Origin of the sequence: Rubrivivax gelatinosus IL144 (assembly GCF_000284255.1) — a bacterium.
Taxonomy (GTDB): Bacteria; Pseudomonadota; Gammaproteobacteria; order Burkholderiales; family Burkholderiaceae_C; genus Rubrivivax; species Rubrivivax gelatinosus_A.
On sequence record NC_017075.1, the window covers coordinates 276,469 to 332,092 of the forward strand.

Genomic DNA, 55,624 nt, shown 5'->3' on the forward strand with positions numbered 1-55,624 from the left:
TAGACGAAGAAGCCCAGCCCGAACAGCCCCAGCGCCGCCAGCGCCCACAGCGGCTGGCCGCTGGCGTAGATGCGGAAGACCAGCCACAGGCAGGCCAGTGCCGTGACCGTCGTGAACGGCCACTTCAGCAGTCGGCCCCAGTCGGTTCGTCCCATCGTCGTCCCGTGGCGCCTGCCCTGCGGGCGCCGTCGCTCGAACCGGGGCGGCGCCTGGCCGCCCCGTGCGTGATGCCGGAAGGGGCGCATCGCGCCGCCTTCCGTTGGCCGGTGTCGCCGGCTTACTTGCCGAGCATGCGCGCGGCGGCCGCGTCGAGCGCTTCCTTCGGGGCCTGGCGGCCGTTGCTGATGTTCTCCAGCGCCGAGGCCATCGACGACCAGAAGCGGCCCATCTCGGGGATGTTGGGCATCGGCTCGCCGCGGCGCGCGTTCTCCATCGTCGCCTTGATGTTGGCGTCGTTGGAGAGCTCCTTGAAGAAGGCCTTGTTGGCCGGGGTGCCCAGCGGCACGTCGGCGTTGATCGTCTTCAGCGAGTCGACCTTCAGCAGCGTGTTCTCGATGAACTCCTTGGCCACGTCCTTGCTCTTGCTGGGCGCGGAGATCATGCAGCCGAGCACGCCGACGAACGGACGCGAGGGCTTGCCGGCGACGTCGGGGATCGGCGCGACGCCGAAGTCGATCTTGCTCTTGCGCAGGTTGTCCCAGGCCCAGGGGCCGGTGATCATCATCGCCACGTCGCCCTTGTTGAACGCGGCTTCCATCTCGGCGTAGCCCGAACCCTTGGGCATGTTGCCGTTCTTGATCATCGAGGCCAGCAGCTCGGCGCCCTTGACGGCGCCGGCGGAGTTGACGCCGACCTTGGCCGGGTCGTACTCGCCCTTGGCGTCACGGCCGAAGACGCTGCCGCCGCCGGCGGCCAGGATCGGCCAGGTGAAGTAGGTGTTGTTGTAGTCCCAGAGGATGGCGTGCTTGCCCTTGGCCGACAGCTGCTTGTCGAGCTTGAGCACGTCGTCGAAGCTCTTGGGCGGCGTCTTCACCAGCGCCTTGTTGTAGATGAGGCCGATGGCTTCGACCGAGATCGGGTAGCCCCAGGTCTTGCCCTGGTAGCCGAAGGCCTTCCAGGCGGTGTCCTCGATGTCGTCACGCACCTTCTTGGCCGGGTTGATCGGCACGATCAGGCCCGACTTGGCCCACTCGCCCATGCGGTCGTGCGGCCAGCAGAAGATGTCCGGGCCCTTGCCGGCGGCGGCGGCCTGCTGGAACTTGCCCGGGGCGTCTTCCGGGTGCTCGACGGTGACCGGCACGCCGGTGGCCTTGGTGAAGGCGTCACCGACCTTCTGCAGCCCGTTGTAGCCCTTGTCGCCGTTGATCCAGACCAGCAGCTTGCCGGCTTCCTGTGCGCTGGCGGCGCCGGCGAAGGCAAAGGACGCGACGATGGCTGCTGCGGCGGCGATCGGCTTGATGGTTGTCGTCATGGTGGCTCCTCAGTCGTTTGTCTTGACGGTGTGGGAACGAAAGCGTCGCGGTGCGGGCCGTCTCAGGCGGCCTCGCGCTGCGGCAGGCGGTACAGGCGCCGGAAGGCCTGGCCCTCGGCGTCGAACAGGTGGCAGTGCGACGGCGGGATGCCCAGCTTCAGCCGGTCGCCGGCGATCGCGGTCGAGCCGCTGCCGAGCTCGCAGGTCATCGCGTCGTCGACGCCGGCGCAGCTGACGTAGCCGTGCGTCTGGCTGCCCAGCGACTCCACGAAGGTCAGCTCGACCTCGATCGTGTTGTGTTCCGCGCCGACGACGAAGTGCTCCGGGCGCACGCCCAGCGTCACCTTGTCGCCGGGCTTGGCGGCCGCGGCGTCGACCTCGGCGCGCAGCACGGCGCCGGAGGGCAGGCGCACGCTGGCGCCGCTGGCGTCGGCCGAGACGATCTCGCCGGTGATGAAGTTCATCTTCGGCGAGCCGATGAAGCCGGCGACGAAGAGGTTCACCGGGTATTCGTAGAGCTCCAGCGGCGCGCCGACCTGCTCGACCTTGCCGGTGGACAGCACGACGATGCGGTTGGCCAGCGTCATCGCCTCGACCTGGTCGTGCGTGACGTAGACCATCGTCGTCTTCAGGCTCTCGTGCAGCTTGGCGAACTCGTAGCGCATGCGCACGCGCAGCGCGGCGTCCAGGTTGGACAGCGGCTCGTCGAAGAGGAAGACCTCGGGCTTGCGCACGATCGCGCGGCCGATCGCCACGCGCTGGCGCTGGCCGCCGGACAGCGCCTTGGGCTTGCGGTCCAGCAGGTGCTCGATGTTGAGGATCTTGGCCGCGCCGTGCACCGCGCGGTCGATCTCGTCCTTCGGCATCTTGGCCAGCTTCAGGCCGAAGGCCATGTTGTCGAACAGCGTCATGTGCGGATACAGCGCGTACGACTGGAAGACCATCGCGATGCCGCGTTCGGCCGGCGGCACGTCGTTGACGACGCGCCCGCCGATGCGAAGCTCGCCCGACGTGATGTCTTCCAAACCCGCGATCACACGCAGCAGAGTCGACTTGCCGCAGCCCGAGGGCCCGACAAAGACCATGAACTCGCCGTCGTGGATCTCCAGATTGATGTCGTGAAGCACTTTCGTCTCGCCGAAAGCCTTGTTCACGTTCGTCAATCGGACGTCTGCCACTGTCGCACCTCCGCCATCGCGCCCCGGATCGGGCTCGACCACCACGACCCCTGCGCTCCTGGCGCATGCCGATGTAGAGAATATACATCGGCGTACCTCAATGAAACCGGGTTTACTCTATTGGTGGGCTTTGTCAATCGTTGCAAATCAAGGACTTAGCGGCAAGCCCCGGGGCCTGATGTAGGATTGTTACGGCGGCCTGACGGGCCGGGTGCCGCCGGCGCGCTGTCGGCCGGGTGTGCCGTCATGCGACACTGGCCGCTTCCTGTCTTGAGGAGCTTGTCGATGCGTGCGTTCCCGTCCGGCGCCTGGCGTCCGGTGTCCTGCGCGGCCCTGCTGGCCTGCGCCGCCTCGATCGCGTTCGCGCAGTCGCCCACCGGGCGTGCCGAGCGTTTCATGCCCGACAGCAGTGCCGATCGGGTGGTCTCGACGGTCTATGCCGACACGCACGAGTTCGTGCGCATCGAGCGCGCCGAGCCCGGCGCGGCGCCGTCGATGCATCCGGCGGTCATTTCCAGCGAGCAACTGCGTGCAGCACTGTCGCCGCTGCGCAACGCCGCGAAGGACGACCCGCTGTTCAACGACGACGAACTGAAGACGCTGGTGCCGGCCCTGGCCAAGGCGCTGGCGACGGCGCAGCCGAACCAGGACGTCGCGTTCGCCGTCACCGGCCGCCACGGCGGCTTCGGCCCGCTGGTGCCGCGCACCGTGACGACCGGCCGCGTGTTCCGCACCGCCGACGGCCTGCAGCTGATCACCGGCATGGTCTGGGCGCAGTTCGAGGGCCAGTTCCGGGCCACCGGCGTGCGCATCGCCTTCGAGCCCGGCCGTCGCGCCGCGCCGGTCGACGCCAGCGTGCGCATCGACGCGCCCAACGGCCGCAAGGTGCGCGCCGACTGGGTCTCGGTGCTGGTCGCTCCGCCGCAGGCTGCGGCCCCGGCCGCCCCGGCGGCTGCTCCGGTCCCCGGCGCGGCACCGGCTGCGGTGCCGGCACCGGTTCCGGCGGCGCCGGGCGCCGTCGCCCCCGCGCCGCAGCGTCCGCGCGACGCCGGCTTCTTCGAAGAGCAGGAACAGCGCCTGCGCACCCTGAAGCGCCTGCACGACAACGGCCTCATCACCGACGAGGAGTACCGGCAGAAGCGCTACGAGGTGCTGCAGCAGCTCTGAGGCCGGACGCAGGACGCCGGAAGGCGTTCTGCGCCTGCCGAAGGCCCGAGCGCGATATCACGCGCGAGGGCTGAGCCTGGACGCAGAACGCCGGAAGGCGTTCTGCGCCTGCCGAGGCTTGACGCCGTTCAGCGCACGTCGAAGACGCGCACCGAGCGTGCGGCCATCGTGATCGAGGCCTGCCCGGCGGCGCTCGCCGTCGCGCCGGCATCGCCGCTCGGGTACAGGCTGGCCAGCGTCGCATTGGCCGGCAGGCCGGTGACGGTCGCCGTCGCGCTGGTGGCGCCGTAGTTCAGCACGACCAGAGTGCGTTCGCTGCCCTGCGTGCGCTGGAAGCTCAGCAGCGTGCCGCTGGCCGCCGGCTGCTGGTAGTCGCCCGCCGAGATCGACGGCCGCGAGCCGCGCAGCGCCAGCATCGTCTTGTAGAAGGCCAGCAGCGAGCCGGCATCCGCCGCCTCGGCCTCGACGTTGTAGCCCGAGACGTTGGCCGACTTGGCGCGATACGGCGTGCCGGTCGTGAAGCCGCCCGAGGGCGTCCAGCTCATCGGCGTGCGCAGCTTGGGGTCGCCGCTCAGCGACGAGGCCCCGGCCATGCCGATCTCCTCGCCGTAGTAGACGAAGGGAATGCCGGGCTGCAGCAGGTAGGTGGCGGCGGCGAGCTTGTACTGCGCGACGTTGCCGCCGAGCTGGTCGTACGGGCGCTGGCCGGCGAAGCTGTCGTGGTTGGACAGGAAGGTCGCCGCGCCGGCCGGGGCCGTGCTCGGATAGGCGGCGACGGCGGCGATGGCCGTCGTGTCGCCCTGCGCCGCGGCGATCAGGTCGCTCTGGTGGCCGAAGGCGAAGGCGCTGCCGCAGCTCGCGGCGTAGCCGGCCGGGTCGCTCGGGCCTTCGCAGACCATGTAGCGGTTCTGGTAGCCGCCGACCAGGTCGCGCACCGAAGCCATCAGCACATGGTTCTGCGGCTGGTTCTCCCAGGCCGACGGGCCGTTCTCGACGAGGTTGCCGACGGCGTCGAAGCGGAAGCCGTCGACGCCGCGGTTGAGCCAGAAGCGCAGGTTGTCGTGGTGCCAGTCGACGACCGCCGTGTTCGTCAGGTTGAAGTCGGGCATCTGGTCCCAGAACGGCGCGAAGTACCAGCTGCCGTCGTAGGCGCGCCAGGGGTCGCTGCCGTAGATGCTCCAGCCGCTGGGATGCGAGCTCTGCCAGACGTACCAGCCGCGAAAGGCGTTGGACGCGCCGGCGCGCGAGTTCAGGAAAGCCGGGTGCTGGGCGGCGCTGTGGTTCATCACGTAGTCGACGATGACGCCCAGGCCGCGCGCGTGCGCCGCGGCGACCAGCGCGTCCAGGTCGGCCAGCGTGCCGTAGTCGCTCTCGACGGCGCGGTAGTCCTTCACCGCGTAGCCGTGGTCCTCGTCTTGGCTGGCGGTGATCGGCATCAGCCAGATGCCGCCGACGCCCAGCGACTTCAGGTAGTCCAGCCGCGAAATCAGCCCCTTCAGGTCGCCCTTGCCGTCGCCGTCGCTGTCCTGGTAGCTGCGCACGAAGATCTGGGCGATGCCGCGGCGCTGCCAGCCGGCGTCCAGCGTGCTGCCCGGGTCGGCGGCGGCGACGCTGCTGGTGTCGACGCTCGGCAGCGGCTCGTCGCTGCCACCCCCGCCGCCGCCCCCGCAGGCGACGAGCAGGGCCGCCGCGGCGGCAACGGCAAGAAGGCGGAAGGCGCGGGTGGAGGTGCACATGGTTCGGTGGAGCAATGAGACGTGTCGGACTGTAGTCCTGCTACACCCCCGGGTCACGGGCCGTCCACCGCGGGTTAGCTCGGGTCGCCGTCACAAGCCGTCTCAATAGCATCGGCACCCCCGGCCGCGGCCTGCCGTCGCCGGGGGCTCCGGACGTCAGAGGAGACAAGACATGAATGGAACGTGGCAGCTGCTGCGGCGCTGGTGGGCACTCGTTTTCACCTCGGTGATGCTGGCTTTCGTGCCGGGCTGCGGCGGCAGTGGCGGCGGCGGCGGCGACCTCTCGGTGGGCGACTCCACCGACCTCAAGAAAGTGCTCGCCGCGGTGCCGGCCGAAACCGGCGGCGAACCGGTCACGGTGCGCCTGCACTACAGCCGCCCGGACGCCAACTACGCCGGCTGGACGCTGTATGTTTACAACGCGCCGGGCGAAGCGCTGGGCGGCTGGCCCGGCCGCGCGCCCGACGGCGTCGACGCTGCCGGCAGCTACTGGGACGTGCCGGTCGCGAGCTCGGCCTTCAACTTCATCATCGTCAAGGGCGGCGGCTCGGAACGTGAGCCTTCGGGCTGGTCCGGCGCCAACGGCGACCAGCAGCAGTACTGGGCGCTGGCCGAAGGCACGGCGATCTACAAGCTCGCCGGCGACCCGACGAACTACGCGCGCAACCCGGTCGGCGCCAGCGCGCCCGACCTCGGCACGGTGCGTGTGCACTACCGGCGCTACGACGGCGGCTACACGAACTGGGGCCTGCACCTGTGGAGCGGCAGCGGGCTGGACGCCTCGCGCCTGCCCGGCGTGACGATCGGCGACTGGCAGGCCGCGGTCGCTTTCGACGCGATGCCCGGCTACGCCGCCGGCGACGGCGAGATCGTCTTCGACATCCCCGTGCTCAACCCGAAGGACGACGCCTCGCGCACCGGGCTGGAGTTCATCATCCACGGCCGCCCGCCCGGCGGCTCGCCCGACGACAAGGACGGCCGCGACGCCAACATCGCCGTCAACTACGCGACGCTGGCGGCCAGCGGCGGCGTCGGCGAGATCTGGCTCGTCGAAGGCGACGCGACGGTCTACACCGCGCCGCCCGACCTGCGCCAGGTGTCGACGCGCGACGCACGCGCCTACTGGCTGACGCGCGCGCTGATCCAGGCCCCGCGCTGGGACTCGACCGGCGTCTTCAAGCTCTATTACGCCTCGCGCGGCCAGATCCAGGCGCCGCGCGGCGCCAAGGCGAGCGGTGCCGACGGCGCGCTGACGCTGGACGTGTCGACCGCCGAACTCGACGCCGCGGTCGCCGAACGCTTCAAGTTCGTCGCGCCCGGCGTGCGGCTGGCCGTGCGCAGCGCCGACCAGGCGCGCCTGGGCGACCTGCTCAAGCGCCAGCTGGTGCTGGTGCAGGAAACGGCCGACGGCCTGGTGCGCAACGCGACGACGGCGCAGCTGCCCGGCGCGCTGGACGACCTGTACGCGGCCGCCGCCACCGTCGGCGACCTCGGCGTCACGCCGGGTGCCGAGCGCACGGTCTTCAAGCTCTGGGCGCCGACGGCGCAGAAGGTCTCGGTCGCCATCTACGACAGCGCCACCGGCCCGACCGTCGCGCTGGAGGACGCCAGCTTCGACGCCGCCACCGGCGTCTGGCGTGCCGAGCGCAGCGGCGACCTGTCCGGGCGCTACTACCGCTGGGTCGTCGAGGTCTTCGTGCGCGGCGTCGGCCTGGTGCGCCAGCTCGTCACCGACCCGTACTCGGTCAGCCTGTCGGCCGACTCCAAGCGCAGCTACGTCGGCAGCCTGTCGGCGGCGGCGCTCAAGCCTGCCGGCTGGGACGGCCACACGCGCCCGGCGGCGCTGGCCGCGTCGCCCGACATGTCGATCTATGAATTGCACGTCCGCGACTTCTCGGCCAACGATGCCACGGTGCCGGCGGCGCACCGCGGCAAGTACCTGGCTTTCACCGACACCGCCTCCAACGGCATGCGCCACCTCGCGGCGCTGGCCGGCGCCGGGCTGACCGACGTGCACCTGCTGCCGGTGTTCGACATCGCCACCGTGCCCGAGACCGGCTGCGTGACGCCGACCATCTCCGGCGCGCCGGACGGCAGCACGCAGCAGGCGGCGATCGGCGCGGTGAAGTCGGAGGACTGCTTCAACTGGGGCTACGACCCCTTCCACTTCAACGCGCCCGAAGGCAGCTACGCGACCGACGCCCAGGACGGCGCGGTGCGCGTGCGCGAGTTCCGTTCGATGGTGATGGCGCTGCACGCGGCCGGGCTGCGCGTCGGCATGGACGTGGTCTACAACCACACGACGGCCGCCGGCCAGGACGACAAGGCGGTGCTGGACCGCGTCGTGCCCGGCTACTACCAGCGCCTGAACGCGGTCGGCGACCTGGAGAACTCGACCTGCTGCGCCAACACCGCGACCGAGAACCTGATGATGGGCAAGCTGATGGTCGACTCGGTCGTGCTGTGGGCGACGCAGTACGGCATCGACTCGTTCCGCTTCGACCTCATGGGTCACCAGCCGCGTGCGGTGATGGAGCGGCTTCAAGCCGCGGTCGATGCCGCGACCGGCCGCCACGTCGACCTGATCGGCGAAGGCTGGAACTTCGGCGAGGTGGCCGACGGCGCGCGTTTCGTCCAGGCCTCGCAGCTGTCGCTGAACGGCTCGGGCATCGCGACCTTCAGCGACCGGGCGCGCGACGCGGTGCGCGGCGGCAGCCCGTTCGACGGCGGTGATGCGCTGATCGCCAACCAGGGCTACGTCAACGGCTTGTTCTACGACCCGAACGCGCTGGGCGGCGGCAAGACGGCGACCGACCTGCTGCGCGCCGCCGATCTGGTGCGTGTCGGCCTCGCCGGCTCGATCCGCGACTACACGCTGCGCACCTACACCGGCGACCAGCGCCAGCTGCAGGCCATCGACTACAACGGCCAGCCGGCAGGCTACGTCAGCCAGCCCGGCGAGGTCGTCAACTACGTCGAGAACCACGACAACCAGACGCTGTTCGACATCGACGTCTACAAGCTGCCGCTGGCCACCAGCGCCGAGGACCGCGCCAGGGTGCAGATGCTGGCGGCTGCGGTCAACGTCTTCAGCCAGGGTGTCGCCTACTTCCACGCCGGCATCGACACGCTGCGCAGCAAGTCGCTGGACCGCAACAGTTACGACTCGGGCGACTGGTTCAACAAGCTGGACTGGACTTACACCAGCAACAACTTCGGCGTCGGCCTGCCGCCCGAAGGCGACAACGGCTCGAACTGGGACCTGATGCGCCCGCTGCTCGCCGACACCGAGCTGCTGCCGCCGCCGGCGCAGATCGCCTGGACCCGCGACGCCTTCCGCGACCTGCTGCGCATCCGCGCCAGCTCGACGCTGTTCCGGCTGCGCAGCGCCGACGACGTCAAGGCGCGGCTGGCCTTCCGCAACACCGGCGCCTCGCAGGTGCCGACGGTGCTGGTCGGCCACCTGGACGGCAGCGGCTATGCCGGCGCCGGCTTCGGCGAGATCCTGTACTTCGTCAACGTCGACGACGAGGCGCGCACGCTGACGATTCCCGAGGACGCCGGCAAGGCCTGGGTGCTGCACCCGGTGCACCGGGCCGCCGGCGCCGCCGACACGCGCGCGGCGACCGCCACGGTGGACAGCGCGGCCGGCCGCTTCACGCTGCCGGCGCGCACCGCGGTGGTCTTCGTGCTGCAGTAGGCGGCCGCCGCGGGCGGCGGCGGGCATGGAGGCGGCGGGGCCGGTGGGCCCCGCCGCCAAGGCCTATGATGCGCGCCCCTCCCGCCTGCCCCCGACGCCGCCCCCGATGGCCGAAGCTCCCGCCACGCTCAACCCTGCCCAGCTCGCCGCCGTCCACCATCTGGACGGCCCGTGTCTGGTGCTGGCCGGCGCCGGCTCGGGCAAGACGCGCGTCATCGTGCACAAGATCGCGCGCCTGCTGCAGGCCGGGCTGGAGCCGCGCCAGATCGCGGCCATCACCTTCACGAACAAGGCCGCCGCCGAAATGCGCGAGCGTGCCAAGCAGATCGTCGGCGGCCGCGCCGCCAAGGATCTGGCGATCAGCACCTTCCACTCGTTGGGCGTGCGCATGCTGAAGACCGACGGCTCGCGGCTGGGGCTGAAGGAGCAGTTCTCGATCTTCGACAGCGACGACGTGCTGGGCGTGCTGCGCGAGGCCGGCGGCTGCAACGACAACGCGGTGGCGCGCAGCTGGCAGTGGACGATCAGCCTCTGGAAGAACCAGGGCCTGGACGCCGAAGCCGCGGCGCGCGCCGCCGCCGACGAGGACCAGCGGGTCGCCGCCGTCGTCATGAAGCGCTACGAGGAACGGCTGGCCGCCTTCCAGGCGGTGGACTTCGACGACCTGATCTCGCTGCCGCTGAAGCTGCTGGCGCGCGACGCCGAGGCGCGCGAGAAGTGGCAGGGCACTTTCCGCCACATCCTGGTCGACGAGTACCAGGACACCAACGCCGTGCAGTACGAGCTGCTGAAGGCGCTGGTTGGCGAGCACACTCCGTTCACCGCGGTGGGCGACGACGACCAGAGCATCTACGGCTGGCGCGGCGCGACGATCGAGAACCTGAAGCGCCTGCCGCAGGACTTCCCGCGGCTGAAGGTCATCCCGCTGGAGCAGAACTACCGCTCCACCGGCAACATCCTGCGCGCCGCCAACAACGTCATCGCGCAGAACCCGAAGATCTACGAGAAGAAGCTCTGGAGCGAGTTCGGCGACGGCGAGCCGGTGCGGCTGCTGGAGTGCGACAGCGAGGAGCACGAGGCCGAACGCGCCGTCGCGCGCATCCAGGCGCTGCGTGGCGCCGACGCGCGCATCGCCTGGTCCGACTTCGCGATCCTCTATCGCGCCAACCACCAGGCCCGCATCATCGAGCAGAAGCTGCGTCAGGCGCAGGTGCCGTACAAGGTCTCGGGCGGCCAGAGCTGGTTCGACCGCGCCGAGATCAAGGACTTGTGCGCTTGGCTGCGCCTGCTGGTCAACCCCGACGACGACCCCGCCTTCCTGCGCGCGGTGACGACGCCCAAGCGCGGCATCGGTCACCAGACCCTGGCTTCGCTGGGCGAGTTCGCCGGCAAGTGGAAGGTCAGCCTCTTCGAGGCGCTGTTCTCGCCGACGCTGAAGACCGCGCTGAAGGGCAAGGCGATCGACTCGCTGCACGAGTTCGGCCGCTACGTGAACGCGCTGGAGGAGCGCGCGCGCCACACGCGCGGCGGCGAGGAGGCGCGCAAGCTGATGCTGGAGTTCCTCACCGACATCGGCTACGAGCGCCACCTGCATGACGGCGAGGAGAGCGAGAAGATCGCCGCCTCGCGCTGGAGCAACGTCGTCGACTTCGTCGGCTGGATCGCGCGCCGTGCCGGCGGCGACGAGGACCGGCCCGAGCAGACGGTGCTGGAGGTGGCGCAGACGATCGCCGTCATCATCAGCCTGGCCGAACGCAGCGAGGATCAGGACGTGGTCACGCTGTCGACGCTGCACGCGTCCAAGGGCCTGGAGTGGCCGCACGTCGTGCTGGCCGGCGTCAACGAAGGCCTGCTGCCGTTCCGCGCCGGCGACGAGGAGATGACGCCCGAGCGCCTGGAAGAGGAACGGCGGCTGATGTACGTCGGCATCACGCGCGCCCGGCGCACGCTGGTCGTCAGCACGCTGCGCCGGCGCAAGAAGGGGCGCGAGCTCGTCGCCGCGGTGCCCAGCCGCTTCATCACCGAGATGAAGCTCAACGAGTCCACCGGCCGCGAAGACCCGCGCGAGCGCCTGGCCAAGCTGCGCGCCGCGCTGGCGGCCAAGGCTTCGGCGCCAGCGCCGAGCGCCGACTAGACGCCCAGTTCCTTCAGCAGCGGCCGCACCCAGGTGTCGAGGTCGGCCGCGCGCAGCGCCCCGATGCGGCGCAGGCGCACGCGGCCGGCGGCGTCGACGACGAAGGTCGCCGGCACGCCCGGCAGCCGCCAGGGCGCGGCCAGCGCGCCGTCGGCGTCTTCGAGCACGGTCTGGTACGGGTTGCCCTGGCGCGCCAGCCAGCCGCGTGCGGCGTCGCGGCGGTCCTGGTGGGCGACGCCGACCATCGCCAGCCGGCGCTCGGCCGCCAGTGTCACGAGCAGCGGGTGCTCGTCGCGGCAGGGTGCGCACCACGAGGCCCAGAAGTTCAGCAGCCAGGGCCGGCCGGCGAGCGCGGCCGAGGACCACGCGGCCGCCGGGTCGTCCAGCCGCGGCCCGGCCAGCGGTGGCGCGGCTTCGTCGACGAGCGGCGACGCCCCGGCGGGGCCGAAGCGCCGCATCAGCTCGCCGGCACCGACCGCCAGCGCGGCGACGCCGGCGATCCCGAGCACGGCCCGGCGCGGCGTCACGCTCACATGCCCTTGAACAGGCCGTTGTAGCTGCGGCTGACTTCCAGCTTCTGCGGGTGGCCGCGCACGCTGACGATCTGGCGGCCGCGGAAGTCGCGCGTGACGCCCGAGATCGCGTTGACGTTGACCAGCGTGCTGCGGTGGATCTGCCAGAAGCGCTGCGGGTCGAGCTCGTCGACCAGCTCCTTGATCGGTTTCCTGATCAGCGCCTCGACCTGCGCCGTCTGCACGCGCGTGTACTTCTCGTCGCTGACGAAGAACAGCACGTCCTGCACCGGGATCATCTGGATCGCGTTGCCGACGCCGGCCTGGATCCACTCGAGGTAACGCGGCGCGGCCGAAGGGTTCAGCTGGGCGGCGAGCTTGTGCAGCAGCTGCTGCATGTTCGTCGCCGCCGGCGCCTCGTCGCCTTCGCCGCGGCGCGCAGCAAGGCGCTTGCGCAGGCGTTCGACGGTGAGCTGCAGGCGCTCGCGTTCGGCGGGCTTGAGCACGTAGTCGGCGACACCCTGCTCGAAGGCCTCGACCGCGTACTGGTCGTAGGCGGTGATGAAGACGATCTCGGGCAGCGGTTCGTCGTCGTCGTCGCCGTCGTCGCGCGGCGGCAGCTGGGCGATCTGGCGCGCCGCGTCGACGCCGGTCAGGCCCGGCATGCGGATGTCGAGGAAGACGATGTCCGGCCGGTGCTGGTCGACGAGTTCGACGGCTTCGAGGCCGTTGCGCGCCTCGGCGACGATCTCGAGTTCGGGCCAGACCTCGGCCAGGCGGGCGCGGAGCTGGTCGCGCATCAGGCGCTCGTCGTCGGCGAGCACGGCGCGCACGGGGGCGTTGTCGTTCATCGGGTTGTCCTGACGGGGGTTCAGGCCGTGGCCGCGGCGGCCGCCGCGCCTTCGATCGAACGGTACGGTACCGTGATCGTGACGACCGTGCCGCTCGGCTGGTTCTCGGTGATGGCCAGCGTCGCCTTCGTGCCGTAGACCATCTGCAGGCGTTCGCGCACGTTGGCCAGGCCGACGCCGGTGCCGGCGGTCGCGGCCTTGCCGAAGCCCAGCCCGGTGTCGGCCACGGTCACCTGCAGCTTGCCGTGCACGACCTGGGCGCGCACGGTCAGCGTGCCGCCTTCGGGCTTGGGCTCCAGGCCGTGCTTGATCGCGTTCTCGACCAGGGTCTGGATCATCATCGGCGGGAACTCGGCCGACAGCAGGCCGTCGGGGACGTCGAGCACGGTGGCCAGGCGTTCCTCCATGCGCACCTTGAGGATCTCCAGGTAGGGGCGGATGACGGCGATCTCGCGGCCGAGTTCGCGCACGCCGCCGTCGCTGGTCTCGCGCATCGTCGGCATGCTGGCGCGCAGCAGCGCGATCAGGTTCTTCTGCATCTGGCTGGCGCGCTGCGGGTCGGTCTCGATCAGGTGGTCGATCGAGGCCAGCGTGTTGAACAGGAAGTGCGGTTCGACCTGGGCCTGCATCGCCGCCATGCGCGCTTCGACGACCTGGCGGCGCAGCGCCTCGGCCTCGGCGGTCTCGGTGGCCTGCGCGGCCTTGGCCTCGGCCTGGATGCGGCCCTTGTAGGTCGCCTTGATCAGCGCCGAGCCCAGGATCCACAGCAGCGCCAGGTCGCTGAGGAAGTCGCCCCAGTGGATGCGGCGCACGCGCCGGCCGCCGCTGTCGATGACGATCTCGTCTTCGTTGGCTGCTTCGCGCGCCGCGTCGGCGGCGTCGCGCGCGGCATCGGCGGCGTCGCGTGCGGCCTGCTTCTGGTCCTGGATGGCTTCGCGGATCGCGTCGCGCGCTTCCTGGATCGCCTCGCGGATCGCTTCGCGGTCGACGTTGGCCGGGACGTTGATCGTGATGCCTTCGTCGGCGGTCGACGCGGCCTGCTGGGCGATCTGGGCGGCCGATGCGGCAGCGGAGGCGGCCTGGGTCGCCGGTTCGGCGTCCTTGGGCGTGATGCGAATGCCGCGTTCGTCGATGCGGATGTCCAGCGCGCCGCCGGAGCTGGCGGATGCGGCCGATGCCGCCTTCGGCGTCACGATGCTCACCGGCGGTGCCGGAGGCGCCGGCGGCTGCACCGGCTTGCGCACGCTGCGCGTCGGGCGGTCGTTCTCGATCGTCTCGGTGACCGTCCAGCGGAACGGCGGCATCTCCTCGAGGATCGAAGCCGCGATCAGCAGCAGGATCGACAGCACGATGAAGCGCTTCCAGCTGATGCCGACCAGCCAGTTGGCGTAGACGTGGAAGGCGCGGATGACCCGGTCCCGCAGCCGGGGCCAGTCGAAGTCTTGGGGATTGCGGGAAGCGGGGCTCATGGTGTCGAGGTCGCGCCGTGGGCGATGAAAGCACTGTACGCAGGCACCGTCCTGGTGCCAGCGCCGGGCGACGTGCTGCGCTGCGGGCCGACAGCATGCGGCGATGTCCGACAAGACGAAGGGGAACTTTTACCCCGCGCCGGCCTTCTGTAGCGGACATGCTCGCAGTTCGATGCCCCACCCGACGATGAGACCCGCCCACCGCCACCCCCGCGCCACGCTGCCGCAAGGCCGTGTGCCGGCGTGTGTGTGCGATGTGAGCGCACGCTCGCTGGGTGGCTCACGCGCTGAAGAGGTCGCGCCGTGCGGCCTGCGTGATGGCGACGACGCAGGGGTGCGTGAGCCGGCGTTCGACCGAGATCGCGAAGAATTCCTGCAACAGTTCGTCACTGCGCCCGACCACACGAACGCCGTCCTGGGCCACCAGTTCGGCCTCCAGTGCCGTCGGCCAGAGGAAGACGCCGCGGCCGGCGCGGCCGAAGGCGCGGGTCAGCGCGCCGTCGTCGAACTCGCCGACGATGCGTGGCGCGACGCCGTGGCGCGTCAGCCAGGCCTCGAGCTGCGGCCGCAGCGGCGACGCGGCGCCCGGCACCAGCATCGCCACGCCGTCCAGGCAGCGCGGGAACGCGCCGTCCAGCACCAGGCCCGGTGCGGCGACGAAGCTCGTCGGGCTGGCGCCCAGCGCATGGTTGAAGGCCTTGACGCTGACGCGGCGCGACAGCGGCTCGTCGGCGATCACCAGGTCCAGCCGGTGCAGCGCCAGCTGCGCCAGCAGTTCGGCGTACTTGCCTTCCTGGCAGACCATGCGCGTGCGCTCGGGCAACGCCAGCGCCGGCTCCAGCAGCCGGTAGGCCACCGACTTGGGCACCGAGTCGGCGACGCCGACCCGCAGCTCCAGCACACCGCCCTCGCCGGGCTGGCGCAGCGCGCTTTCGAGCGCGTTGCCCAGTGCAAAGATCTCGTCGGCGTAGCCCAGCGCCACACGCCCGTCTTCGGTCAATTCGAGCTTGCGGCCGCTTTTGCGGAACAAACGGCGGCCCAGACGGTCTTCCAGGAGCTTGATCTGCGCCGACAGCGTCTGGGGCGTCGTGTGCAGCTGCTCGCCGGCCTTCACGACGCCGCCAGCACGAGCGGCGACCCAGAAGTAGTGCAGGTGCTTGAAGTTCATGCTTCGAGTTTTGCGAACCTTGCTTCTTCAAATATCGCATTTACGCGAAGTGAATGCGACCTTAGATTCTCCGTCGGACTCAAGAAAGGAAACCTGCCATGCGCATGAGCACCCGAACCCGATTCGCGGTCAACGCCCTCGTCGACCTCGGCCTGCGCCAGCAGGCCGGCCCCGTGGCCCTGGCCGCGATCTGCGGCCGGCTGCAGGTGTCGCTGTCGTACATGGAGCAGGTCTTCGCCCGTCTGCGTCGCCAGGGGCTCGTCGAGAGCACGCGCGGCCCGGGCGGCGGCTACACGCTGGGCCGTCGCGCAGATGCGATCACGATCGCCGACATCGTCGCCGCGGTCGAGGACCGTCCGGCGCCGGCGGCCGAGGTGACGCCCGGCCAGGCGCTGTGGGCCGAACTGGACGCGGTGATGATGCAGCACATGTCCGGCATCACGCTGGAGTCGCTGCTCGAGGAACAGCGCGCCAAGGGCGTGGACATCGAGGTCTCGCCGCGCCGCCGTGCGCTGGCGATGCCGCGTCCGGCGCCGCGTGCGGTGACGACGCGCGCACCGAACTCGGTGTTCGCTTTCGCGCGCTCGCTGGCTGACTGACGGTCCGACGCGCGGCGGGGCCAGCCCCGCCGCCGTCTGCCGTCAGCGGTACAGCAGTTCGGGCAGCCACAGCCCGATGCCCGGGAAGGCGTAGAGCAGCGCGATGGCGATGATCTGGATCCCCATGAACGGCAGCATGCCGGCGAAGATCTGGTTCAGCGTGACGTGCGGCGGGCTGACGCCCTTCAGGTAGAAGGCGGCCATCGCCACCGGCGGCGACAGGAACGCGGTCTGCAGGTTCAGCGCGACGAGCAGGCCGAAGAACAGCGGGTCGACGCCGAAGTTGTCCAGCAGCGGCACGAAGATGGGCATGAAGATCACGATGATCTCGGTCCACTCCAGCGGCCAGCCGAGGATGAAGATGATGACCTGCGACAGCAGCATGAACTCCGTCTTCGACAGGTTCAGCGACAGCACCCACTGCTCGACCAGTTCCTGGCCGCCCAGCAAGGCGAAGGCCGACGAGAAGATCGCCGAGCCGACGAACAGCCAGCAGACCATCGCGCTGGTCTTGGCCGTCAGGAACACGCTTTCCTTGACGACGCCGAAGCTCAGCTGCCGGTAGGCGGCAGCGAGCAGCAGTCCGCCCAGCGCACCGACGGCCGCGGCCTCGGTCGGTGTCGCCAGGCCGAAGACGATCGAGCCCAGTACCGCCATGATCAGCGTCATCAGCGGGAAGAACGAGCTCAGCAGCATCTTGAAGATCTCGAGCCGCTGGAAGCTGAGCAGGGCGTAGAACGCCAGCAACGCCACCGCGCCGGTGCCCAGGCCGATCCAGTAGCCGCGCGGCGCGCTGCGCGGCGCCGCCGCCGAAGCGCTTGCCGCCGACGGCTCGGTGACGGCACCCGTGGCCGCGGGCGCGGCGCCGGGCGGCTCGGTGACACCCGCGGCCGAAGGCGGTTCGGCCAGTTCGCCCGAGCCCGGCGGTTCCGCCAGCCCTTCGCTCGGCGGCTCGGCCAGGCCGGGTTCTTCGCGCGCGCCGTCCGCGGCACCGATCTCGGCCAGCCCGCCGGCCGCCGGCGTGTCCGCCGCGACCACCGGCGCGGTGACGACGCGGTAGGCGCCGATCGCGACCGCGGCATAGAGCATCAAGGGCAGCAGCACGATCGCCAGCTGCTTGAGCAGATGGCCGGTCGGCACCTCGGCGTTGCGCCGGCCCTTGAGCGCCTGCAGCAACGCCGGCAGCGCCCGCTCGGCGCCTTCGGCGAAACGCGCGGTGGCCAGCGGCAGGCGCACCGTGCGCAGCTCGGGCGCCAGCGGCGGCGCCCAGCCGGGTTTGACGACGGCGACCGCGATGACGAAGACGATGTACAGCCCGGCCAGCATCAGCCCGGGGAAGAAGGCGCCGGCGTAGAGCTGCACCACCGAGACGCCGGCGGTGGCGCCGTAGACGATCAGCAGCACCGACGGCGGGATCAGGATGCCCAGGCAGCCGCCGGCGGTGATCGCGCCGGCCGACAGCCGCACGTCGTAGCCGCTCTTGAGCATCTGCGGCAGCGCCAGCAGCCCCATCAGCGTGACCACAGCGCCGACGATGCCGGTGGCGGTGGCGAAGATCGCGCAGGTGAACAGCGTCGCCACCGCCAGCGAGCCGGGCACGCGCGCCATCGCCAAGTGCAGGCTCTTGAACAGCTTCTCGATCAGGTTCGCGCGTTCGACCAGGTAGCCCATGAAGACGAACAGCGGGATCGAGATCAGCACGTCGTTGCTCATCACCTTGAACGCCGACTGCACCATCAGGTCCAGCGTCTTGCCGGTGTCGCGCTCGTAGGCCAGCCAGGTGAAGATCATCCCCATGCCCATCAGCGTGAACGCCGTGGGAAAGCCGAGCATGATCGCGACGACGATCAGCGCCAGCATCAGCAGGCCGAGGTGGCCGTTGGTGATGGCCTCGGCGCGCAGCATCACGACGGCGATGCTGGCCAGGATCAGCGCCATCAGCGTGAAGCCGAACCACAGTTCCTTGCGCAGCTTCACTCAGCGCTCCTTCGGCTCGACGTAGCGGTCCAGCGCGGCGATGTCCTCGTCCTTCACGTGCACCATCGCCTTCAGCTTGTCGACGTCGACCTCCTCGACGTCCTCGCTGCGCGAGGGCCAGCGGCCGTCGCGCAGGCAGAGCCCGCAGCGCACGATCTCGACCGCGCCCTGCAGCAGCAGCAGCGCGCCGGCCAGCGGGATCACGAACTTGAACGGGTACAGCGGCAGCGGTGTCGCCGAGAAGGTCTTCTCTCGGATGACCCAGGACTCCATCGCGTAGGTCCAGCCGGCCCAGGTCAGCGCGACGATGCCCGGCAGGAAGAAAAGCAGGTACAGCACCAGATCGACCGTGGCCTGCGTGCGCGGGCTGAAGAAGCCGTAGAGCACGTCGCCGCGCACGTGGTTGTTCTTGGCCAGCGTATAGGCGCCGGCCATCATGAACAGCACCCCGTAGAGCATGATCTGGCCGTTGAGCGCCCAGTCATGGGGCTCGTTGAGCACGTAGCGCGAGAACACCTCGGCGCTGATGCCGAAGGTCAGCAGCACGATGGTCCAGGCGAAGGCCTGGCCCATCCAGGTGGACAGGCGGTCCACCGCGAGCAGCAAGGATTGCATCGACTCCCTCGCGAGGCAGGGCAGGGCGACCGTGGAAGGCCACCGGCGGCCGCCGGTGGCCTGGGGTGGGCGGTGCCGGGATCAGCCGCGCGCGAAGTAGTGGTTCCAGGCCATCTTCATGTCGACGCCGTAGTCCTTCTGCCAGGCGCCGGCGCGCTGGGCAAAGGTGCGCTGGCTCTCGATGACACGCTTGAAGAACGGGTTCTCGGCCGACTTCTTCTCGACGACCTTGTCGTAGGCCGCGAGCTGGGCGCGCAGGATCGCGTCGGGCGTCTTGTAGAACTTGACGCCGTCCTTGGTCTTCAGTTCGATGTAGTCCTTGGAGTTGCGGTCGATCGCCTTCCAGCTCATGTCCGAGCTGGAGGCCTCGACCGCGTGTTCGATGATCTTCTTCATGTCCGCCGGCAGGCCGTTGTACTTGGCGCCGTTGAACAGGATCTCAAACTGCTCGCTGCTTTGGTGGAAGCTCTGCAGCATGCAGACCTTGCTGACGTCGGGGAAGCCGAGCACGCGGTCGGAGCTGGCGTTGTTGAACTCGGCGCCGTCGATCAGGCCGCGGTCCAGTGCCGGCACGATCTCGCCGCCGGGCAGCGGGTTCACCGCCGCGCCCATCTCGGTGAAGACGTCGACGGCGATGCCGACGGTGCGGAACTTGACGCCCTTCAGGTCCTCGACGCGCGCGATCGGCTTCTTGAACCAGCCCAGCGGCTGCGTCGGCATCGGCCCGTACAGGAACGAGCGCACGTCCATGTTCAGGCTCTTGTAGATGTCGGCCAGCAGCGCCTCGCCACCGCCGTACTTGTGCCAGGCCAGCAGCATGTTGGCGTCCATGCCGAAGGACGGGCCCGAGCCCCACAGCGCCAGCGCGGTGTTCTTGCCGTAGTGGTAGGCCATGACGCCGTGGCCGCCGTCGAGCGTGCCCTTGGCGACGGCTTCGAGCAGCTGGAAGGCCGGCACGACGGCGCCGGCGGGCAGCACCTCGATCTTCAGCCGGCCTCCGGCCATGTCGTTGACCTTCTTGGCGAAGTCCTGGGCGTACTCGTGGAAGATGTCCTTGGCCGGCCAGGTGCTCTGGAAACGCAGCGTGGCCGTCTGCGCCGTGGCGAGCATCGGCGCGGCCAGCGCGCCGGCTCCGGCGGCGCCGGCAGCGGCTTTCTTCAGGAAGCGGCGGCGAGGCGCCGGCGAGGGGGCGTCGTGCATGGGGTCTCCTGTGGATCGCTCGTCTGGCGCGAGCGCCGGGCCACTATTCAAGCCGGCTTGATCCCGGGCAACCCGGTCTAACCCCCTCTTCCCCGTGCCCGCGCGTGTAGCGAAACGGAACAGGGCCGCACGCGGCGGCCCTGTGTCGGTGTGGCGCGCGAGCGGTTTACTGGCGCACGCCCTCGACCTGGATCTGCAGCTTGATGTCGTCGGCGAAGCCGTACTGCAGGCCGTAGTTCACGCCCCAGAGGCTGCGCTTGATCGTCGTCTCGAAGTCGCCGCCGCAGACCTCGCGCTTGAGCATCGGGTTCTGGTAGCAGTTGAAGTTGCTGGCCTTCAGCGTCACCGGGTGGGTCTTGCCCAGCAGCGTCAGCGCGCCGGAGACCTCGGTGACCTTGTCGCCGCTGAACGTGAGCTTGTCGGCGACGAAGCGGCCGGTGGGGTGCTTCTCGGTGTCGAAGAAGTCCGGGCCCTTCAGGTGCTTGTCCATCGCGGCGACGCCGGTGCCGACGTTGGCGACGTCGATCGTGATGTCCACCGCGCCGGTCTTGGCCGCGCGGTCGATCTGCACCGTGCCTTCCTTGATGGGGAAGCGGCCGCGGTTGGTGCTGGTGCCGAAGTGGGCGATCTCGTAGAAGGCGGCGGCGTGCGTCGGGTCGACCTTGTAGGTCACCGGCTCGGCCTGGGCGGCGAAGGCGGCGGCGGCGAGCAGCGCGGCGGTGGCGAAGGACTTCATCGGGACTCCTGTTGCGGGGTGGGGTGAACGGGGCTCACAGCGGCGCCAGGCCGGTGAGCGCGAGCTTGAAGCGGATCTGCACGTCGTCGGCGAGCATCGAGGTGTCGGCCCATTCGCCGTCGCCGACCTTGAAGGCCAGGCGCTTGATCTTCAGCGTGCCGGTGGCGGTGCTGGTGCCGCCGGCCTGCGTGACCTGCACCGGCACGACGACGTCCTGCGACGCGCCCTTGATCGTCAGCTTGCCGGCGACCTGGAAGCGCCCGCCGCCGGCGGCGGTGATGCGCGTCGACTGGAAGCTGGCCTGCGGGAACTTGGCCGTCGCCAGCCAGGTCGGCTTGCCGATCTCGCCGTCGAGTTCGGGCGTGCCGAAGCGGGCGCTGCCGGTGTCGATCGTCAGCACGACCTTGCCCGTCTCGGGCTTCTTCGGGTCGAGCGCGACCTGGGCCGTGAACTTGCCGAACTTGCCTTCGACCGGCACGCCCATCGGCGTCGTCGTGAAGGCGATCTCGCTGGCGGCGGGCACCAGCGTCGCGGGCGTCTGGGCCTTCACGGCCCAGGGCGTGGCCAGCAGGGCGGCGGCCAGCGCCAGCGGCGCGGCGGCACGGGAGAGCGGGGAGCAGGACATGGTCGGGTCTTTCTCGGGTGAAGGGTCAGCGGCGGCCGAGGCGCATGCGGTCGAGCAGGCCGTCGCGGTCGATGAACTGGTGCTTGATCGCGGCGGCGACGTGCAGCACGACGACGGTGGCCAGCGTGTAGGCCAGCAGCCCGTGCAGCGGCTTGATCGTCTCGGCGAAGGCGCGGTCGGCGGCGACGAAGTCGGGCAGCGGCAGCACGCCGAAGAGCACGATCGGGAAACCGGCCGCCGAGCTGTAGGCCCAGCCCGAGAGCGGCACGGCGAAGAACAGCGCGTACAGCGCCCAGTGCACGGCGTGCGCCGCACGCTGCTGCCAGGCCGGGCCCGGCAGGTCGGCCGGCGGGCGGTGCGACAGGCGCCACAGCAGGCGCAGCGCCGAGGCCGCGAGGATCAGCACGCCGGCCCACTTGTGCCAGTTGTAGAGCTTCAGCCGCGTCGGCGACAGCGGCAGGTCGGCCATGTAGAAGCCGACGCAGAAGGCGCCGACGATGGCCAGGGCCAGCAGCCAGTGGAAGGCGACGGCGACGGCGTCGTAGCGGGCGGGGTTCGTCATGGCCGGCAGTATTCCGGCCCGCCCCCGCTCGACGGTTCAACGGATTTGATCGCCCCGATGAGCGCAGGTGAAAGCGCCCGAACGGCGCCGGGGCTTCGGCGACGCCTAGCCGGACAGCCCCACGACCAGCGGCGCCAGCCGCGCCAGCGTCGCGTCGTCGTCGACGAGGCCGTGGCGCACCGCGAAGTCCAGCGTCACCAGCGCCGCGTCCACCGTCATCGCCGCGGTGGCGGCGAGCGCCAGCGCGGCCTCGACGTCCAGCAGGCGGAAGGCGTGCACCTCGCCGTCCTGGTTGCGCGGCACGACGCCGGCAGGCAGTTCGATGTCCCAGCCGTGGATCAGCTCGTGCTGCAGGCCTTCGGGGATGTCGCGCGCGGTGCGCAGCACACGCCCGGGCCGGCGCGGCGCCAGCGCCTCGGCGTCCAGGCCGGCTTCCTCCCAGGCTTCGCGCACCAGCGTCTGTTCGGGCGTCTGGCCGATCGGCACGCCGCCGCCGATGAGGTTGTCGTGCAGCCCCGGGTCGGTGGACTTGGTGAACGAACGCTGCGCGATCCACAGCGCCGCTGGCCGGCCGTCGGGCCCGGCGACCCAGCCGGTGGCGTGCGCCCCCAGCGTCAGCGTGCCCCAGTAGCGCGCCGCGGCGCGTTCGAAATGCGCCAGCACGGTCAGCGTCGCCGGGTCGTAGAGCGGGAAGGGCTCGTCCCGCCAGCCGCGCAGCCGGCCGGCGTCGCGCAAGGCGGCGTTGATGCGCGCCAGCGCGGCGTCGCGTTCGTCGGGCGCGACGGCGAGCACGACGCCGTCCTCGTGCACCTGCAGTTCGTCGAAAGCCGAGAGCGCGTCGAGCTCGCCCGCCGCGACCGCGCCGACGACGAGGTCGCCGACGACGAAGGGCACGCGCCGCAGGTCGGCGCGCATCGCGGCGCCGAGCGCGTACCAGGCAGGCGGGGTGGGCGGCTTCATGCGCCCCAGTCTATCGGGCGCTGGCGGTCACCGGCGTGACGGGCGCGGGGGTGTTGCTGCGCCAGCGTGCCAGCAGCGACTCCCAGCGCGGGCGCACCGCGCGCAGGTGGCGTTCCTTGACGTGGCCGTAGCCGCGGATGTCTTCCGGCAGGCGCGCGATCTCCAGCGCCAGCGGCAGCCGCGCCGCGTCCAGCCCGGCGAGGATCTCCTCGATCGCGGCGCGGTAGTCGGCGATCAGCCGGCGTTCGACGACGCGCTCGGGGTTGCGGCCGAAGGGGTCGAAGGCCGTGCCGCGCAGGCGCTTGAAGCGCGCCAGCAGCGGGAAGACGTGGTGCAGCCAGGGCCCGTAGCGGCGCTTGACCAGTTCGCCGCGTTCGTTGCGTGACGCGAACATCGGCGGCGCCAGGTGGTGCACGAGCTTGAAGTCGCCTTCGAACATCGTCTCCAGCCTGGCGTGGAAGGCCGGGTCGCTGTGCAGCCGCGCGACCTCGTACTCGTCCTTGTAGGCCATCAGCTTGAAGAGGTAGCGCGCGACGGCTTCCGAGAGCTTGCTACTGCCCAGCGGCCGTTCCGCTTCGCGCACGCGCTCGACGAAGCCGCGGTAGTCGGCGGCGTAGGCCGCGTCCTGGTAGCCGACGAGGAAATCGGCGCGGCGCGCGACGATCTCCTCCAGCGAAGGCCGGCGCACGATGTCGATGACCTGGCGCGCGGCGGTCAGCGACTGCACGGCGGCCAGGTCGTGGGCGCAGCGCCGGCCCCATTCGAAGGCCGCCTGGTTCTTCTGCACCTGCACGCCGTTGAGCTCGATCGCGCGCATCAGCGCCGCACGCGACAACGGGATGCGGCCCATCTGCCAGGCGTAGCCCAGCAGCAGCGGGTTGGTGTAGATCGTCTCGCCGAGCAGGCGCTCGGCGGCCTGTTCGGCGTCGAAGGCGCCGAGCGCCGCGTCGCCGACGCTGGCGCGCAGCGCGGCTTCGCAGGCGCCGGCGGGCGACTGCCAGTCGGGGTTGCCCATCACCGCCGCGGTCGGCGTGCCGTGGGTGTTGAGCACGACGGCGCTGCGGCCCGGGGCCAGCGTCGCCAGCGTCGTCTTGGACGCGCCGACGATCGCGTCGCAGGCGATCAGCAGGTCGGCCTTGGCGGTGTCGACCTTGCTGGTGCGCAGCATCTCCGGGTGCTCGGCGATCTGCACGTGGCTCCAGGCGGCGCCGCCTTTCTGCGCCAGGCCGCCAGCGTCCTGCGTGATGACGGCCTTGCCTTCCAGGTGCGCGGCCATGCCGAGCAGCTGGCCGATGGTGATGACGCCGGTGCCGCCGATGCCGGCGACGAGGATGCCCCAGGCCTCGCTGGCCACCGGCAGCGCCGGCTCGGGCACCGCGGGCAGCGCGTCCAGCGTCGGCCGTGCCTGCGGCGCCGGCTTGCGCAGCGTGCCGCCCTGCACGGTGACGAAGCTCGGGCAGAAGCCCTTCACGCAGGAGAAGTCCTTGTTGCAGGTGTTCTGGTTGATGCGGCGCTTGCGGCCGAACTCGGTCTCCAGCGGCTCGACCGACAGGCAGTTGCTCTGCACGCTGCAGTCGCCGCAGCCTTCGCAGACCAGTTCGTTGATGACGACGCGCGAGTCGGCCTCGGCCATCGTGCCGCGCTTGCGGCGGCGGCGTTTCTCGGTGGCGCAGGTCTGGTCGTAGACGATGACGCTCGTGCCGCGGATCGTGCGGAACTCGTTCTGCAGGCGGTCGAACTCGTCGCGGTGGTGCACCGTGACGCCGGGCTCGAGCATCACGCCGCTGTACTTGGCCGGCTCGTCGGTGACGACGACGAGCCTGGCGACGCCTTCGCTGACCAGGCTCTTGACGATCTGCGGCACCGAGTGGCCCTCGGGGCGCTCGCCGACACGCTGGCCGCCGGTCATCGCGACGGCGTCGTTGTAGAGCAGCTTGTAGGTGATGTTGACGCCGGCGGCGATGCTCTGGCGCACCGCGAGGATGCCGCTGTGGAAGTAGGTGCCGTCGCCCAGGTTGGCGAAGACGTGGCCGTCCTTGGAGAACGGCGCCTGACCGACCCAGGCGACGCCTTCGCCGCCCATCTGCGAGAAGGTCGTCGTCGCGCGGTCCATCCAGGTCGCCATGTAGTGGCAGCCGATGCCGGCCAGCGCGCGGCTGCCTTCGGGCACGCGGGTGCTGGTGTTGTGCGGGCAGCCGCTGCAGAACCAGGGCGGGCGCGCGCCGGTGTCGGGGCCGGCGGCGGCCAGTTCACGCTCGCGCCGGTCGACCACGGCCAGCCAGGCGTCCATGCGCGCGGCCACCTCGGCCGGCACGCCCAGCTTCTTCAGCCGCTTGGCGATGGCGCGCGCGATGATCGCCGGCGTCAGGTCGGCCTTGGCGCGCAACAGCCAGTTCTCGCTCGGGTTGGGGCGGCTCCATTCGCCGCCGCTGTCCTCGCCCTCGGGCTCGTCGAACTTGCCCAGCACGTTGGGGCGCACGTCGGGGCGCCAGTTGTAGAGCTCTTCCTTCAGCTGGTACTCGATGATCTGGCGCTTCTCCTCGACGACGAGGATCTCGTCCAGCCCTTCGGCGAAGGCGCGCGTCGCGGTCGCCTCCAGCGGCCAGACCACGGCCACCTTGTGCAGCCGGATGCCGAGCGCGTGGCAGGCGGCGTCGTCCAACCCCAGGTCGGCCAGCGCCTGGCGCGTGTCGTTCCAGGACTTGCCGCTGGCGATGATGCCGAAGCGGTCGTGCGGGCCGCGCACGACGTCGTGGTTCAGCCGGTTGGCGCGCACGTAGGCCAGCGCGGCGTACCACTTGTGGTCCATCAGCCGCGCTTCCTGCTCCAGCGGCGTGTCGGGCCAGCGGATGTGCAGGCCGCCGGGCGGCATCGCGAAGTCCTCGGGCAGCACGATCTGCACGCGGGCCGGGTCGATGTCGACGGTGGTGGTGCTCTCGACGATGTCCTGGATCGTCTTCATCGAGGTCCACAGGCCCGAGAAGCGGCTCATCGCGATCGCGTGCAGCCCCAGGTCCAGGATCTCCTGCACGCTGGCCGGGAAGAACACCGGCAGCCCGCAGGCCTTGAAGATGTGGTCGCTCTGGTGCGCCGCGGTCGAGCTCTTGGCGACGTGGTCGTCGCCGGCGATCGCGACGACGCCGCCGTGGCGCGCGGTGCCGGCCATGTTGGCGTGCTTGAAGACGTCGGAGCAGCGGTCCACGCCCGGGCCCTTGCCGTACCAAAGGCCGAAGACGCCGTCGAACTTCTTCGCCTCGGGGAACAGGTCGAGCTGCTGCGTGCCCCAGACCGCGGTGGCGCCCAGCTCCTCGTTGACGCCGGGCTGGAAGACGATGTTTTGCGCCTCCAAGTGTTTCTTCGCCGCCCACAGCGCCTGGTCGTAGCCGCCCAGCGGGCTGCCGCGGTAGCCGCTGATGAAGCCGGCGGTGTTGAGGCCGGCGAGTTCGTCGCGGCGGCGCTGCAGCATCGGCAGCCGCACCAGCGCCTGCACGCCGCTCATGAAGGCGCGGCCGCTGTCCAGCGCGTACTTGTCGTCGAGCGACACGCGGGCCAGCGCCTCGCGGACCGCATCGCTCATGGGTGCGTTCATCTCGTCTCCTGCTGGCCTCTGGCGGACCGATGGTTGTGGACCAGTGTAGGCAGCAGGGTTCGCCCTGTCTTTTCGGGTCTTGCCGCGTCGGCGACGATTTCGGCAATGTGATTTCGCAGACTGGCGGTTTGGAGAAAGAACCGTGCTCAAAAACGCTGTTTCAGGGAAAACCACGAGTTCCGAGGCCGAGCCCGCCGACGGCTCGCGCCAGGGGCTGGACCGCCACGACGTCGCGATCCTGGCGGCGCTGCAGCACGACGCGCGCCTGTCCAACGCCGAGCTGGCGACGCGCATCGGCCTGTCGCCTGCGCCGACCTGGCGGCGCGTGCGCCGGCTGGAGCAGCAGGGTTACATCACCGGCTACCGCGCCGAGATCGACCGCCGCCGGGTCGGCCTGGGCGTGCTGGCCTTCGTGCGCATCGACGCCGAACGCAACAACGCCGAGGCGACGCAGGCGCTGGAGCAGGCGCTGGCCGCGCTGCCGGAGGTCGTGGCCTGCCACTACATCAGCGGCGCCGGCACCTTCGAGCTGCACGTCGTCGCCACCGACCTCGACGCTTTCTCGCGCTGGACGATGCAGACGCTGTTCAAGCTGCCCAACGTGAAGGACCTGCACACCAGCTTCTCGCTGGGCGAAGTCAAGGCGGGCGCCGTGCTACCGCTCACGCATTTGATCGAAACATCCTGATTCAGCTCAACTTTGAATCATATTTGCCGATTTGGCGTGCATGCTGCCTTCGGCGATGCGCTTCCTCGGCAACCTGCTCCTCGGGCGTGACCCGGACCAGCGGCTGCACACCCTGCTGACGCTGGTCGGCTGGACGACCTGCGTGCTGATGTCGGTCGCCCATTACGCCGAGGCGGTGCTGGGCCTGGCCGACGAGGCGAACACGTCGTGGCTGGCGGTTTTCAGCACCATAGGGGCGTTGCTGTTCTACCTGCTGATGCGGTCCGGCGTGGCCCCGCAGTGGGTCACGCACGCCAGGCTGTCCTGGGTGCAGGCTTCCTGGGCCACCGTCGCGATCTGCTGGGCGTACGCGCTGTCGGGCCCGGCGCGGGGGGCAGCCGTGCTGCTGCTGGTGCTGCTGCCGCTGTTCGGCATGTTCTCGCTGACGCCGCGCCAGACCTGGCGCATGGCCGTCGCCGCCTACCTCGCCGTCGCGCTGGTGATGGCCTGGAAGGCGCAGGTCGAGCCCGAGCGCTACGACCCGCGCATCGAACTGCTGCACCTCGTCTTCGCCGGCATCGTGCTGTCGGTCTCGTCGGTGCTGGCGACGCTGATCGGCCGTCTCAAGCGCCAGTCCGAGCAGGAACGCTCGAAGCTCGCGTGCGCGCTCGAGCGCATCGAGGCGCTGGCCACGCACGACGAACTGACCGGCCTGACCAACCGCCGCGCCGCCGGCGAACGCCTGCGGCGCGCGGCGCGCGAGCCCGGCGCGTCGATGTGCGTCGCGATGATCGACCTCGACCGCTTCAAGCAGGTCAACGACAGCCGCGGACACGCCGTCGGCGACGAGGTGCTGCGCCACTTCGCCCGGGTGGCGCGGCAGACGGTGCGCGCCGAGGACATGCTGGCGCGCTGGGGCGGCGAGGAGTTCCTGCTGCTGATGCCGGCCACCACGCCCGAGCAGGCGCTGACCGTGCTGGCGCGGCTGCGCGAGCGCCTGCGCGCGGCGCCGCTGGCCTGCGCCGGCGCCGGTTACACGGTGACTTTCTCGGCCGGCGTCGCTCCCTGCGGCGGCGCGGGCGAGGCCGACCTCGACGCCGCGATCGCGCGCGCCGACGACGCGATGTACCGCGCCAAGCGCGAAGGCCGCGATCGCACGCTGCTGCAGCCGGTGGCCGCCTAGACGTCAATCCGCCGACGCCCGAGTGCGATACCCTCGGGGGCTGGCTCCTTGACGCGAGGACACCGAGGCCGATGCGCCTGCTCGACGCCCTGCTGACACCCGACCCGGTCCGCCGGGCGCGGCTGCTGCAGTCGCTGCTGGCGATGTCCACGATGTGCGCCGGCATCGCCGCGATGCACTACTTCGTCTGGATCGGCGTCGCCTCGGCTACCGGCGTCGGCGTCTGGACCGTCGTCGCCTTCGCCGGCATGGCGATGCTCTACGCGGCGATCCGCAGCGGCTGGACCGAACGCCTGGCCGACCCCTCGCTGTCGATCGTGCAGATGAACTTCGCGATCGCCTGCAGCGCCGCCGCCTACGCCCTGCTCGGGCCCGGCCGCGGCGGCGTCTTCCCGGTCGTGATGGTCATCCTGATGTACGGCATGTTCAAGTCGACGATGCGCCAGATGGCCGGGGTCTGCGTCTTCGGTGTCGGCCTGCTCGGTGCGACGATGGGCGCGATGGCGATGCTGGACCCGGCGCGCTACCCGCCGGCCATCGAGCTCGGCCACTTCCTGATGGTGGCGACGATGATGCCGGCGGCGTCGATCCTCGCCGCGCGGCTGTCGCGGCTGCGGCTGATCGCGCGCGAGCAGAAGGAGGAGCTGAGCGCGGCGCTGGAACGCATCCGCCAGCTCGCCACGCGCGACGAGCTCACCGGGCTGATCAACCGCCGCCACATGGTCGAGCTGATCGAGCAGGAGCACCAGCGCTGCGTGCGCTCGGGCCACACCTTCTGCGTCGCGATGCTGCAGATCGACGACTTCGCGGCCGAGGCGCGTGCCCTCGGCGAGGGCGGCGAGATCCGGCTGCTGCGCGGCATGGCGCAGGAAGCGGCGCATCGCGTGCGTGTCGCCGACGTTCTGGCTTACTGGGGAGATGCACGCTTCATGCTGTTGATGTCGGACACGCGCGCTTCGCTGGCGCGCGCCGGACTGGACCGTCTGCGCGAGGCCGTGGCCGGCGCACGCGTGCTGTCGGAGGCGCCGCTGCTGCGCTTCAGCCTCTCGGCGGGGCTCGCCGAACACCATGCGGGAGAGACCGTCGAGCAGACCGTCGCACGCGCCGAGCAGGCGCTGCACGACGCGCTGCGCCAGGGCGAGAGCCGGGTGGTCGTCGCGTGACGGCGGGCGCGGGACACGGCGGCGGCCTGCCCGGCCGCCATCTGCTGCTGGCGCTGGCCGTCGTCGCGGTCTGGGGCACCAACTTCGTCGTCATCAAGCTGGCGCTGGCGGCGCTGCCGCCGCTGCTGTTCGCGGTGCTGCGCTTCGCTTTCGTGCTGCTGCCGGCGGCGCTGTTCATCCGCCGCCCGCCGGTGCCCTGGCGCCAGCTGGCGGCCTACGGCGTGCTGATCGGCGCCGGCCAGTTCGGCCTGCTCTACGTCGCGATGCGCGGCCACATCGCGCCGGGGCTGGCCTCGCTGGTCATCCAGACCCAGGTCTTCTTCACGATCGGGCTGGCGATCGTGCTCGCCGGCGAGCGCGTGCGTGCCTTCCAGTGGGGCGCGCTGGCGCTGGCGGTGGCCGGCATCGGCGTCATCGCCTGGCACACCGACGCGCAGACGACGCCGCTGGGCCTGGCGCTGGTGCTCTGCGCCGCGGCGTCCTGGGCCGGCGGCAACCTCGTCGCACGCCAGAGCGGCAAGGTCGACATGCTGGGCTACGTCGTCTGGTCCAGCCTGTTCGCGCTGCCGCCGCTGGCGGCGCTGTCGCTGCTGCTCGAAGGGCCGGAGCTGATCCTCCATTCGCTGGCGAACGCCGACGCCGGCGCCTGGGCGGCGGTGGCCTGGCAGTCGGTCGGCAACTCGCTGTTCGGCTACGCCGCCTGGGGCTGGCTGCTGGCGCGCCACCCGGCGGCCACCGTCGTGCCGATGGCGCTGCTGGTGCCGGTGTTCGGCATGGGTGCCTCGGCGCTGATGCTGGCCGAGCCGCTGCCGGGCTGGAAGCTGGCGGCCGCGGCGCTGGTGATGTCCGGGCTGGCGCTGAACCTGTTCTGGCCGCGGCTGCGCGAGCGTCTGGCGCGCGGCTGAACGACTGCGGCCGCGCGCCGCGCGGGAACGCCTATTGAGGCCGCGCGCCGCGCGGCCACAGCGCCCACAGCCGCAGCGGCTGCTTCATGCGCCCGGCCTGGGCCTCGGCGTCGGCGCCCCAGCCCCAGAAGTAGTCGGCGCGCACCGCGCCGACGATCGCGCTGCCGGTGTCCTGGGCGACGACGAGGCGGCGCAGCGGCGTCGCCGACAGCGGCTCGGTCGTGTCCAGCCAGACCGGCGTGCCGTAGGGGATGCTGCCGGCGTCCACCGCGATCGAACGCCCCGGCACCAGCGGCACGCCCTGCGCGCCGCGCGGGCCGATGCTCGGGTCGGGCAGCGGTTCCTCGCGGAAGAAGACGACGCGCGGATTGGCCCACAGCATCTCCTGCACGCGCTGCGGGTTGCGCCGCGCCCAGGCGCGGATCGCCGGCCAGGAGGCGGTGTCCAGCGTCAGCTCGCCGCGTTCGACCAGCCAGCGGCCGACCGACTTGTAGGGCTGCTCGTTGTGGCCGGCGAAGGCCAGGCGCACGAGGCGGCGGCTGCCGTCGGCTTCGGTCAAGGCCAGCCGGCCCGAGCCCTGCACCTGCAGCAGCAGCGCGTCCAGCGGGTCGGCGACCCAGGCGATCTCGCGCCCGCGCAGTGCGGCCTTGGCCGCCGGCAGCGTGTCGAACTGCTGGCGCGTCCAGCCGGGCTTGGCCATCGTGCCGGGCGCCGGCGGGCCGTACAGCGGCACGCGGAACTCGCCACGCGGCTGGCGCACGGCCTCGACCAATGGCTCGAAGTAGCCGGTGGCCAGCCCGTCGACCTGGCCGTCGGGCGCCTCGACGCGCCAGGGCTGCAGCCAGCGCGCCAGCCAGGCGCGGGCCGTGCCGTCGTCGGCCGGCGGCTCCAGCATCGCGCGTGCGCAGACCTCGGCCCAGCCCGGGGCCGGCCGGCCGCAGCTGGCGCGCAGCGCCGGCCAGACCTCGGCGATGCGGTCGTCGTTCCAGCCGGGCAGCTCGGTCCAGTCGACCGGCACCCAGCGCGAACGGGCGCGCTCGACGGCGTTGGCCGCCGGCGGGTGTGGGACGGTGGGGCGAACTTCTTCGACCGGTGCCGGCCGCTCGGGCGGCAGCGGCACGGAGGTGCAGGCGGCGAGCAGCACGGCCGCGACCCCGGCCGCGACCCGGTGGCGCCGCGGCGCAAGAATCCAGGGCATGGTGCTGATTGTGCTGGAGGCGCTGGCGGCGCTCGTGCTGCTGGTCTTGATCGTCTGGTGGACGATGTTCGCCGGGCGGCGCCGGGGCGAGCGCCGACCCGACGACGAGGCCTGATCCGACGTCCCCGTCGGAGCGCGCACGGAACTCAGCGCCTCCCGGCGGTGTCTCTCCTCTTCACAAGGAGAGAGGGATGCTCGAAGACATTGCAGGTTACCTGCAGATCGAGTCGTGGCCGCTGGTGCCGCAGATGCCGTTCTGGGGGGCGCTCGCGCTGGTCGCCGGCGCGCTGCTGGGCGAAGGCGTGCGGCGTGCGTTCGGCGTGCCGCGCATCGTCGGCTACAGCGCGGTCGGCCTGGTCATCGGCCTGGGCGGCTGGGGCGGCGGCGTGCTGCACGGCCCGGCGCGGCTGGTCGTCGACCTGGCGCTGGCGCTGCTGCTGTTCGAGCTGGGCAGCCGCGTGCGCCTGCGCTGGCTGCAGGCCAACCCGGCGCTGCTGGCCACCAGCGCGCTCGAAGCCTTCGCCAGCCTGGCCGCGATCTACCTCGCGCTGCGCGCCTTCGGCCAGCCGGTCAACGTGGCGCTGGCCTGCGCGACGCTGGGCACCTGCGCTTCGGGTGCGGTGATCGCGCGCGTGGCCGGCGAGCTGAAGTCCGCCGGCCAGGTGACCGAACGCATGATCGTGCTGACGGCGCTGAACACGCTGCTGGCGGTGCTGGCGCACAAGCTGGTCATCGGCTGGCTGCACCTGGACGTCGGCGGCGACTGGGTGCGTGCGGTGTCGCAGCCGCTGTGGGCCTTCGGCGGCTCGGTGCTGCTGGCGGCGCTGCTGTCGCGGCTCGTCGCCTGGGTCGCGCGCCGGCTGGACCTGCGCGACGAGAACGCCGCGCTGCTGCTGCTGGGCATGATCGTGCTGGCGCTGACCGTCGCCCAGCTGCTCAACCTGTCGACGCTGCTGGTGCCGCTGCTGGCCGGCGTGCTGCTGCGCAACTCGACCGAACGCCCCTGGGTCTGGCCGCGCCACTTCGGCACCGCCGGCGGCGTGCTGGTGCTGATGCTGTTCGTCGTCGTCGGCAGCGTCGTCACGCTGGACGCGCTGCTGGTCGGCGGCGGGCTGGCGGTCGTGCTGCTGCTCGCCCGCGGCATCGCCAAGACCGCCTCGGTCTTCGCCTTCGCGCGCTGGAGCGGCATCGGCCTGCGCCAGGCCGCCGGGCTGTCGCTTGCGCTGACGCCGCTGTCGGGCACGGTGCTGGTGCTGCTGACCGACCTGCAGCTCACGCACCCCGGCTTCGCGCCGGCGGTGGTGCCGATCGTGTTGTCGGCGATCGCCTTCATGGAGCTGCTGGGGCCGCTGGCGGTGCAGGCCGGCCTGCGCCTGGCTGGCGAGCACCGGCCCGAGCCTTCGTGGCGCGCGCCGCAGGCGGAGGTGGCGGCATGAGCCTCGAGAAGTTCTCCGATTCGCGCCCGCTGACGCTGGGCGTCGAGCTCGAGCTGCAGATCGTCTCGACGCACGACTACGACCTGACCCCGGCGGCCGCCGACCTGCTGCGCCTGCTGGGCAAGCGCAAGCTGCCCGGCAGCATCGTGCCCGAGATCACCGACAGCATGATCGAGCTGTCGACCGGCATCTGCGAGGACCATGCCGACGCGCTGGCGCAGCTGACCGAGATCCGCGACGCGCTGGTCGCCTCGGCCGACAAGCTGGGCGTCGCGCTGTCGGGCGGCGGCACGCACCCGTTCCAGGACTGGAGCCAGCGCCGCATCTTCGACAAACCCCGCTTCAAGCAGATCAGCGAGCTCTACGGCTACCTGTCCAAGCAGTTCACGATCTTCGGCCAGCACGTGCACGTGGGCTGCGCCAACGCCGACGAGGCGCTGGTGCTGCTGCACGGGCTGGGGCGCTACATCCCGCACCTGATCGCGCTGTCGGCCTCGTCGCCCTTCGTGCAGGGCACCGACACCGCCTTCCACTCGGCGCGGCTGAACTCGGTGTTCGCCTTCCCGCTGTCGGGCCGCGCGCCCTTCGTGCTGACCTGGGAGGACTTCGGCGTCTTCTTCGCCAAGATGACGCGCACCGGCGTCGTCAAGAGCATGAAGGACTTCTACTGGGACATCCGGCCCAAGCCCGAGTTCGGCACGATCGAGGTGCGTGTGCTCGACACCCCGCTGACGATCGAGAAGGCCGCGGCGATGGCCGGGCTGATCCAGTGCCTGGCGCGCTGGCTGCGTGTCGAGCGCCCGTTCCAGCCGGCCGAGGACGATTACCTGCCCTACACCTTCAACCGCTTCCAGGCCTGCCGCTTCGGGCTGGACGCGCTCTACGTCGACCCCGGCAGCGGCGAGCACCGCCCGCTGCGCGAGGATCTGCAGGCGCTGCTGGTCCGCCTGGAGCCGCACGCCGCCGACCTGCGCGCCGAAGGTGCCTTGCAGTTCCTGCGCCGCGAGCTGGAAGGCCACGGCAACGACGCCTGCTGGATCCGCGCGACGCAGGCGCGCGAGCACCTGCTCAACGAAGTGGTGCGGCGGCAGACGCTGCGCTGGGCCGGACGGGGCGGCTGAGCGCCGGCTCCGTGCCGGGTCAGCGCGGGCTCAGCGCGAGTACGCCGCCTTCGCCTGCCGCCGGCTCTCGGCCAGCGAGCGCAGCGCCTTGTCGAGGCCCATGCTGTCGACGGCCGAGTTGATCGCCTGCATCAGCAGTTCCTCGGCCTTGTCCTGGCTGGCGTAGTCGTTGGTCTTGGTCGACGAGCCGCCGAACTCGTTGGTGAAGACCATCAGCGTCTTGTCCTTGAGCATCACGGTCGCCCAGGCGATCGACTTGTTGCCCAGCACCGTGGCCTGGCCGTCGATGACCAGCGCCGCATTGGCGGCGGCCAGCTTCTGGCAGACCTGGTCGTAGTTCTCGAAGCCCCAGCCGTTCTGGCGCACGATCTTGATGATCTGCTCGGTCGAGGTGTTGTAGTTGACCGAGCAGGCGCCGGCCTGGAACGGGGTGGCGCAGACGGCGGCGACGAGGGCAAGTTTCTTCAGCATGGTGATGTCGGGAAGATCGACGCGTAGGCCGGCCGGGGCGCGTCGCCAGCGCCTCGGGCGTCGTTCGGGGCGGGCCGTCCGCTGCGGCCTGCCGTCCCCCCTTTCGGCCCGGACGGGCCGTGACTTAAGTCCCGCCCGGCGGCCCGGCTTCAGCCCTGCGGCGGCCGCACGAAGGACAGCGGGTCGCGCCGCAGCCGGCGCCAGACAGCCGCGGTGATGCGCTGGCGCTCGCGCACCTGGATGCTGCGCGAACGCAGCGCCACCTTGAACGCGAGCCAGAAGCTCACCGTCAGGTTCAGCACGCCGGTCAGCAGGATGCCGGCCGCGCACCACCAGAACGCCGGCTGGCGCAGCACCTCGAAGCCCAGCGCGCCGGCAGCCGCGGCCAGCTGGCCGGTGGACAGCGTCACGTGGCGCACCTCCAGCGGCAGCGCGAAGAACGAGGCCAGCGCCGGCACCAGGCCGAGCATCATGCCCAGCGAGACGTTGGCCACCAGGCCCGAGACGTTGGCGCGCCACCAGGCCGCCCAGCGCTGCGCTCGCGCCTGGCCCAGCCGGGCGACGAAACGCGGGTTCCAGGCGATCGCGCTGTCGAGCCGGTGGTAGACGAACCAGTTCTCGGCCCAGCCGGCGATCAGCGAACTGGCGAACAGCAGCACGCCGGTGAAGGCGGCGTAGAGCAGCGTCGGGCCGAGCAGCGTCAGCGAGTGCAGCACGTACTCGGCCTGGTGCTCGCCGACCAGCGGCACGCCGAAGATGCCTTCCCAGGCGAGCTGGATCGTCAGCGCGATCGGCCCGCAGACCGCGAGGTTGCCGATGATCCCGGCGGCCTGCGAGCGGATCAGTTGCGCGACGCGGTCGACGAAAGCCTCGATCTCGGCGTCGCCGGTGCCGGCGGCCAGCGACTCGGCCATCGCCGGCGCCGTCATCGCCGGCTGCTTGGTCGCCACCGTCCAGTGCAGCAGCATGATGACGACGAAGCTGGCGGCGTAGTTCACGCCCGACCAGAAACCGGTCCAGAACGCCGCCAGGCCGAGCGCGGCGATCGCGAACTTCAGGTAGGTGGTGCCGGCGATGACCGCGCCGCCGCCGGCAGCAGCACGCAGCATCTCGCGCCACTCGCCGAGGTCGCGCGTGATGTAGTGCGAGCCCGTCTCGGCGCTGCGTTCGGCCACCTGGCGCGCCAGCAGCGAGTAGTGGCGCGCCAGCAGCCGGCGCAGGCCGCGTTCGTCGTCGGCGACGTGCAGCAGCTCCTGCACCAGCGCACGCAGCGCCGGCAGCGGCTGCGGCGCGAGCACGCAGTCCAGCAGCATCTCGATGCGCAGCGTGCGCTGGCGCATCTGGTCGAGCTCGTAGACGATGTCCACCGAGACGCCGTATTCCTCCAGGTGCCCGGTGACGCTGGCGGCGGCCTGGCGGCAGGCGTCGAGCAGCGCGCGCAGCACGTTGGCCTCGCGCAGCGCGTCGGCCACGCGGCCTTCGACGACGGCCTCGCGCACCGCGTCGGCGGCGCGCGTCAGCTGGCGGAAGGGTTCGCCCGACAGCGCCTGGCGGTCCATGCGCCGGCGCAGCGGCGGCAGGTAACCGCTGGCGTGCACCGCGCTGACGAGGATCGTGATCGCGTCGAGCATCGCCGGGCGCCAGCCGCTGGCGCCTTCGGGGTCGACGAGGGTGGCGATGCGCTCCAGCGTCGGGTCGTCGAGCTGCTCGATCCAGCGCGCGTCGCCCGGCTGGAACAGCAGCTGGAAGAGTTCGGCCAGGTCCTGCGTCTCGGGCGTCTGCGGCAGCCACTGCACGCGCAGCCGGCGGCCGACCTCGCCGAACAGCGAGTGGCGCGCGCCGAAGCCGAACTCGGCGAACAGCGCCGCCTTGTCGATGCCGCGCCAGAAGCCGGCCAGCATGCCCTGCAGCCGGCCGCGGAACTCGGGCTGGCCCTCGGCGGCGTTGAGCAGCAGGCCCAGGCGTGCCAGCGGCGGGCCGATCGAGGCGCCGGCGCGGCGCGAGGCCGGCGCGTGGCGCAGCCATTCGAGCAGGCGCACCAGCCAGAGGTGGCGGGCGGCGGGGCCGGCCGCGGGGTCGGCGGCGTTGACGAGGGCGCTGAGATCCCAGGTCGGCTGCGTCATCGGCGCGGGCGGCCGCTCAGTGCAGCTGGCCCGGCGAGACGAGCGCGAACTCGGGCACCGGGGCTTCGAACGCGTGCGCGTCCTCGGTCATGCAGAAGAAGGTGCCGCGCATGCGGCCGAAGGGCGTGGCGATCATCGTCCAGCTCGTGTACTCGAAGCTCTCGCCGGGCGCGAGCAGCGGCTGGTGGCCGACGACGGCCAGGCCACGCACCTCCTCGACCTGGCCCTGGGCGTCGGTGACGATCCAGTGGCGGGCGACGAGCTGGGCCGCGATGTCGCCGGTGTTGCGCACAGTCACCGTGTACGAGAACGCGTAGGGGCCGTCCGGCGGTTCCGAACGGTCCTCCAAATACTGCACGCGCACGCTGCAATCGAACCGGGGCTGGGCCATCGGGGCATTGTAGGCAGGCCCCTAGAATTTCCGGATGACCACGTACCGCATCGCTCCTTCGCTCCTGTCGGCCGATTTCGCCCGCCTGGGCGAGGAAGTCCGCAACGTCGTCGCCGCCGGCGCCGACTGGATCCACTTCGACGTGATGGACAACCATTACGTCCCGAACCTGACCTTCGGCCCGATGGTCTGCCAGGCGCTGCGCAAGCACACCGAGGCGCCGATCGACGTGCACCTGATGGTGCAGCCGGTGGACGCGCTGGCCACGGCCTTCGCCAAGGCCGGCGCGGACCTGGTGAGCTTCCACCCCGACGCCAGCACGCACGTCGACCGCACGCTGCAGCTGATCAAGGCCGAAGGCTGCCAGGCGGGCCTGGTGTTCAACCCCGCCGAGCCGCTGGATGTGCTGGAGTGGGTGATCGACAAGGTCGACCTGGTGCTGATCATGAGCGTCAACCCGGGCTTCGGCGGGCAGAGCTTCATCGACAGCGCGCTGAGGAAGATCGAGAAGGCGCGCAAGATCATCGACGCGTCCGGCCGCGACATCCGGCTGGAAGTCGACGGCGGCATCAAGGTCGACAACATCCGGCGTGTGGCGGATGCCGGCGCCGACACCTTCGTCGCCGGCAGCGCGATCTTCAGCCAGCCGGACTACGCAGCAGTCATCGCGGCGATGCGGGCCGAGCTGGCGCGCTGAGGTCTTGCGCGGCGCCGCTGCTGGCTCAGCGGCGCTGGTCTGATCGTGAGGTGTTCGCGGTACGCCCGCACCGGCTCGGAGGCGGGGAGGGGCGGCAGATGCCAGGCGTCATTTCGTGGCGCGTTGGGCGCTGGCGTGCTTGACCACCTGACCGACGGATTTGGCGCCCGGTGCGTAGGCCGCCATGGCCGCGCCAACCACCATCAGGAAGACGGCTGTTGCCGTGAACGGCCAAATCGTCCGGCCGAAGGCGCTGGCAAGCCAGTGCTGCCGGTCTTGGCCACGCAGATGGCGAAAGAGAGCGTAAGACAGCGCCCCGTCGACCAGGACTTCGGCGAACAGGACCGGTGCGATGTACACCACGTACAGCAACGCCACGGCGATGCCGACGGCCAGGGCGATCGCCGCCAGGGGGATGGCGGCTTCATCGGCCTGCGCCGCGGTTTCGGCTGCTTCGCGTACTGTTCCAAGCGGTGAAGCGACCGCTTCGTCCACGGGAGCCGCCGAGCCGTCGAAGGCGGCCGTGGCGCCGCCCCCGCCGAAATCGCCCCCGCCTCCGCTCTGGAGGTCGGGTGGTCCGCCGGACTCTCCGCGGCTGAGAGCGAGGTTGACGATGTCCGGAGCATCCCGATAGTCATCGGCGTTCGTCCTGAGCCAAAGCCAGATCAGGAACAGGAAGAACAGGTAGGCGAAGGCCAGCGCCAGCGGATAGCGCAAGGCCATCGAGTCCAGGCCGAGCCGCAGCAAGGTGAACGACGCCAGGAGCCCGAAGCCGCCGGTGAGCGCGACGATCAGCGCCATCTGAAGGCGCGGAAAGGACTCTCGAATCAGGCGGCGTTTTACGCGCTGGACGACGAGCTCTCGGCGGTTCGTGAGCATGGGGCGAGCTACGGTGTCCTTGCAGGACGCTTGATGGGCGGCCCGAGAGACTGTTCGACGCTACTGAGGGCGGAGTCCCGTGGTCAATGTGACGTTGCCGCCGTTCTTCAATGTGATGTCGTCCTTGCAGAGCAGCGTGAAGGTCGGGCTATGGCTCACGCAGACCGGTTTGTCATCCTTGGGCGATGGAATGGAAAGCGTTTCTCCGGCTTTGACCGGGTAGATCTCTGAATGATCGCGCCCAACCAGGAAGTAGCAGGTGCCGCCCGATGCGAAGCCGCACTTCAACGACGCCGCATTGTGTTCCGGGTCGGGACTGATGGTGCCGGAGACCGAGCCCGGAATGAGCGCGCATCCGGACAGCGCGACGATGGCCATACCGAGGCCGACAACGGCTTTCACTTCTTCTCTCCCGACGTTCTGTGGTGTTGTGACGGATGGCTTGTTCCGGTGCCCAGGAGGCGCCGGCAGCGGCCATTCTGGCCTCGGGAAAGTCCTGTTCCGCCGCGCGCCGCCCGCCCTAAGGAGGACGTCTGCTCAATAGCGAGCGGCCTACCGCACGCCGAGGGCGTCGGGTAGTTGGCGGAGGGAATACGAAGGGAGTTGCCACAACCCCGCACTGCTCGCCGAGTTCAGTATCAGCTTCGCGCAGCCACCCAGGCGCTCAGCGAGGGCTTGGCCGACGAGCAGGCAGACGCCACCCACGAGATGCACTGGCTGGTTCCCGTGGTACGGCTGCGGTGGGGCGAACTCGACTGCCCCTTTGCCTGGGGGCCCTGGGCTGACCCGCGAACTGCTCGCTGCGGCCTCTTGGCAGATACAAGGCTTCACTGTTTGCTATTTGATTCCTGCCTCGCTGAGCGCGTCGTTCATGGCGGAACTGATACGGGGGAGCATGCCTTTCAGTCGCTCCTGCGTGGCTGCCGTAGACCTTTGAATGATTGCTGGCATCTTCTCGATGGTTGCCTTGCCGGCGGGCGTCTCATAGAACGCGATCATTCCATCGATCTCCGACTGGTCGAGCACATCTCGATAGATCTGAACGTAGACAGGCTTCAGGTTGGACCAGTTGAAGTCCTGGCGTATCGCGGCGGCGAGCTTTGCCGGGGCTACGTCCAATAGCTTGTGCTGTTCTACCGTCAGTTGTTTGCCCTGGGTCGCTGACATCATGCCAATCCGAATGTTCTCCTCCAACTGGGAGAGCATGCCATCCATCAGGCTTTCAGTCTTGGTGATCGCTAGCAACTTCTCGATCGATGCTTCGGTCGGTGGGCCAGCATAAACCGGCGCCGAGGCGGTCACGATAGAGAGCAGAATAATGAAGCGTTTCATGTGCAGAGGGGATGAGGCGGTTTGATGTGAGGTCTAACGCAAAAAATCAACGGCCTGCGCGGTATTTTGCGCGGGTCTGGTGAATTCAAGTTTGGTCATGGCTCACTGAAGGCGCGTAAGTGATTGCGCCTCCGGAATGAGCCATGGTTCGTGACCATCGACGGAGTAGAACTCCAGTTGCGACAAATTACCCTCGTTCTCAAGTAGGGACGCGGCAACGAGGCCATCGACGGAGAGGGTGCGTGGTTCTGTCGGAGCAAAGAAATGCAAGGCGGAGTGCTGGGTTGCCATGGCTGACTCGCTATATGCAACGCCCGAGCGCCGCATATCACATCCAATGTCCGCGTAAAAGACACCCCTGACTACGGTTCAAGTCCTTCTCTCGATTGAGATTTCCGTTTTTGGGTGACCCGCGTCACAGGCGTAAAACCGATGCCGGAAACGGCGTCGATTAAAGACGATTCTGAGGCGCCCCGCCGAGCCCGCCAACCCTTCCGCCCGCTTACGGGGGGACATGACCGGAACCGGCCACCCGGCGGCCGTGGCTCGCACCGACGGTGGCGCGCCGGCCAGCGCCAAGCAACAGAGCCAGAAGCGAGAGGAGCTTTCAGCCCCCCGCCGCCGCCCGCTCCAATTTGCGCCGCTGCATCCACGCCAGCGCCTCCCCGACGAACCCGCGGCGGAAGGCGACGACGCAGGCGACGAAGATGCCGCCGATGATCACCGTCACCCAGGAGCCGACGCGGTCGGCCAGGAAGTTCTGCAGGCCGATGATCGTGAAGGCGCCGATCACCGGGCCGGCGAAGGTGCCCATGCCGCCCAAGAGCGTCATCAGCACCACCTCGCCCGACAGCGACCAGTGCGCGTCCGACAGTGTCGCGAAGCCCAGCACCAGCGTCTTCAGCGCCCCGGCCAGTCCGGCGATCGCCGTGCTCAGCACGAAGGCCAGCAGCTTGTAGCGGTCGACCGCGTAGCCCAGCGAGACGGCGCGCGGCTCGTTCTCGCGGATCGCCTTCAGCACCTGGCCGAACGGCGAGTGCACGATGCGGATGATGGCCGCGAACACCGCGACGAAGACCGCCAGCACGAGGTAGTACATCACCCGGTCGTCGGCCAGAGACAGCACGCCGAACAGATGGCCGCGCGGCACGCCCTGCAGCCCGTCCTCGCCGCCGGTGAACGGCGCCTGCAGGAAGACGAAGTAGACCATCTGCGCCAGCGCCAGCGTCACCATCGCGAAGTAGATGCCTTGGCGGCGGATCGCGATCAGCCCGACCACGAGGCCGACCGCCGCGGCGATCAGCGTGCCGGCGACGAGACCCAGCTCCGGCGACCAGCCGGCGCTGCGCACCAGCCAGCCGGTGGAATAGGCCGCGGCGGCGAAGTAGGCCGCGTGGCCGAAGGACAGCAGCCCGGTGTAGCCCAGCAGCAGGTTGAAGGCGCAGGCGAAGATCGCGAAGCACAGCGCCTTCATCACGAAGATCGGGTAGATGCCCAGCCAGGGCGCCAGCAGCAGCACCAGCAGGCCCAGGGCCCAGCCGAAGCGGGCGAGGCGTTCGCGGTCCATCACTTCTCCTTGCCGAACAGCCCGGCCGGCCGAAGCATCAGCACGATGGCCATGATCACGAAGACGACGATGTTCGAGGCCTCGGGGTAGAACACTTTGGTCAGGCCTTCGACGACGCCCAGCACCAGCCCGGTGAGGATGGCCCCGAGGATCGAGCCCATGCCGCCGATCACGACGACCGCGAAGACGACGATGATCAGGTTGGCGCCCATCAGCGGCGTGATCTGGATCACCGGCGCGGCCAGCACCCCGGCCAGCGCCGCCAGCCCGGCGCCGGCGGCGTAGGTCAGCGCCACCATCGCCGGCACGTTGACGCCGAAGGCCTGCACCAGCGACGGGTTCTCGGTGCCGGCGCGCAGGTACGAGCCCAGCCGCGTGCGCTCGATGACGAACCAGGTGCCGAAGCACACCGTCAGCGAGGCGACGATGACCCAGGCGCGGTAGTTCGGCAGGATCATGAAGCCCAGGTCGGTGGCGCCCTGCAGCGCCTCGGGCACCGGGTACTGCTGGCCCGAGACGCCGAACTGGTCGCGCAGCACGCCTTCGGCGATCAGCGCCAGGCCGAAGGTCAGCAGCAGGCCGTAGATCGGGTCGACCTTGTACAGGCGCTTGAGCAGCGTGCGTTCGATGACGATGCCCAAAGCGCCCACCACCAGCGGCGCCAGCACCAGCGCCGCCCAGTAGTTCAGCCCGAACTTCTCCAGCGACAGCCAGGCGACGTAGGCGCCCAGCATGTACAGCGCGCCGTGGGCGAAGTTGACGATCCCCAGCAGCCCGAAGATCACCGCCAGCCCCAGGCTGAGCATGGCGTAGAACGAGCCGTTCACCAGGCCGAGCATCAGCTGGCCGAGGAAGGCCTGCAGCGGGATGCCGAGGATCTCCATCTCAAGTCTCCGAGTCGCCTGACGCGATGCGTTCGGCGTCCCGCCGAGGCATCAAGCGGACGCCGCGGACGGGCTTGGCCCGGCCGCTGGCGTCGCCCCCTTGAGGGGGAGCGGCGAAGCCGCTACGGGGGTGGGTCATTTCCAGAGCGCGCACTTCGATTCGGCCTTGGTCGTCCAGGCCTCCTCGCCCTTGAAGGTCTGCACGACGTTGTAGTAGTCCCAGGGCTCGGTCGACTTGTCCGGCGTCTTCACCTGCATCAGGTACATGTCGTGCACCATGCGGCCGTCGCCGCGGATAAAGCCGTCCTTGGCGAAGATGTCGTTGATCTTGGTCTTGCGCATCTGCGCCAGCACCTTGTCGGGGTCGTCGCTGCCGGTGGCCTTGACGGCCGCCAGGTACTGCGTGGCCACCGAGTAGTCGCCAGCCTGCAGCGACGAGGGCATGCGCTTCATCTTCTCGAAGAAGCGCCGGCCCCAGGCGCGCGTCTCGGCGTCGCGGTTCCAGTACCAGCTGTCGGTCAGGTACATGCCCTGGGTCGTCTTCAGGCCCAGCGAGTGGATGTCGTTAATGAAGACCAGCAGGCCGGCCAGCTTCATCGACTTGGTGATGCCGAACTCGTTGGCCGCCTTGATGGCGTTGATCGTGTCGCCGCCGGCGTTGGCCAGGCCCAGGATCTGCGCCTTGCTGGCCTGCGCCTGCAGCAGGAAGGAGGAGAAGTCGGTGGCCGACAGCGGGTGCTTGACCGAGCCGACGACGTTGCCGCCGGCGGCCTTGACCACCGCCGAGGTGTCGTTCTGCAACTGCGCGCCGAAGGCGTAGTCGGCGGTCAGGAAGTACCAGCTCTTGCCGCCGGCCTTGACCACCGCGTTGCCGGTGCCCTTGGCCAGTGCGACGGTGTCGTAGGCCCAGTGCACGGTGTACGGGTTGCACTGGTCGTTGGTCAGCGCCGAGGTGGCGGCGCCGACGGCGATGAAGGGCTTCTTCTTCTCGGCCGCCACCTTGGCCATCGCCAGGCTGGTGCCGGAGTTGGTGCCGCCGATCAGCAGGTCCAGGCCCTGGGTGTCGAACCACTCGCGCGCCTTGGCGGCGGCGACGTCGGCCTTGTTCTGGTGGTCGGCGAACACGACCTCGATCTTCTTGCCGGCGACGCTGCCGCCGGCGTCGGCGATGGCCATGCGGATGGCCTCGACGCCGCCGGCGCCGTCGATGTCGGAGTACAGCCCCGACATGTCGGTGATCAGGCCGATGCGGATCACGTCGCCCGAGATCTGGGCGTGGGCGCTGGTGCCGACAGCGGCCCCCAGCAGCAGCGAGCAGGCGGTGGCGATCTTGCCGAGTTTCATGCTTGTCTCCGTCGTGGTTGTGGGGCGGCCGCGGCCGCGTTCAGACACCGAGGATCTCGTGCAGGCGCTCGCGGCGCGCCGGCAGCTCGGCCTGGGTGAACTCCTGCGTCACCTGGCCGTGTTCCATCACCAGAAAGCGGTCGGCCAGCGGCGCCGCGAAACGGAAGTTCTGCTCGACCATCACGATCGTGTAGCCCTGCTTGCGCAGCGCGACGACCATCTCGGCGAGCTTGTGCACGATGACCGGGGCCAGGCCCTCGCTGATCTCGTCGAGCAGCAGCAGCCGCGCGCCGGTGCGCAGGATGCGCGCCACGGCCAGCATCTGCTGCTCGCCGCCCGACAGCCGCGTGCCCTGGCTGGACGCACGTTCGCGCAGGTTGGGGAACATGGCGTAGATCTGCTCGACCGACATGCCGCCGGTGGCCAGCGTCGGCGGCAGCAGCAGGTTCTCCTCGGCCGACAGGCTGGAGAAGATGCCGCGCTCCTCGGGGCAGTAGCCGATGCCCAGGCGCGCGACGCGGTGCGTCGCCATCGCGATGGCCTCGGTGCCGCGCACCTTGACCGAGCCGCGCCGTGCGCCGGTCAGGCCCATGATCGCGCGCAGCGTGCTCGTGCGCCCGGCGCCGTTGCGGCCCAGCAGCGTCACGACCTCGCCTTCGTCGACGTGGAAGTCGACGCCGTGCAGCACGTGCGACTCGCCGTACCAGGCGTGCAGGTCGCGCACTTCCAGGAAGCGGCTCATCAGTGCGCCCCCACCAGCTCGGCGTCGGCGCTGCCCATGTAGGCCTCGACGACCGCCGGGTTGCGCGAGACCTCGGCGTACGGCCCTTCGGCCAGCGTCGCGCCGCGCTGCAGCACGGTGATCGTGTCGGCGATGCTGGAGACGACGCTCATGTTGTGCTCGACCATCAGGATCGTGCGCTCGGCCGACACCTGCTTGATCAGCTGGCGCACGCGGTCGACGTCCTCCAGCCCCATGCCCTGCGTCGGCTCGTCCAGCAGCATCAGCTCGGGCTCCATCGCCAGCGTCGTCGCGATCTCCAGCGCGCGCTTGCGGCCGTAGCTGAGCTCCACCGCCAGGTGGCCGGCGTACTCGCCCAGGTCGACGGCGCGCAGCAGCTCGCGGGCGCGCTCGTTCAGCGTGTGCAGCGAGCTTTCGGCGCGCCAGAAGTGGAAGGAGTTGCCGAGCTTTCTCTGCAGCGCCACGCGCACGTTCTCCAGCACGGTGAGGTGCGGGAAAACCGCCGAGATCTGGAACGAGCGGATGACGCCGCGGCGCGCGATGTGCGCCGGCGACTCGCCGGTGATGTCGTGGCCGTTGAAGACGATGCGCCCGCTGGTCGGGCGGATGAACTTCGTCAGCAGGTTGAAGCAGGTCGTCTTGCCGGCGCCGTTGGGGCCGATCAGCGCGTGGATGTGGCCGCGGCGCACGCGCAGGTTGACCTTGTTGACCGCGACGAAGCCCTTGAACTCCTTCGTCAGCTCGTGTGTCTCGAGGATGTATTCGGCGCTCATCGTGTGTCCTCGCGGGCGCCGAGTCGGCGCGAGAGCGTGCGCGCGGCCTGGGTCACGAGACGCTGCTGGCGCTCGAGCTTGTCCGCGTCGACGGTGGCCTGGTTCAGGCAGACGGCGATGCCGGCCACCGGGCGGCCGGCGGCGTCGAGCACCGGCGCGGCGATCGAATAGACGCCCTCGCGCACGTGGCCGTCGTCGACGGCGTAGCCGCGCTCTCGCGTCCGGGCCAGGTCGGCGAGCAGGGCGTCGAGGTCGGTGGCGCCGGCGGGCACCAGCGCGCGCACTTCCTCGGGCGGCAGCCACGCCAGCATCGCCTTGCCGGTGCCGGCCACCCAGGCCGGCAGCCGCATGCCCAGGCTGAAGGCCAGGCCCAGCGGGCGCGCGCTGTTGCGCACGCCGACGTAGACGACGTCGGGGCCGTTGAGCACCGACAGGATCAGCGTCTCGTCGGGCGCCGGCACCTCGCGCCACAAGGCGTCGAACTCGGCGGCGACGTGGGTGCTGGCGACGAAGGCCGCGGCCAGCGTCATCACGCCGGGGCCGATCTGCAGCGCGCCGTTGTCGACGCGGCGCAGGTAACCGCAGTCCAGCAGCGTGCCGCACAAGCCGTGCACGCTGCTGCGCGGCAGCTTCAGCGCCGCGGCGAGGCCGGCCATGCTCATCGGCCGGCGTTCGCGCGCCAGCAGGTCCAGCAGCGAGACCGCACGCGCGACCGCCGGCACCCGGGCGGCGGGACGTTCGGTGATCGGCAGACTGGTCGTCATCGTTGTTCGATTGGCTGAACGGGGTTCAGGGTGCTGAACGGCCGGGCCAGTCTAGGCAGCGTCAAACCCCCATGCGCGGCGCTTGCGGGAAAGCGTGGATGGGGATGTCCCGTCCCTGCGAAAGCGGGGCGGGACCGACCCTCGGTGCGCCGTGACGGCGCGCGTCAGAACTGCTCAGGCCGTGCGGTCGACACGCAGCGCGAGCACGACCGAGGTCGTCGTCTTCGTCACGCCGTCGATCTCGCCGATCTCGTCGAGCAGCGTGTCCAGGCGCGCGGTGGAGTCGGTGCGGATCAGCGCCAGATAGTCGAACTCGCCGCTGACCGAGCACAGCTGGCGCAGCTCGGGCAAGGCTGCCAGCCGCCGCGTGACGTCGCGCGCGGACTTCGGTTCGGTCGTGATGCCGACCCAGGCCTGCACGCCGCGTTCGGCTTCGTCCAGGCCCAGCCGCACCGTGTAGCCGACGATGACGCCGCTGCGCTCCAGGCGCTCCAGCCGGGCGATGACGGTGGTGCGTGCGACGCCCAGCTTGCGCGCGAGCTCGGCCGTGCTCTCGCGGGCATTGGCCTGCAACAGGGCGATCAGGTCACGGTCCATCTGGTCGCGGGGCATCGCTGCATTATGTCGATACAGACCGACGAAACGTCGGCTGCCGCGTGTATTTCGTCGTTCTCGACCTATCTTGTGTCAAGACGGCTTCCTAGACTGCGCCGCATCGCCACCCACCGCCCGGAAGGACCCGAACGATGCGCGTGACCCTGCTCGGAGCTGGCCACATCGGCCAGACCATCGCCCGCCTGCTGGCCACCAGCGGCGACTACCAGCTGACCGTCGTCGACCGCCAGAGCGAGCCGCTGGCGCTGCTGGACGGCCTGCCGCTGGCCACCCGTGTCGCCGACACCGCCGACGACGCCGTGCTGCTGGCGCTGCTGCGCGGCCAGGACGCGGTGATCAACGCGCTGCCCTACTACCTGGCGACGCGCGTCGCGACGCAGGCGCGCGAAGCCGGCTGCCACTACTTCGACCTCACCGAGGACGTCGCCGCGACGCGTGCGATCAAGGCCCTGGCCGAAGGCGCGAACACGGCCTTCATGCCGCAGTGCGGCCTGGCGCCGGGTTTCATCGGCATCGTCGCGCATCACCTGGCGCAGAGCTTCCAGGAGCTGCACGAGCTGAAGATGCGTGTCGGCGCGCTGCCGGCCTTTCCGACCAACGCGCTGAAATACAACCTCACCTGGAGCGTCGACGGCCTGATCAACGAGTACTGCCACCCCTGCGAAGCGATCCGCGACGGCCGGCCGACCGAGGTGCTGGCGCTGGAAGGCCTGGAGCACTTCTCGCTGGACGGCACCGAGTACGAAGCCTTCAACACCTCGGGCGGCCTGGGCACGCTGTGCGAGACCTGGGCTGGCCGCGTGCGCACGCTGGACTACAAGAGCGTGCGCTACCCCGGCCACCGCGCGCTGATGAAGCTGCTGCTGGAGGAACTGCTGCTCAAGCACGACCAGGGCACGCTCAAGGACATCATGCGGCGCGCGATCCCGAGCACGATGCAGGACGTGGTGCTGGTCTTCGTCACCGCCAGCGGCCTGCGCGGCGGCGCGCTGGTGCAGGAGGTCTTCGCGCGCAAGATCTTTGCCGAACGTTCGCCGGCGCATCCGACCTCGGCGATCCAGATCACGACGGCCGCCGGCATCTGCGCCGCGGTCGACCTGTTCCGCGAAGGCCGGCTGCCGCAGCGCGGCTTCGTGCGCCAGGAGCAGGTGCCGCTGCCGGAGTTCCTGGCCAACCGCTTCGGCAGCGCCTACCAGCAGTCGCGCCAGGTCGAGAGCATCGGCTGACGCCGGGCGGCCCAGGCAGAATGCGGCCCCTTCGTCTCACGGGGCCCGCATGGATCTCTCGCACTGGGGCGGCTTCGACGCCGCCATCGTCGACCTCGACGGCACGCTGGTCGACACCGTCGGCGACTTCGAACTCGCGCTCGGCGGCGCCTTGCGGGACCTGGGCTACACGCCGGTGTCGCGTGCCTTCATCTCGCGCACCGTCGGCAAGGGCACCGAACACCTGATCCGGCGCACGCTGGCCGAAGCCGGCGCGCCCGAGACCATGTACGAAGCGGCCAACGCGCGCTACCGCGAGCACTACCTGCGCATCAATGGCCAGGCCTCGACCGTCTACCCCGGCGCGGCGGAAGGCATCGCGGCGTTGAAGGCGCGCGGCCTGAAGCTGGCCTGCGTGACCAACAAGCCGGCGGCCTTCGCGCTGCCGCTGCTGGCCGCCAAGGGGCTGGCCGCCTCGTTCGACATCACCTACGGCGGCGACGCCTTCGAGCGCAAGAAGCCCGACCCGCTGCCGCTGCTCAAGGCCTGCGAGGCGCTGGGCACGACGCCGGCGCGCACGCTGATGATCGGCGACTCGCAGAACGACGCCCAGGCGGCGCGCGCCGCCGGCTGCCCGGTGGTGCTGGTGCGCTACGGCTACAACCACGGCGAGCCGGTCGAGGCTGCCGGTGCCGACGCGGTCGTCGACCGCATCGACGAGCTGCCGGCGCTACTGGCGTGAACCGGCGGGCCGCGGCTCGCGGCCCAGCAGCGCGTCCTTCAGCGCCGCGTCGGCGGGCCGCGGGCCCAGCCAGATGCTCAGCAGCGAGCTGAAGAACTCGGGCTCGCGAATCGGCTCGCCGGCCGACTTGCCGTTGACGAACACCGTCGTGCCGACGCCGGGCACGTAGTCGACGCTGAAGTTGTCGCCCGCGACCAGCTTCTTGCGCGCCGAGAAGATGTCGGCCATGCGCAGCGTGCCGGGGATCGACTGCACCCAGTGCTGCGGCGGTGCGTTGTCCTCCATGCCGCGCGTGAACAGCCGGCCGAGCTCGTTGGCCTCGATATCGCGCAGCATCACGACGTGCATGCGCTTGGGGCCGGGCATCGCCAGCACCGCTTCCGGCGTATTGGCGCGCTGCGGCAGGTACAGCCCGGCGGTGTAGACCTTGAACACCAGCTTGTAGCGCACGCCGGCGCCGTTGAGCGCCAGGCTGCTGCCGCCCACCGCGGCGGCCGCGGGGTAGGGCACGCCGGCCGGCTCGGCGGCGGTCTGGGCGTGGGCGGCGGTGCCGGACAGCAGCGGAGCCACGACGAAAGCCAGCAGGGCGCGACGGTGCATGGGCGGCGAAGGATGAAACAGGTTGTACGAAGCCTCAGTCTCGCATCGCAGGGCGCAGGCCGCGGTCGCGCCGGTTACACTGGGCGTGCTCATGTTCACGGCCCACGCATCGACCGAAGGTTCCCGCGACCGGGGGGCTTGGCCCTGGCGCCGCTCTCGCTAGCCTCGCCTGACCGCGCGTCAGGCCACGCCGCGAAGCGCTGACATCCCCGTCGGCGCCGCTTCCGCAAGACAGATGCAGTCCCTGAGCCAAGACGCGCCGGGAGACTGTCGCGAGAGGGCCCAGAAGTGATCACTGAACTCGAATTCAAGAGCCTGGCCGAGCAGGGCTACAACCGCATCCCGCTCATCGCCGAGGCCTTCGCCGACCTCGAGACCCCGCTGTCGCTGTACCTGAAGCTGGCCGGCGGCCAGCGCAACAGCTTCCTGCTCGAATCCGTCGTCGGCGGCGAACGTTTCGGCCGCTATTCGTTCATCGGCCTGCCGGCGCACACGCTGCTGCGTTCGACCGGCTGGGTGACCGAGGTCGTCAGCGACGGCGCCGTCGTCGAGACCCACGACGGCAACCCGCTGGACTTCGTCGAGGCCTACCAGAAGCGCTTCAAGGTCGCGCTGCCGCCGGGGCTGCCGCGTTTCTGCGGCGGGCTTGCCGGCTACTTCGGCTACGACGCGGTGCGCTACATCGAGCCGCGGCTGGCCAAGACCGAGAAGCCCGGCGGCCTGGACACGCCCGACATCCTGCTGCTGCAGACCGAGGAGGTCGCGGTCATCGACAACCTGTCGGGCCGGCTGTACCTGATCGTCTGGGCCGACCCGTCGGCGCCCGAGGCCTATTTCCGCGGCAAGAAGCGGCTCGCCGAGCTGACCGACCGGCTGCGTTATTCGGTCACCGCGCCGCAGGTCAAGCGCGGCCCGAGCTACGCCGTCGAGCGCGAGACGCCGCGCGCGCAGCTCGAAGACGCTGTTCGCCGCTGCAAGGAGTACATCGCCGCCGGCGACTGCATGCAGGTCGTCATCGGCCAGCGGCTGAAGAAGCGCTACACCGAGAGTCCGCTGTCGCTGTACCGCGCGCTGCGTTCGCTGAACCCGTCGCCCTACATGTACTACTACGACATGGGCGACTTCCAGATCGTCGGCGCCAGCCCCGAGATCCTGGTGCGCCAGGAGACGACGGCCGAAGGCCGCAAGGTGACGATCCGCCCGCTGGCCGGCACGCGCCCGCGCGGCGCGACGCCCGAACGCGACGCCGCCATGGCCGCCGAGCTGGCCGCCGACCCGAAGGAACGCGCCGAGCACCTGATGCTGATCGACCTGGCGCGCAACGACATCGGCCGCATCGCGCAGACCGGCAGCGTCAAGGTCACCGAGGCCTTCGCGATCGAGCGCTACTCGCACGTGATGCACATCGTCAGCAACGTCGAGGGCCTGCTGAAGGAAGGCGCGACCAGCCTGGACGTGTTCCGCGCCAGCTTCCCCGCCGGCACCTTGAGCGGCGCGCCCAAGATCCGGGCGATGGAGATCATCGACGAGCTGGAGCCGGTCAAGCGCGGCATCTACGGCGGTGCCTTCGGCTACCTCAGCTTCGCTGGCGACATGGACCTGGCGATCGCCATCCGCACCGGCATCGTCCAGCACAACACGCTGTACGTGCAGGCCGCGGCGGGGGTCGTCGCCGACTCGGTGCCCGAGCTGGAGTGGAAGGAGACCGAGGCCAAGGCCCGGGCGCTCATCCGCGCGGCGGAACTCGTGGAAGAGGGGTTCTGATCATGCTGCTGATGATCGACAACTACGACAGCTTCACCTTCAACCTGGTGCAGTACTTCGGCGAGCTCGGCGAGAACGTGCATGTAGTGCGCAACGACGAGATCGACGTCGCCGGCATCGCGGCGCTGAAGCCCGACCGCCTGGTGCTGTCGCCCGGGCCGTGTTCGCCGGCCGAGGCGGGCGTCTGCATCGAGGCCATCCGCCACTTCACCGGCAAGCTGCCGCTGCTGGGCGTCTGCCTGGGCCACCAGGCTATCGGCGCCGCACTCGGCGGCAAGGTCATCCGCGCCAAGGTGCAGATGCACGGCAAGGCCAGCGAGATCACCACCGATGGCCGCGGCGTCTACGCCGGGCTGCCGGAGCGTTTCTCGGTCATCCGCTACCACTCGCTGGCCATCGAGCGCGAGACGCTGCCTGCCGAGCTGGAAGTCACGTCCTGGACCGAGGACGGCGAGATCATGGGCGTGCGCCACCGCGAACTGGCCGGCGGGCCGGCGCCGCTGGAAGGCGTGCAGTTCCACCCCGAGTCCATCCTCAGCGAACACGGCCACGCGATGCTGAAGAACTTCCTGCAGATGGGCGCCGCGCGCTGAAGAGGGAGCAAGACCATGCCGATCACGAACACCGAGGCGCTGACCCGCGTCATCGAGCACCGCGAGATCTTCCACGACGAGATGCTGGACCTGATGCGCCGCATCATGAGCGGCGAGATGTCGCCGGTGATGATCGCGGCGCTCGCCGTCGGGCTGCGCGTCAAGAAGGAAAGCATCGGCGAGATCGCCGCCGCCGCCCAGGTGATGCGCGAGTTCGCGACGCCGGTGCCGCTGGCCGACCGCCGCGGCCTGGTCGACATCGTCGGCACCGGCGGTGACGGCTCGCACACCTTCAACATCTCGACCGCGTCGACCTTCGTCGCCGCCGCGGCCGGCGCGCGTGTCGCCAAACACGGCGGGCGCAGCGTCTCCTCCACATCCGGCTCGGCCGACGTGATGGAGGCGCTGGGTGCGCACCTGAACCTCACGCCCGAGCAGGTCGCCGCCTGCCTGGAGGAAACCGGCATCGGCTTCATGTTCGCGCCGAACCACCACGCGGCGATGAAACATGCCGCGCCGGTGCGCAAGGAACTCGGCGTGCGGACGATTTTCAACATCCTGGGCCCGCTGACCAACCCGGCCGGCGCGCCCAACCAGTTGCTCGGGGTCTTCCACCCCGACCTGGTCGGCATCCAGGTGCGCGTGCTGCAGCGCCTGGGCAGCGAGCACGCGCTGGTCGTCTACGGTACCTGCGGCATGGACGAGATCTCGCTGTCCGGCGAGACGATGGTCGGCGAACTGAAGGGCGGCGAGGTGCGCGAGTACGTCGTGCATCCCAGCGACTTCGGTCTGCCGGTCTACGACGCGCGTGTGCTGCGTGTCGCCAACCGCGAGGAGTCGGTCGGCTGCATCCGCCGCGTGCTGGCCAACGAAGACGGCCCGCAGCGCGACATCGTGCTGCTCAATGCCGGCGCGGCGCTGTACTGCGCCGGTGTCGCCGGCACGATCGCCGACGGCGTGCGCCGGGCGCGGGAAGCCGTGGCCTCCGGCGCCGCGGCGGCCAAGCTGGCGCAGTACGTCGAGGCCAGCAACCGCCACCGGGCCGCCTGACGATGGACGACATCCTCCAGCGCATCGTCGCCGTCAAGCACGAGGAGATCGCCGAGGCCCGCCGCGCGCGCAGTCTGCAGGACTGGCGTGCCGCTGCCGAGGCTGCCGCGCCGGTGCGCGGTTTCGCGGCCGCGCTGCGCCGCCGTGCCAACGCCGGCCAGGCCGCGGTCATCGCCGAGGTCAAGAAAGCTAGCCCCAGCAAGGGCGTGCTGCGCGACCCCTTCGTGCCGGCCGAGATCGCCGCGTCGTACGAGCGTCACGGCGCCGCGTGCCTGAGCGTGCTGACCGACCGCCGCTTCTTCCAGGGCGGCGTCGAGGCGCTGCAGGCCGCACGCGCCGCCTGCGCGCTGCCGGTGCTGCGCAAGGACTTCATCGTCGACGAGGTCCAGGTCTTCGAGGCGCGGGCGATGGGCGCCGACGCGATCCTGCTGATCGCCGCCTGCCTGGAGGACGGCCGCATGCGCGACCTCGAGGCCTGCGCGATGTCGCTCGGGCTGGACGTGCTGGTCGAGGTGCACGACGGCGCCGAACTCGAGCGTGCGCTGCGCCTGGCGACGCCGCTGGTCGGCATCAACAACCGCAACCTGCGGAGCTTCGAGGTCACGCTGGAAACGACGCTGGGCCTCTTGCCGTGCGTGCCGGCCGACCGGCTGCTGGTCACCGAGTCCGGCATTCTGGGCCCCGACGACGTGCACCGCATGCGTTCGGCCGGCGTCAATGCCTTCCTCGTCGGCGAAGCCTTCATGCGCGCCGCCGACCCCGGCGCCGCGCTGGCGAGCCTGTTCGCATGACGGCCGACGACCTGCCGGCGGCGTTCGCGACGCTGCCGCCGGCCTGGCGTGCCGTGCTGCCCGGCTGGACGCCGGCGGCCGAGGCGGCGGTCGTCGAGCGTGTGCGTGCGGTCTCCGGCGACCGTGAGATCGGGCCGCCGGATCCGTTCCGGGCGCTGCGCCTGGTGTCGCCCGAGGCGGCGCGCGTCGTCATCCTCGGCCAGGATCCGTACCCGCGGCCCGGTCATGCCGACGGCATGGCCTTCTCGGCGGGTCAGGGGAAACCCCACTCGCTGCGTCGGATATTCGACGTGCTCGCGGCCGATCGCCCGGCCTGGCAGCGTCCGGCCGACTGGTGCCTGGACCCTTGGGCGGCGCAAGGGGTGCTGCTGCTGAACCCGGTGCTGACGGTGGAGATCGGCAGCGCCGGCAGCCACATGAGTTGTGGTTGGCAGGCGCTCACATCCGAAATCATCTCGGTGCTGTGTCGCCGAGTGGTGCCGCCGGCTTTTCTGCTGTGGGGCAAGCCCGCCAACGCGTTCTTCGACGCCGCCTGCCCGGCCGGCTGCACGCCGCCGGTCTGGCGCACCCGCCACCCCTCGCACGACTTCAAGCGCGAGTTCATGGCCGACGGCAGTCACTTCGCCGCCACGGCAGATCGTGTCGACTGGTGGGGAGGGGCTGGTATTTCCCGCTGACCGTGCTACACTAGTTGGCTCTCCGGAGGGGTGCCCGAGTGGCTAAAGGGGGCAGACTGTAAATCTGTTGGCTTACGCCTACGCTGGTTCGAATCCAGCCTCCTCCACCAGAGAGACACGCTTGACGGTTGTGCCCGCGGGAGTAGTTCAATGGCAGAACCTTAGCCTTCCAAGCTAATGACGCGGGTTCGATTCCCGTCTCCCGCTCCAGGAAGGTCTGAAAGGTCCGTCGAGCGTCCCGCGCCGTCGTTACGGGTCTGCCGGTCCATCTGGTTGGCAGTGCCGGTCGTCAGACCCGTACCGATTGCCCATGTGGCTCAGTGGTAGAGCACTCCCTTGGTAAGGGAGAGGTCGCGCGTTCGATCCGCGCCATGGGCACCACGACTTGCTAACAATCGACTCGACACGATTGAGTCTCTCAGCCAGGAGCACCTGACATGGCAAAGGGTAAGTTCGAACGCACGAAGCCGCACGTGAACGTGGGCACGATCGGGCACGTCGACCACGGCAAGACGACGCTGACGGCGGCGATCACGACGATCCTGGCGGCGAAGTTCGGCGGTGAAGCGAAGGCGTACGACCAGATCGACGCGGCGCCGGAAGAGAAGGCGCGCGGCATCACGATCAACACGGCGCACGTCGAGTACGAGACGGCGAGCCGCCACTACGCGCACGTCGACTGCCCGGGGCACGCCGACTACGTGAAGAACATGATCACGGGCGCGGCGCAGATGGACGGCGCGATTCTGGTGTGCTCGGCCGCTGACGGCCCGATGCCGCAGACGCGCGAGCACATCCTGCTGGCCCGTCAGGTCGGTGTGCCGTACATCATCGTGTTCCTGAACAAGTGCGACATGGTCGACGACGCCGAGCTGCTCGAGCTCGTCGAGATGGAAGTTCGCGAACTGCTGAGCAAGTACGACTTCCCGGGCGACGACACCCCGATCATCAAGGGTTCGGCGAAGCTGGCGATCGAAGGCGACAAGGGTGACCTGGGCGAACAGGCCATCTTCCGTCTGGCCGACGCGCTGGACAGCTACATCCCGACGCCGGAACGCGCGGTGGACGGCACGTTCCTGATGCCGGTCGAAGACGTGTTCTCGATCTCGGGCCGCGGCACCGTGGTGACGGGCCGTGTCGAGCGTGGCGTGATCAAGGTCGGCGAAGAAATCGAAATCGTCGGCATCCGTCCGACGGTCAAGACGACCTGCACGGGCGTGGAAATGTTCCGCAAGCTGCTGGACCAAGGCCAGGCCGGTGACAACGTCGGCATCCTGCTGCGCGGCACGAAGCGCGAGGAAGTCGAGCGTGGTCAGGTGCTGTGCAAGCCGGGTTCGGTCAAGCCGCACACGCACTTCACGGCCGAGATCTACGTCCTGAGCAAGGAAGAAGGCGGCCGTCACACGCCGTTCTTCAACAACTACCGCCCGCAGTTCTACTTCCGCACGACGGACGTGACGGGCGCGGTGGAGCTGCCGAAGGACAAGGAAATGGTGATGCCGGGCGACAACGTGTCGATCACGGTGAAGCTGATCGCCCCGATCGCGATGGAAGAAGGCCTGCGCTTCGCCATCCGTGAAGGTGGTCGCACCGTCGGCGCCGGCGTCGTCGCCAAGATCATCGAGTAATCTGTCAAGGTTTTACGCAGGGGCATAGCTCAACTGGCAGAGCGTCGGTCTCCAAAACCGAAGGTCGGGG

General features: G+C 70.2%; 50 protein-coding genes and 4 tRNA genes (2 of these 54 running past the window's edge). 23 read left to right on the forward strand and 31 right to left on the reverse strand.

The genetic code is table 11. The features are described 5' to 3' along the window. The 3 genes from malF to RGE_RS01285 all read right to left on the reverse strand — a co-directional run. On the reverse strand, positions 1-155 hold the start of the coding sequence (gene malF, locus RGE_RS01275) for a maltose ABC transporter permease MalF (RefSeq protein ID WP_014426496.1). It extends 1,399 nt beyond the left edge of the window; the window shows 155 of its 1,554 coding nt (coding positions 1-155); the start codon lies at positions 153-155; the stop codon falls past the left edge of the window. A gap of 122 nt (positions 156-277) precedes the next feature. Further along, entirely contained in the window at positions 278-1,471 is a 1,194-nt protein-coding gene (gene malE / locus RGE_RS01280; protein ID WP_014426497.1) for a maltose/maltodextrin ABC transporter substrate-binding protein MalE, read from the reverse strand. A 62-nt stretch (positions 1,472-1,533) separates the two neighbouring features. Continuing rightward, a complete protein-coding gene (locus RGE_RS01285) occupies positions 1,534-2,649 on the reverse strand; it encodes an ABC transporter ATP-binding protein (RefSeq protein WP_014426498.1) in 1,116 nt (371 codons plus the stop codon). A 285-nt stretch (positions 2,650-2,934) separates the two neighbouring features. On the opposite strand from RGE_RS01285, the gene RGE_RS24230 reads away from it, so the two are divergent. Continuing rightward, positions 2,935-3,816 carry an SHOCT domain-containing protein gene (locus RGE_RS24230; RefSeq protein ID WP_014426499.1) on the forward strand — a complete coding sequence of 294 codons (882 nt, stop codon included), beginning with the start codon at positions 2,935-2,937 and terminating at the stop codon, positions 3,814-3,816. 128 nt (positions 3,817-3,944) lie between these two features. Here RGE_RS24230 and RGE_RS01295 read toward each other — a convergent pair whose 3' ends face one another. After that, the gene (locus RGE_RS01295) at positions 3,945-5,552 is read right to left on the reverse strand and encodes an alpha-amylase family glycosyl hydrolase (protein ID WP_014426500.1); all 1,608 of its coding nucleotides are present in this window, start codon (positions 5,550-5,552) and stop codon (positions 3,945-3,947) included. Positions 5,553-5,724: 172 nt separating this feature from the next. Here RGE_RS01295 and RGE_RS01300 point away from each other — a divergent pair, with 172 nt between their 5' ends. Both RGE_RS01300 and RGE_RS01305 read left to right on the forward strand, forming a co-directional pair. After that, positions 5,725-9,252: an alpha-1,6-glucosidase domain-containing protein gene (locus tag RGE_RS01300; protein ID WP_014426502.1), complete on the forward strand. Its 3,528-nt coding sequence runs from the start codon at positions 5,725-5,727 to the stop codon at positions 9,250-9,252. A gap of 106 nt (positions 9,253-9,358) precedes the next feature. Continuing rightward, positions 9,359-11,386, forward strand: a complete 2,028-nt coding sequence (locus RGE_RS01305) for an ATP-dependent helicase (protein WP_014426503.1) — start codon at positions 9,359-9,361, stop codon at positions 11,384-11,386. Here the strand turns inward: RGE_RS01305 and RGE_RS01310 are convergent. The 4 genes from RGE_RS01310 to RGE_RS01325 form a co-directional block, all read right to left on the reverse strand. Next, positions 11,383-11,913: a redoxin family protein gene (locus tag RGE_RS01310; protein WP_232504972.1), complete on the reverse strand. Its 531-nt coding sequence runs from the start codon at positions 11,911-11,913 to the stop codon at positions 11,383-11,385. The two genes, RGE_RS01305 and RGE_RS01310, sit on opposite strands and share 4 nt — an antisense overlap. Before the next feature lie 2 nt (positions 11,914-11,915). Continuing rightward, on the reverse strand, positions 11,916-12,749 hold the full coding sequence (locus tag RGE_RS01315) for a LytR/AlgR family response regulator transcription factor (protein WP_014426505.1): 834 nt from the start codon (positions 12,747-12,749) through the stop codon (positions 11,916-11,918). Positions 12,750-12,769: 20 nt separating this feature from the next. Then, positions 12,770-14,218 (reverse strand): sensor histidine kinase, encoded by a 1,449-nt coding sequence (locus RGE_RS01320; protein ID WP_014426506.1) that lies wholly within the window; start codon positions 14,216-14,218, stop codon positions 12,770-12,772. Between the two features lie 280 nt (positions 14,219-14,498). Then, positions 14,499-15,386, reverse strand: coding sequence for a LysR family transcriptional regulator (locus RGE_RS01325; protein WP_014426507.1), 888 nt, complete (start codon positions 15,384-15,386; stop codon positions 14,499-14,501). Positions 15,387-15,484: 98 nt separating this feature from the next. On the opposite strand from RGE_RS01325, the gene RGE_RS01330 reads away from it, so the two are divergent. Next, the gene (locus RGE_RS01330) at positions 15,485-15,985 is read left to right on the forward strand and encodes an Rrf2 family transcriptional regulator (RefSeq protein ID WP_014426508.1); all 501 of its coding nucleotides are present in this window, start codon (positions 15,485-15,487) and stop codon (positions 15,983-15,985) included. A 42-nt stretch (positions 15,986-16,027) separates the two neighbouring features. On the opposite strand, the gene RGE_RS01335 is transcribed toward RGE_RS01330, so the two are convergent. The 8 genes from RGE_RS01335 to RGE_RS01370 all read right to left on the reverse strand — a co-directional run bounded on the left by RGE_RS01335 (position 16,028) and on the right by RGE_RS01370 (position 26,249). Continuing rightward, positions 16,028-17,962: a TRAP transporter large permease gene (locus RGE_RS01335; RefSeq protein WP_014426509.1), complete on the reverse strand. Its 1,935-nt coding sequence runs from the start codon at positions 17,960-17,962 to the stop codon at positions 16,028-16,030. After that, the gene (locus tag RGE_RS01340) at positions 17,963-18,577 is read right to left on the reverse strand and encodes a TRAP transporter small permease subunit (RefSeq protein ID WP_014426510.1); all 615 of its coding nucleotides are present in this window, start codon (positions 18,575-18,577) and stop codon (positions 17,963-17,965) included. Between the two features lie 81 nt (positions 18,578-18,658). Continuing rightward, entirely contained in the window at positions 18,659-19,777 is a 1,119-nt protein-coding gene (locus RGE_RS01345; RefSeq protein ID WP_014426511.1) for a TRAP transporter substrate-binding protein, read from the reverse strand. 166 nt (positions 19,778-19,943) lie between these two features. Beyond that, positions 19,944-20,513 (reverse strand): YceI family protein, encoded by a 570-nt coding sequence (locus RGE_RS01350; protein ID WP_014426512.1) that lies wholly within the window; start codon positions 20,511-20,513, stop codon positions 19,944-19,946. Between the two features lie 34 nt (positions 20,514-20,547). Then, positions 20,548-21,138, reverse strand: coding sequence for a YceI family protein (locus RGE_RS01355; protein ID WP_014426513.1), 591 nt, complete (start codon positions 21,136-21,138; stop codon positions 20,548-20,550). A gap of 25 nt (positions 21,139-21,163) precedes the next feature. Beyond that, complete coding sequence (locus RGE_RS01360; protein WP_014426514.1) at positions 21,164-21,700, reverse strand: cytochrome b; 537 nt, start codon at positions 21,698-21,700, stop codon at positions 21,164-21,166. A 105-nt stretch (positions 21,701-21,805) separates the two neighbouring features. Next, positions 21,806-22,660 (reverse strand): NUDIX hydrolase, encoded by an 855-nt coding sequence (locus tag RGE_RS01365; RefSeq protein WP_014426515.1) that lies wholly within the window; start codon positions 22,658-22,660, stop codon positions 21,806-21,808. 10 nt (positions 22,661-22,670) lie between these two features. Beyond that, on the reverse strand, positions 22,671-26,249 hold the full coding sequence (locus RGE_RS01370; protein ID WP_043783678.1) for an indolepyruvate ferredoxin oxidoreductase family protein: 3,579 nt from the start codon (positions 26,247-26,249) through the stop codon (positions 22,671-22,673). 142 nt (positions 26,250-26,391) lie between these two features. Between RGE_RS01370 and RGE_RS01375 the strand changes: the two genes are divergently transcribed. From RGE_RS01375 to RGE_RS01390, 4 genes are all read left to right on the forward strand, one after another. Next, a complete protein-coding gene (locus tag RGE_RS01375) occupies positions 26,392-26,937 on the forward strand; it encodes an Lrp/AsnC family transcriptional regulator (RefSeq protein ID WP_014426517.1) in 546 nt (181 codons plus the stop codon). Positions 26,938-26,977: 40 nt separating this feature from the next. Then, entirely contained in the window at positions 26,978-28,099 is a 1,122-nt protein-coding gene (locus RGE_RS01380; RefSeq protein WP_014426518.1) for a GGDEF domain-containing protein, read from the forward strand. Positions 28,100-28,170: 71 nt separating this feature from the next. Further along, on the forward strand, positions 28,171-29,262 hold the full coding sequence (locus tag RGE_RS01385; RefSeq protein WP_014426519.1) for a GGDEF domain-containing protein: 1,092 nt from the start codon (positions 28,171-28,173) through the stop codon (positions 29,260-29,262). A 26-nt stretch (positions 29,263-29,288) separates the two neighbouring features. After that, positions 29,289-30,167 carry an EamA family transporter gene (locus RGE_RS01390; RefSeq protein ID WP_198408844.1) on the forward strand — a complete coding sequence of 293 codons (879 nt, stop codon included), beginning with the start codon at positions 29,289-29,291 and terminating at the stop codon, positions 30,165-30,167. Positions 30,168-30,198: 31 nt separating this feature from the next. Here the strand turns inward: RGE_RS01390 and mltA are convergent, their stop codons facing one another. Then, the gene (mltA, locus tag RGE_RS01395; RefSeq protein ID WP_014426521.1) at positions 30,199-31,365 is read right to left on the reverse strand and encodes a murein transglycosylase A; all 1,167 of its coding nucleotides are present in this window, start codon (positions 31,363-31,365) and stop codon (positions 30,199-30,201) included. Between the two features lie 191 nt (positions 31,366-31,556). Here mltA and RGE_RS01400 point away from each other — a divergent pair, with 191 nt between their 5' ends. Next, positions 31,557-32,801: a cation:proton antiporter gene (locus RGE_RS01400; protein WP_014426523.1), complete on the forward strand. Its 1,245-nt coding sequence runs from the start codon at positions 31,557-31,559 to the stop codon at positions 32,799-32,801. Further along, complete coding sequence (locus RGE_RS01405) at positions 32,798-33,922, forward strand: YbdK family carboxylate-amine ligase (RefSeq protein WP_014426524.1); 1,125 nt, start codon at positions 32,798-32,800, stop codon at positions 33,920-33,922. Before RGE_RS01400 ends, RGE_RS01405 begins: the two co-directional genes overlap by 4 nt. 30 nt (positions 33,923-33,952) lie before the next feature. Here the strand turns inward: RGE_RS01405 and RGE_RS01410 are convergent, their stop codons facing one another. From RGE_RS01410 to apaG, 3 genes are all read right to left on the reverse strand, one after another. Then, a complete protein-coding gene (locus tag RGE_RS01410; RefSeq protein WP_014426525.1) occupies positions 33,953-34,393 on the reverse strand; it encodes a hypothetical protein in 441 nt (146 codons plus the stop codon). A 149-nt stretch (positions 34,394-34,542) separates the two neighbouring features. Further along, positions 34,543-36,516, reverse strand: a complete 1,974-nt coding sequence (locus RGE_RS01415; RefSeq protein WP_014426526.1) for a site-specific recombinase — start codon at positions 36,514-36,516, stop codon at positions 34,543-34,545. A gap of 16 nt (positions 36,517-36,532) precedes the next feature. Then, positions 36,533-36,907 (reverse strand): Co2+/Mg2+ efflux protein ApaG, encoded by a 375-nt coding sequence (apaG, locus tag RGE_RS01420; RefSeq protein ID WP_014426527.1) that lies wholly within the window; start codon positions 36,905-36,907, stop codon positions 36,533-36,535. A gap of 34 nt (positions 36,908-36,941) precedes the next feature. Here apaG and rpe point away from each other — a divergent pair, with 34 nt between their 5' ends. Then, positions 36,942-37,604: a ribulose-phosphate 3-epimerase gene (gene rpe / locus RGE_RS01425; RefSeq protein ID WP_014426528.1), complete on the forward strand. Its 663-nt coding sequence runs from the start codon at positions 36,942-36,944 to the stop codon at positions 37,602-37,604. Positions 37,605-37,712: 108 nt separating this feature from the next. Here rpe and RGE_RS01430 read toward each other — a convergent pair whose 3' ends face one another. From RGE_RS01430 to RGE_RS01470, 10 genes are all read right to left on the reverse strand, one after another. Next, complete coding sequence (locus RGE_RS01430) at positions 37,713-38,405, reverse strand: hypothetical protein (protein ID WP_014426529.1); 693 nt, start codon at positions 38,403-38,405, stop codon at positions 37,713-37,715. 138 nt (positions 38,406-38,543) lie between these two features. Then, the gene (locus RGE_RS23890; RefSeq protein WP_148280096.1) at positions 38,544-38,885 is read right to left on the reverse strand and encodes a hypothetical protein; all 342 of its coding nucleotides are present in this window, start codon (positions 38,883-38,885) and stop codon (positions 38,544-38,546) included. Positions 38,886-39,320: 435 nt separating this feature from the next. Beyond that, a complete protein-coding gene (locus RGE_RS01435) occupies positions 39,321-39,815 on the reverse strand; it encodes a DUF2059 domain-containing protein (RefSeq protein ID WP_014426531.1) in 495 nt (164 codons plus the stop codon). A 607-nt stretch (positions 39,816-40,422) separates the two neighbouring features. Continuing rightward, entirely contained in the window at positions 40,423-41,382 is a 960-nt protein-coding gene (locus RGE_RS01440; protein WP_014426532.1) for a branched-chain amino acid ABC transporter permease, read from the reverse strand. After that, on the reverse strand, positions 41,382-42,266 hold the full coding sequence (locus RGE_RS01445) for a branched-chain amino acid ABC transporter permease (RefSeq protein WP_014426533.1): 885 nt from the start codon (positions 42,264-42,266) through the stop codon (positions 41,382-41,384). Before RGE_RS01445 ends, RGE_RS01440 begins: the two co-directional genes overlap by 1 nt. A 135-nt stretch (positions 42,267-42,401) precedes the next feature. Further along, positions 42,402-43,610, reverse strand: a complete 1,209-nt coding sequence (locus RGE_RS01450) for an ABC transporter substrate-binding protein (protein WP_014426534.1) — start codon at positions 43,608-43,610, stop codon at positions 42,402-42,404. 40 nt (positions 43,611-43,650) lie between these two features. Further along, positions 43,651-44,352: an ABC transporter ATP-binding protein gene (locus RGE_RS01455; RefSeq protein WP_014426535.1), complete on the reverse strand. Its 702-nt coding sequence runs from the start codon at positions 44,350-44,352 to the stop codon at positions 43,651-43,653. Then, positions 44,352-45,125, reverse strand: a complete 774-nt coding sequence (locus RGE_RS01460) for an ABC transporter ATP-binding protein (protein ID WP_014426536.1) — start codon at positions 45,123-45,125, stop codon at positions 44,352-44,354. The genes RGE_RS01455 and RGE_RS01460 overlap by 1 nt, the downstream gene beginning before the upstream one ends. Next, positions 45,122-45,889, reverse strand: a complete 768-nt coding sequence (locus RGE_RS01465; protein ID WP_014426537.1) for an IclR family transcriptional regulator — start codon at positions 45,887-45,889, stop codon at positions 45,122-45,124. The genes RGE_RS01460 and RGE_RS01465 overlap by 4 nt, the downstream gene beginning before the upstream one ends. Before the next feature lie 174 nt (positions 45,890-46,063). Continuing rightward, entirely contained in the window at positions 46,064-46,501 is a 438-nt protein-coding gene (locus RGE_RS01470; protein ID WP_014426538.1) for an Lrp/AsnC family transcriptional regulator, read from the reverse strand. A gap of 134 nt (positions 46,502-46,635) precedes the next feature. Between RGE_RS01470 and RGE_RS01475 the strand changes: the two genes are divergently transcribed. Together RGE_RS01475 and gph are read left to right on the forward strand one after the other, a co-directional pair. Then, entirely contained in the window at positions 46,636-47,730 is a 1,095-nt protein-coding gene (locus RGE_RS01475; protein ID WP_014426539.1) for a saccharopine dehydrogenase family protein, read from the forward strand. A 49-nt stretch (positions 47,731-47,779) separates the two neighbouring features. Beyond that, positions 47,780-48,451 carry a phosphoglycolate phosphatase gene (gph, locus tag RGE_RS01480; protein WP_014426540.1) on the forward strand — a complete coding sequence of 224 codons (672 nt, stop codon included), beginning with the start codon at positions 47,780-47,782 and terminating at the stop codon, positions 48,449-48,451. Here gph and RGE_RS01485 read toward each other — a convergent pair. After that, on the reverse strand, positions 48,440-49,051 hold the full coding sequence (locus RGE_RS01485) for a chalcone isomerase family protein (protein ID WP_014426541.1): 612 nt from the start codon (positions 49,049-49,051) through the stop codon (positions 48,440-48,442). The genes gph and RGE_RS01485 overlap by 12 nt on opposite strands. A gap of 288 nt (positions 49,052-49,339) precedes the next feature. On the opposite strand from RGE_RS01485, the gene trpE reads away from it, so the two are divergent. The 10 genes from trpE to RGE_RS01535 all read left to right on the forward strand — a co-directional run. Continuing rightward, positions 49,340-50,815: an anthranilate synthase component I gene (trpE, locus tag RGE_RS01490; RefSeq protein WP_014426542.1), complete on the forward strand. Its 1,476-nt coding sequence runs from the start codon at positions 49,340-49,342 to the stop codon at positions 50,813-50,815. Positions 50,816-50,817: 2 nt separating this feature from the next. After that, entirely contained in the window at positions 50,818-51,408 is a 591-nt protein-coding gene (locus tag RGE_RS01495) for an anthranilate synthase component II (RefSeq protein WP_014426543.1), read from the forward strand. Between the two features lie 15 nt (positions 51,409-51,423). Next, the gene (gene trpD / locus RGE_RS01500) at positions 51,424-52,458 is read left to right on the forward strand and encodes an anthranilate phosphoribosyltransferase (RefSeq protein WP_014426544.1); all 1,035 of its coding nucleotides are present in this window, start codon (positions 51,424-51,426) and stop codon (positions 52,456-52,458) included. A 2-nt stretch (positions 52,459-52,460) separates the two neighbouring features. Then, positions 52,461-53,249, forward strand: coding sequence for an indole-3-glycerol phosphate synthase TrpC (gene trpC / locus RGE_RS01505; RefSeq protein WP_014426545.1), 789 nt, complete (start codon positions 52,461-52,463; stop codon positions 53,247-53,249). Next, positions 53,246-53,926 carry a uracil-DNA glycosylase gene (locus RGE_RS01510; protein ID WP_014426546.1) on the forward strand — a complete coding sequence of 227 codons (681 nt, stop codon included), beginning with the start codon at positions 53,246-53,248 and terminating at the stop codon, positions 53,924-53,926. Before trpC ends, RGE_RS01510 begins: the two co-directional genes overlap by 4 nt. A 24-nt stretch (positions 53,927-53,950) precedes the next feature. Next, positions 53,951-54,036 (forward strand) — tRNA-Tyr (locus tag RGE_RS01515). 26 nt (positions 54,037-54,062) lie between these two features. After that, positions 54,063-54,136 (forward strand) — tRNA-Gly (locus tag RGE_RS01520). Positions 54,137-54,232: 96 nt separating this feature from the next. Beyond that, positions 54,233-54,307: transfer RNA gene (locus RGE_RS01525), tRNA-Thr, on the forward strand. A gap of 56 nt (positions 54,308-54,363) precedes the next feature. Then, complete coding sequence (tuf, locus tag RGE_RS01530) at positions 54,364-55,554, forward strand: elongation factor Tu (protein WP_014426547.1); 1,191 nt, start codon at positions 54,364-54,366, stop codon at positions 55,552-55,554. Between the two features lie 18 nt (positions 55,555-55,572). Next, a tRNA-Trp gene (locus RGE_RS01535) sits at positions 55,573-55,624 on the forward strand; it runs 24 nt beyond the window's last position.

What these genes read in the sequence shown, in the direction of transcription:
- malE (WP_014426497.1), bottom strand. Translation starts at nt 1,471, where the DNA reads ATGACGACAACCATCAAGCCGATCGCCGCCGCAGCAGCCATCGTCGCG.
- RGE_RS24230 (WP_014426499.1), top strand. Translation starts at nt 2,935, where the DNA reads ATGCGTGCGTTCCCGTCCGGCGCCTGGCGTCCGGTGTCCTGCGCGGCC.
- RGE_RS01295 (WP_014426500.1), bottom strand. Translation starts at nt 5,552, where the DNA reads ATGTGCACCTCCACCCGCGCCTTCCGCCTTCTTGCCGTTGCCGCCGCG.
- RGE_RS01300 (WP_014426502.1), top strand. Translation starts at nt 5,725, where the DNA reads ATGAATGGAACGTGGCAGCTGCTGCGGCGCTGGTGGGCACTCGTTTTC.
- RGE_RS01305 (WP_014426503.1), top strand. Translation starts at nt 9,359, where the DNA reads ATGGCCGAAGCTCCCGCCACGCTCAACCCTGCCCAGCTCGCCGCCGTC.
- RGE_RS01315 (WP_014426505.1), bottom strand. Translation starts at nt 12,749, where the DNA reads ATGAACGACAACGCCCCCGTGCGCGCCGTGCTCGCCGACGACGAGCGC.
- RGE_RS01320 (WP_014426506.1), bottom strand. Translation starts at nt 14,218, where the DNA reads ATGAGCCCCGCTTCCCGCAATCCCCAAGACTTCGACTGGCCCCGGCTG.
- RGE_RS01325 (WP_014426507.1), bottom strand. Translation starts at nt 15,386, where the DNA reads ATGAACTTCAAGCACCTGCACTACTTCTGGGTCGCCGCTCGTGCTGGC.
- RGE_RS01330 (WP_014426508.1), top strand. Translation starts at nt 15,485, where the DNA reads ATGCGCATGAGCACCCGAACCCGATTCGCGGTCAACGCCCTCGTCGAC.
- RGE_RS01340 (WP_014426510.1), bottom strand. Translation starts at nt 18,577, where the DNA reads ATGCAATCCTTGCTGCTCGCGGTGGACCGCCTGTCCACCTGGATGGGC.
- RGE_RS01345 (WP_014426511.1), bottom strand. Translation starts at nt 19,777, where the DNA reads ATGCACGACGCCCCCTCGCCGGCGCCTCGCCGCCGCTTCCTGAAGAAA.
- RGE_RS01350 (WP_014426512.1), bottom strand. Translation starts at nt 20,513, where the DNA reads ATGAAGTCCTTCGCCACCGCCGCGCTGCTCGCCGCCGCCGCCTTCGCC.
- RGE_RS01355 (WP_014426513.1), bottom strand. Translation starts at nt 21,138, where the DNA reads ATGTCCTGCTCCCCGCTCTCCCGTGCCGCCGCGCCGCTGGCGCTGGCC.
- RGE_RS01360 (WP_014426514.1), bottom strand. Translation starts at nt 21,700, where the DNA reads ATGACGAACCCCGCCCGCTACGACGCCGTCGCCGTCGCCTTCCACTGG.
- RGE_RS01365 (WP_014426515.1), bottom strand. Translation starts at nt 22,660, where the DNA reads ATGAAGCCGCCCACCCCGCCTGCCTGGTACGCGCTCGGCGCCGCGATG.
- RGE_RS01370 (WP_043783678.1), bottom strand. Translation starts at nt 26,249, where the DNA reads ATGAACGCACCCATGAGCGATGCGGTCCGCGAGGCGCTGGCCCGCGTG.
- RGE_RS01380 (WP_014426518.1), top strand. Translation starts at nt 26,978, where the DNA reads ATGCTGCCTTCGGCGATGCGCTTCCTCGGCAACCTGCTCCTCGGGCGT.
- RGE_RS01385 (WP_014426519.1), top strand. Translation starts at nt 28,171, where the DNA reads ATGCGCCTGCTCGACGCCCTGCTGACACCCGACCCGGTCCGCCGGGCG.
- mltA (WP_014426521.1), bottom strand. Translation starts at nt 31,365, where the DNA reads ATGCCCTGGATTCTTGCGCCGCGGCGCCACCGGGTCGCGGCCGGGGTC.
- RGE_RS01400 (WP_014426523.1), top strand. Translation starts at nt 31,557, where the DNA reads ATGCTCGAAGACATTGCAGGTTACCTGCAGATCGAGTCGTGGCCGCTG.
- RGE_RS01405 (WP_014426524.1), top strand. Translation starts at nt 32,798, where the DNA reads ATGAGCCTCGAGAAGTTCTCCGATTCGCGCCCGCTGACGCTGGGCGTC.
- RGE_RS01410 (WP_014426525.1), bottom strand. Translation starts at nt 34,393, where the DNA reads ATGCTGAAGAAACTTGCCCTCGTCGCCGCCGTCTGCGCCACCCCGTTC.
- RGE_RS01415 (WP_014426526.1), bottom strand. Translation starts at nt 36,516, where the DNA reads ATGACGCAGCCGACCTGGGATCTCAGCGCCCTCGTCAACGCCGCCGAC.
- apaG (WP_014426527.1), bottom strand. Translation starts at nt 36,907, where the DNA reads ATGGCCCAGCCCCGGTTCGATTGCAGCGTGCGCGTGCAGTATTTGGAG.
- rpe (WP_014426528.1), top strand. Translation starts at nt 36,942, where the DNA reads ATGACCACGTACCGCATCGCTCCTTCGCTCCTGTCGGCCGATTTCGCC.
- RGE_RS01430 (WP_014426529.1), bottom strand. Translation starts at nt 38,405, where the DNA reads ATGGCGCTGATCGTCGCGCTCACCGGCGGCTTCGGGCTCCTGGCGTCG.
- RGE_RS01435 (WP_014426531.1), bottom strand. Translation starts at nt 39,815, where the DNA reads ATGAAACGCTTCATTATTCTGCTCTCTATCGTGACCGCCTCGGCGCCG.
- RGE_RS01440 (WP_014426532.1), bottom strand. Translation starts at nt 41,382, where the DNA reads ATGGACCGCGAACGCCTCGCCCGCTTCGGCTGGGCCCTGGGCCTGCTG.
- RGE_RS01445 (WP_014426533.1), bottom strand. Translation starts at nt 42,266, where the DNA reads ATGGAGATCCTCGGCATCCCGCTGCAGGCCTTCCTCGGCCAGCTGATG.
- RGE_RS01450 (WP_014426534.1), bottom strand. Translation starts at nt 43,610, where the DNA reads ATGAAACTCGGCAAGATCGCCACCGCCTGCTCGCTGCTGCTGGGGGCC.
- RGE_RS01455 (WP_014426535.1), bottom strand. Translation starts at nt 44,352, where the DNA reads ATGAGCCGCTTCCTGGAAGTGCGCGACCTGCACGCCTGGTACGGCGAG.
- RGE_RS01460 (WP_014426536.1), bottom strand. Translation starts at nt 45,125, where the DNA reads ATGAGCGCCGAATACATCCTCGAGACACACGAGCTGACGAAGGAGTTC.
- RGE_RS01465 (WP_014426537.1), bottom strand. Translation starts at nt 45,889, where the DNA reads ATGACGACCAGTCTGCCGATCACCGAACGTCCCGCCGCCCGGGTGCCG.
- RGE_RS01470 (WP_014426538.1), bottom strand. Translation starts at nt 46,501, where the DNA reads ATGCCCCGCGACCAGATGGACCGTGACCTGATCGCCCTGTTGCAGGCC.
- RGE_RS01475 (WP_014426539.1), top strand. Translation starts at nt 46,636, where the DNA reads ATGCGCGTGACCCTGCTCGGAGCTGGCCACATCGGCCAGACCATCGCC.
- gph (WP_014426540.1), top strand. Translation starts at nt 47,780, where the DNA reads ATGGATCTCTCGCACTGGGGCGGCTTCGACGCCGCCATCGTCGACCTC.
- RGE_RS01485 (WP_014426541.1), bottom strand. Translation starts at nt 49,051, where the DNA reads ATGCACCGTCGCGCCCTGCTGGCTTTCGTCGTGGCTCCGCTGCTGTCC.
- RGE_RS01495 (WP_014426543.1), top strand. Translation starts at nt 50,818, where the DNA reads ATGCTGCTGATGATCGACAACTACGACAGCTTCACCTTCAACCTGGTG.
- trpD (WP_014426544.1), top strand. Translation starts at nt 51,424, where the DNA reads ATGCCGATCACGAACACCGAGGCGCTGACCCGCGTCATCGAGCACCGC.
- trpC (WP_014426545.1), top strand. Translation starts at nt 52,461, where the DNA reads ATGGACGACATCCTCCAGCGCATCGTCGCCGTCAAGCACGAGGAGATC.
- RGE_RS01510 (WP_014426546.1), top strand. Translation starts at nt 53,246, where the DNA reads ATGACGGCCGACGACCTGCCGGCGGCGTTCGCGACGCTGCCGCCGGCC.
- tuf (WP_014426547.1), top strand. Translation starts at nt 54,364, where the DNA reads ATGGCAAAGGGTAAGTTCGAACGCACGAAGCCGCACGTGAACGTGGGC.